The following is a 57,671-nucleotide window of genomic DNA, read 5'->3' as shown; positions in this document are numbered from 1 at the left end:
CGACGAAGGAGGAGCGCATGAAGACGACCTGCGCGGCGTTCGGTTCGGCGCTCGGAATGGTTTGCGTGGGGGCCACCTGCATCGGGTTGCCGGCACAGCCGCCCAGCAGGGCGGCAGCGGCCAGAAGGCAGGCGTGGATAATGCGCATCGATTGCTCCTTGGTCTTGTATTCGAGTGGTTCCCTACTCAGGTGCGCCGCGGCAAGGCAATGCTCGCCGCTGCGGGCATCTTTCAGGCCCGCCCTTTAAAACATGAAGGCAATTGGCTATCAAGTATTTTCGGTTTTGCCGGAGCGGCCGTCAGCGCTCCTGCACCCCGCGAAACGCCGCACTCAAGGCCCGCAGTGTTTCCTGCGAGCGGGCATCCGTCGGGCGTGCATGCAGGATGATCTCTGTCATCGGCAGGGGTGGCAGCCCCCATTGTTCGCCGACTTCGATTGCGCCGGCCGGTGCCACCCGTTTGGCCAGGGCGGCGACGCCGAGGCCGGCGCTGACCGCCGCACCCACCGCCATCACGCCGCCACCGACGAAGACTTCGGTCCAGGCGATCGCCGCTTCGTCCAGCACCCGCACCGCCAGTTGCCGCACGCCACAGGGCGAAGCCATGGTCGCCAGGCGCAGGACACTGCCCGGGGTGTGCTGCCAGGTGGGGGAGGCGAACCAGCCGAAGCGCTCGACCACCAGCACCTCACCGTCATGCCGCTCGCCTTCGCTGCGCACGATGGCGGCATCCAGTTCGCCGCGGTCGAAGGCCGCACTCAAGTCCCGCGACGAGCCGATGCGCACCTCGATGATCAGCAGCGGGTCGTATTGCGCCAAGCGGCTGAGCAACAGCGGCAGGTCCGGGCCGGCCACATGGTCGCTGATGCCGATGATCAGCCGGCGGTTTTCAGGCACCTCCATGTCGCCCAGGGCCCGCTCATGGGCCAGCAGCAGGTGGCGGGCGGCCTGGATGAACTGCTCGCCGCGGGGCGTCAGGTGCACATGGCGTGGGGTGCGTTCCAGCAGGCGATAACCCAGGCGTTCTTCCAGGCGCTTGAGTTTCAGGCTGATGGCCGCCTGGGAGGTGTCCAGCGCCTGGGCCGCCCGGGTGAAGCTGGCGAAGTCGGCGATCAGCACAAAGGCCTGGACGGTATCGAGATCGAGAGGTCTGCCGATGTCTGCCATATCCATCTCTTATCACACATATATTGGAGGATATCTTGTTGTAATTATCGACCTTGCGCAAGCTGGCTCCGGGTTATCCACATCCGGTCATTGCCGAAGGAGCGCAGTCATGTTTGCCAAACAATATTCACACCGCTTGCCCGCCAACTACGACATGGAGCTGATCCGCCGCCGCGCGAGGGAACTGGGGCCGCGCTGGGACGGCACCCCAGGCATGCTGTTCAAGGCGTTCATTGCCCGCGAGCGGGGTGTGTTCGCCGCCACGGACAATCTCTACGCGTCGGTCTACCTGTGGGCTGACCCGCAGGGCGCCGCCCATTTCCTGATGGACGAGCGTTTCCAGGTGGTCATCGATTCGTTCGGGCGGCCGCAGGTCGAGGCCTGGCTGCCCTTGGAATTCAGCTTCGGCCCGGCGCGCGAGGCGAAGGCGCTGTACCGGGAGGAGTGGGCGATCGAGCCGCAGACCGATCGTATCGGCTTGCTGGCGGCCGAGAGAGAGCGGAGCCAGGCGATCCTGAGCCGGGAGGATACCCTGGCGTCCTTCCTGGCACTGGATGCGGCCAACTGGCGGCTGCTGCGTATCACGCTGTCGTCGGCCGCCCCGGATCGCAGCCGGGGAGGGCAGGTCTACGAAGTGCTCTACCTGGCGCAGTCCGATCTTGAGAGCCTGCGCCATGGGCGCTCATGAGCAGGGCCCGGAGCACCTTCGGCCCATGGCGATGTTGCTGGCCCATCTGCAGGGACTGGCAGTAGGCGCCTTACCGATCCTGGGGTTGACGCTGCTGGTCTGTCTGCTGTTGCCGGCGAATTTTCGCTGAAGTGTTTCAAGTGGCGACACAATCCGAATAGCATGGGCGACTTCATCGATTCTGGAAGCGCCCATGTCCCTCGAAATACGCGAAGCCCGGCCCAGTGATGCGCCGCAGATCCTGACCTTTATCACCGAGCTGGCCGAATACGAACGGGCCCGCCACGAGGTGCTCGCCAGTGTCGTGGACATCGAGCGCAGCCTGTTCGGCGAAGGCGCCACGGCCCACGGCCTGATCTGCCTGCGCGATGGCGAGCCGGTCGGTTTCGCGGTGTTCTTCTTCAGCTACTCGACCTGGCTGGGCCGCAATGGCCTGTACCTGGAGGACCTGTATGTCTCGCCACAGCAGCGCGGCGCGGGGGCGGGCAAGAAGTTGCTGCGGCACCTGGCGAAGATCGCCTGTGCCAATGACTGCGGGCGCCTGGAATGGAGCGTGCTGGACTGGAACGAGCCGGCGATCCGCTTCTACGAATCCATCGGTGCGCAACCGCAGAGCGAGTGGGTGCGCTACCGGATGGATGGCGAAGTGCTGAAGAATTTCGCCTATTCCGAGGACTAGGCCAGCTTCACGGGCCCAGTCGCGGATTTATCCGCGAAAGCGCTGGCGCAGGCAGCACTTTTCCACGGGATAACCTGGGGGGCAGCTTTACTGGAACCACTGCCACAACAGCAACGCCTCCACCAGCCCCACCACCGAGACGATGGTCTGCAACACCGACCAGACCCAGATCGTCTGCTTGAGCTGCAAGCCGAAGTACTCGCGCACCATCCAGAAGCCGGCATCGTTCACATGGCAGAAGAATACCGAACCGGCACCGATCGCCAGGGCCACCAGCGAGCTCTGGGTGCTTGCCAGGCCGGCCATCAGCGGGGCGAGGATGCCGGCGGTGGTGGTGGTCGCGACGGTGGCCGAACCCGTCGCCTGGCGCAGGGCGACGGCGATCAGCCAGGCCAGCAGCACGTAGGACAGGTGCGCTCCGCTGGCGATCTTGCTGATGGTATCGCTGACCCCGGCTTCCAGCAGCGTCTGCTTCAGGCCGCCACCGGCACCGATGGTCAGCAGCAATACGGCAATCGGCGCCAGGCTCTTGCGCAGCACGCTACCGACCTGGTCCCGGGCCATGCCGATCGACCAGCCCAGGCAGATCACCGCCGCGATTACCGCAATGCCCAGGGCGATCAGCGGTTCACCGAGAAATTTCAGGGTGATCGCCAGGCTGCCTTGCGGTGCCATGGCGACCTTGGCCAGCGTACTGCCGAGCATCAGCAGCACCGGCAGCAGGATGATCAGCAGTGACACGGCAAAGCTCGGCTTGCGGCGGGTTTCGATCTTGGCGGTGAACAGCGCGCCGAGTTCGGCAGGTTCCTGCACATCCAGTCGCTTCGACAGCCAGATGCCATACAGGGGGCCGGCAAGAATCACCGCCGGTACGGCGATGCACAGGCCCAGCAGCATCGTCGTGCCCAGGTCGGCATGCAGTGCGCTGACGGCGATAAGCGGCCCGGGGTGCGGAGGCATCAACGCATGCAGTGTGGTCATGCCGGCCAGGGCCGGGATCGCCACCTTGAGCAATGGCTGGCCGGACTGCCGGGCGATGACGAAGATCACCGGCACCATCAGCACCAACCCGACTTCGAAGAACAGCGGCAGGCCGATGACCATCGCCACGAATGCCATGACCCAGGGCAGGGCCTTGCCTTTCGCATGCCGCAGCAGGGTCGAGGCGATCCGGTCGGCGGCGCCGGATTCGGCCATCAGCGCGCCGAGCATCGCGCCCAGGGCAATGATGATCCCGGCTTCGCCGAGCAGGCTGCCGGCACCCTTGCTGAAGGCCTTGGCGACTTCTTCCGGCGGCAGCGCCGCACCGAGCCCGGCGACGAAGGTGCCGATCAGAATCGACAGGAAGGGCGGCAGTCTGGTCAGGCTGATCAGCACGATGATGCTGGCAATGGCGGCCAGGCAGCAGAGGATCAGGCGGGTGTCGTGGGCGAGCCACGCGGCATGTGAAAGATCCAACGGAAACCCCTTATTGTAATATCTTGTTACGTGTTTCCAGGGAATATACCTGAAGGATTCATATAGATGACTATCTGAGTCGGTTTTTTTACACATTACCCGGCGAGGACGATAACTGGTCAGTGCGTCCGACGCGGACCCGGCAGGCGGGGCGGAGTGTGGAGGCCGACGCGGATCTTGCCGGCGGGGCCGGGCGTGTGGGCCGGCGCGGATCTTGTAGGAGCCTGGCTTGCCAGCGAAGGGGCCCTCAAGGTTGCCAAAAGCTTCGCGGCGGTTCGGCGCCCCGACAAGCCCGGCTCCTGAAGGTCTGGTATGGCCGGGTCAGTTCATCAGCACGGGCGGCAGCGTGCCCAGCAGCGACACCGCGAGAATCGCGCCAAGGCCCAACAGCCATTCGAGAGTGACGCTGCGCCGCAGCATCGTGAAGCGCCCACGACGGCTCATCACCAGGTTGAACAGGGCCAACCCGAGCATCAGCAGGACCACCAGCACCTTGGCCAGCAATATCAGCGCAAAGCCCTGCAACAACGGTGTCGGCCAGAGGGTCCCGGTGAGCACGCGGACGTTGACCAGGCCGGTGACGACGATCACCGCGACCATCAGATAACCCAGATTGCTGAAGCGTCGCAGGATCCGCTCGAGGTCATGCCCGGCCGGGCGGCTCAGCACCAGGGCCAGCAACATCAAGCCACCGATCCAGGCGCCGACCCCGCTCAGGTGCAGCAGTTGATTGAACATCAGCAACTGCCCACCCAGCCCGTCGAGCATGGCGCCATGACCCACCGGTGCCAGGGTCGCCAGTTGCAGGAACGCCAGCAGCAGGCTGACCCGTGGCGGCGCATTGGTGCCGAGGGCGATCAACAGCAGCAGGCTCAAGCCCAGGTGCCAGGTCCAGACCTGGCCGAAGAAGGTGCTGCCCAGCACCAGTTGCAGGGTGGGCAGGCGGATGGCGTCCGCCCCGTCATCGGTCATGCCGACGGTGGTCAGCAGCAACCAGGCCGTCGCACTGAGCAAGGCCAGCCCGGCCATCCAGCGGCGCGCCCTGAGCAGGCGTGAATCGAGCGCTGTGTCGGGCGTCGAACCGATCAGCAGGGGCCTGAACAGAGAGACCCCGAACAGCGACAGGACCATGGTGAAATGCACGAAACGACACAGGACCATGGCATCCGGCATGAACTCAGTTGCTCACCTTGAAGCCGTAGTTGCCTTCACTCTTGTGGGTATCGACCGAGACCGCATGCCAGTTGACCTGGTAGTCGCCCGCCTTCAGGGCGGCCGCCGGGGTCACGATCAGCACCTTTTTGTCGGCCGGATCGGTGGCGATGCCTTTCAGCGCGACCTTGCCATCGCCATTGCTCAACTCGACCTTGGTCAACGCCGCCTCGACACCTTCGCTGAATACCAGGCGCAATTCGCTCGGGGCGCTGACGGTGCTGTCGGCTGCCGGGGTTTCGCTTTTCAGGTGGGCATGGGCGAACGCGGAATCGGTCGCGGCGAAACCGCCGAGCAGGACAACGGTGCCGAGGAATTTTTTCAGGCGGGAAGATGACATCGATCAGTACCTTGATGATGGGAACAGGTGAGGATGCCGCGCAATGGCATGGAGGCCACAATAGCCGCTATGGAAGCGTTTGGCACCTGCAAGACAAAAAGGGAGCCGGGATGACCGACTCCTTTTTGTGTTGCAGATGTCCGATACTGTGGCGTCGGCCCTCTGAAAATTCTCCCGGGATTGTGCGTCAGGTCTGAGAAACGACCGCGCCTGGAAGGAGCTCGCGCTCGGTATCCAGAATGCGATTACAGTGGCGCCGTCGTGCCGGGTTCTCACCGGCTTCTATTCTTACAATAATGACCAGTGCTCGTGCGGCGTGTGCCCGCAGCGGGGCAGAACGGGAGAAATGTCCATATGGCGATCCGGCTCAGCGTTGTTTGCCATGCCCGCACCGAGGCTCAGCGTCTGGGGCGCTTCCCGCTGGATGAGCCGGTCGAACCCAAGGGACTGGCCAAGGCTGCCGAATTGGCCAGCCGGCTGAAAAAGCCGGTACGTATCCTCAGTGCACCGGAGACCCGCGCCTGGCAGACCGCCGAGGCGCTGGGCAGCGAGATCGAGATCGTGCCGGAGCTGGGGGACTACGATTTTGGCGAGTGGCAGGGCCTGAGCCTGAGCGACCTGCAGGAGAACGCCCCCGAGGCACTGGCAGCTTGGGTCAGCCATCCGGAGATGGCCCCGCCGGCGGGCGAGTCGGTGATCGCACTGTGCGCCCGGGTGGCGGCCTGGCTCGACAGTTTCCAGGAGGACGGGCACTTCGTTGTCGTCACCCACCCCTTCGTGATTCGCGCGGCGATTCTCCATGCGTTGCAGGCCGGGCCGGCCTCGTTCAACGCCATTGATATCGAGCCGTTGTCGGTGGTCGACCTGCGTCGCAACGGGCACTGGCGTCTGCGGTTCTAGTGCGTCTGCTTGCTGATGGCTGCGAGATAATCGGCGTCGCCCAAGCCCACCTGCGCCCAGACCCGCCGCTCTTCACCGCCCATGCGATCGTACTGCTCGTCGGCATCCCACAGCGTGAGGATCTGTCTGGGAAACAGGTGCTCGTGGGTATTGAGCGAATGCTCGCCTGAACCATCGGCCCGCGCCATTCGCCCGAACAGCTCCTCGGCCTCGGTATCGAAGACGTTCACGCCGTCATACATGACCTGGCACGCAGCGTAGCAGGACACCCCGATGAACGAGGCCTGGCCCGCGCTGTACTCGACCTGAATCCCCAGTTCTGGCAGATCGAAGTAGTCCTGTGTTTCGGTGTCGTGCTTGAGCGTGAAACCGTCGGCTGTCATCGCCAGCCTGGTGTTCTCCCGTGATGCGCCCAGCCTGGCGGGGCCGATACCTTCATGCGGGACGATGTTGAATACCTTCATGGTCGGACCTCGGCCCGTAGCTGCTGCCACTCATGCCAGCAGTTTTCAGCCGAAATATCCGGGTAGCCCCTGCTGTCGTCCATGGCTTGCGCGACCTCCACCGGCAGGCTGATACAGGCGGCGTTGTCCCGGATTTCCAGGACTTGCGCTTCTGATAGCGGCGCACCTTTCTTCTGTTCGGCGGCAGTCAGGATAACCACCAGTGCGGGGACGAAGACAATGCAGAGCTGTTCGGATTGAGGCATGGGGCATCCGTGCGCAGGATTGAAGGTATTCAGCACACTATCGGTATGAGGCGTGCAAGTTCAAGCGTGGAATGTCGACCGGGATGGGATTGTCAGGTTGCGGGTCGCTGTTGCATGATCGATTCCATGAACATGATATCGCTGCAGTTGACCATCACCTCTACCTCCGTGACCGCCCTGGGCGGGTGCGAGGTTGCCGTGTGAGTGATTGACGCGCAGTGAACCAAGGCCCCGCCAGCAATGGACGGGGCCTTTTGGTTTCCGGCCCCTTGCTGGCATCACCAGGAAGGAGAAACACCATGCAGGTTCACAGTTCCCAGCGCTCGGCGCTGTTGATCATCGATATGCAGGTCGGCCTGTTCCATGGCCCGGACAAGCCATGGGACGGTGAGCAGGTGCTGGCGCGTATCACCGCGCTGGTCGGGCAGGCGCGCGAGTCCTGCGCACCGATCTTCGCCCTGCGGCACACCGGGCCGCAGGGTTCGCCGATCGAGGCGGGCAGTGCCGCCTGGCAGGTCTTGCCGGAGCTGGGACTGGACCCGGCGGCGGATCATCTGCTCGACAAGAGCCGTCCCAGTTGTTTCTTCGAAACCGGGTTGGCCGAGCAACTGGACGACGCCGGGGTGAAACGGTTGGTCATCGTCGGCATGAAGACCCAGTACTGTGTCGACAGCACCTGCCGGCTGGCTCGCGACCTGGGCTTCGAGGCGGTGCTGGTAGGTGATGCGCATACCTGCATGGACACGCCCGGGCTCTCGGCCCGGGCGATCGTCGAGCATCACAATGCGACCCTGAACGGGGCTTTCGTGCAGGTGATGAAGGCGGCGGATGTGAGCTTCTGAACCCGTATGGTCACGGTCGGTGTCGGAGACACGGACCGTGCGCCAATCAGGGCTTTTTCACCGGCGTCGGCAAGGTCACCAGCGACACATAGTCGTTCCAGAACTTCTTCTGGTCGACGGCGAACACCACCCTGGCCTTCTGCGTACCGACCGGTGCACCTTTGCTGTAGCCCAGCGCCCGGCCGTAGTCCGGACCGAAGTGGGTGTCGACATCGATCCACATCTCGCGTGACTCGGTGACGATGCCTGGCTCGGTCAGGAACAACGCCGGCAGGCTGTCCCAGGTGAAACTGTGGTAGCCCGGGTCCTTGGCGAACTCCGGTCCGAACACGCTTTGGTACAGTTCCGGTACCGCACCCTTGGCGGCGATCACCCGTTGGTAGACCGAAGCGTCGAAGATGACCTTCTCGCAGACATCGTTGGGGAAGATCACGTGTTCGATCGGCGAGCGCAGGACGATCCGCGCCGCTTCCGGGTCGAACCACCAGTTGAACTCGGCGGCCGGCGTGGTGTTGCCGGGAACCTCGATGGCCCCGCCCATGTACACGATGCGCTTGATCAGCGGCACGATATCCGGGGCCTGGCGGATCGCCAGGGCCAGGTTGGTCAGCGGGCCGATGGCCAGCAGCGTCACTTCGTGGGGGTTCTTGCGCACGCTGTCGATGATGAACTGCGGGGCGGTTTCGCTGCGCAGTCGGGTATGGGTCGCCATGCCGTCCGGCGGGGCCACCAGTTGCGCCGCCGAGGTCGGCCGCGGGTTCTTGAACGCCCCGGGCCAGCCGGAGCCGAACAATGCCTGCTCCTGGGGGTAAGTGGCGAAATCATGCAGCAGCGGGTAGGCCGCGCCGGAGTAGACGCCGATCTCCTTTTCCACGCCCATGCGTTCGACGGCCTTCAGCGCGTCGACCTGTGCCTGGTCGACCCAGGCATTGCCGCTGACCAGGGTCATGCCGAGCAGGTCGATTTTCTTCTGCGCATGCAACTGCGCGAGCATGATGAAGGCCTGGCCGTCGTCGTTGAGCACGTTGAAATCGGTGTCGAGAATGACCTTGTCCGCCGCGTGCAGCGAACCGGTCGACAAGCCGACGGCCAGCGCCAGCGCGCAGCCCTTGAGAAAGCGTTGCATGGTGATTTGCCCCAATGAGTTATTGTTGTATTGCGGTGGCCCAGCATGCCTGGCGATGCGAGGAAAGGCTATCGCCAGGTAAGTGGTTACTTAACCAGGGGTGTCTGGGAGGGGCTCGGAAGGGTAGCGATTGCCGGCCTGTTCGTGGGTACGCCCGTTCCGGCAGTTGAGTGCAGAACGCCACGTACCACCAGGTCGCTGATGAAGGCCAGCCAATCCTGTCGCTGATGCTTGTCCGCCAACGGTTCGCCGAGGAACGAACTCAGGGTGTGCTGGTTGGAATTGTAGAAGTAGCAGAGCGAGGCGATCATCAGGTAGACATGCTTGATGTCCAGGTCCTGGCGGAAGAGCCCCTGGGCCTGGCCGGCCTCGATGATCGGGCGCAGCACGCCCACCGCCTCTCCCGACAGTCGCCGCAGTTCCCCGGACTGCCGGGCGTGCTTGCCCTGGTGCAGGTTCTCGATGCTCAGGATGGCGACGAATTCGGGATGGCGGACGTAGTAGTTCCAGATGAACGCGACCAGTTCACGCAAGGCTTGCTCGGGCTTGCCGAGCTCCAGGCGCAGTTTGCCTTCGGCCTTGTTGAACTGCTCGTAGATGTGTTCCAGCACGCAGAGGAACAGGCGTTCCTTGCTGCCGAAATAGTAGTAGAGCATGCGGTCGTTGGATTCGGCTTCCTGGGAAATGCTCTCGACCCTTCCGCCGGAATAGCCGTCGCGGGCGAACACCTTCACGGCGGCCTTGAGGATACGGGCGCGGGTCTGGTCGGCTTGCTGGGCGCGGATGCCGGTTTTCCTGGTCACCGTCTGGCGGTCCTTCGGCTGGAGGGCAGGAAGGCGAATATACCACGGCCCCCCGAAGGCGCTGTACACCGTGCTCTCGGCCCGCACACCCCAGCCGTCCGTTGCCCGCAGATCTACGAGCCGAGCCTGATCCTCGTCGCCAGGGCGGCAAGCTGACCCACCTGGCGTTACTTCGAGCGCAGCCCGGAGGGCGGAGCGGGGGCCCTTAGGTCAGAAAGCCACTGCCGCTGAAAAACCTGTCATTTCTGACAGTATCCAAATCCTTGAGCATGGCGTTAAATCTGTCCAGGCCCCAGTGGCCGGGCGAGTCAAGCCGAAGTGTCCGTGGACTGTCGTCTCGATCGACTGCCGAATCTTATTCCTTTCCCTGGCAGACAGGGTTTGATAGCGAACGAGAGGAGTGCAAGGACATGACAGTCTCCGATATCAAGACGCTTGCGGCCCAGGGGCGGCAGGCGTTTCGTAAGACCCTGGCGGAGCGTCGCACAACGCCTAAAGATCCAGTGCTGCCTGTTCCCGTCGGAGTTATCGATCCTGCGGATGGCACCATCGGCAGGCCGTATAACTATGCGGCATTGAAAGTGAGTATTCAGAGATGGACCAATACTCCAAATCCTGGTGAAGACAATGAGGTGTTTCTATTCTGGGCGCCGGGACGCAACCCATCCGATGGTGTGTATCAACAGGTTGATAGTAGGCTCATCGATGGCAACAATTTGCCAGGTTTTCCTTTGGAAATGAATATCCCGCTTGAAGTTTGGGGAGATACCGAAGGTGCTTTTTCGATCAAGTATGATATTCGTTTAGCCAACGGTACTACGGATCACAGTGGTGTGTTCCCGGCGATCCGCGATACTAAAGCTCCTTACGCCGATGCTGATGACCCTGAACCGTTGAAGTTGATACTGCCGACAGAACTCGAAGATGCCGATCTGGATGCGGCGGAGCCTACAGGCGTGGAAGCGGAGATTCCCGATTATCCCGACTATCAGCCGAAAGACAAAATAGCCTACTGGTGGGTCACCGAAGTCCCTTCATTCGATCCAAATGATCCAAATGCTCCGCTTCCCATTGCTAATGTTTCAGTGCCAGACGATCGAAAGATCTACTTTCCTGTCGATTATATTCGTGACAAAGGCGATGGCGGTTGCTTTGTCGCTTATACACTGTTCGATAAGGCGGGAAACCGCACTCCATTGTCTCATCCGACAGAGGTGGGTGTGGCGATTGGGGTGATGCCCAGCAACTTTCAAAATCCGAGCGTCCCTCAGTCCCAGCCCAAGGGCTTTGTCAATCAGAACGATGCGCTTGATGGTATCTATGTCGTTATCGAGGAGTTCACCCCCCATAAACCGACCGACAATATCGAGGTGACCTGGGGTCAGAGCAAGTTGACAGCGGAGCCCATCGGTTCATCACCGACATGGCCAAAGCGGATCAAGGTACCCGAGGATGTCCTGATCAAGGAGTACGATTGGAGTAACGGAGGGCGGATACCGACCCCCATCGGCTACCGGTTTCTGCGCGGTACGGTGCCACGTGGACCTTTCACCAGTTCGGTGGATGTGTACTTTTCCGTCCCGGGACCGGGCCCCGATAATCCGATCGATTGGCCCGACCCGGTCAATGCCGATATGACGCCTGGCGAAGTCTTTGGCAAGAGCACACCCGGCCAGCCCAATGTGCTGGTGCGTGCGGATGACGGGGAAGATGCGACGTTCGAGTTCACCTTTTATGACGATACAACGGCCGATGTTGGAAAGGTCATAGAGTTCTATTGGGGCGCTTACCATGTCGAGGAAGCCGATATCCCGCTCAAGGGCAATGAAGGCGGTGAAGACGAAACGGTGACTATACCCTGGAAGTATATCTATGATGAGGGCAACGGTCCCAAGGTGCTTGTCCATTATCGGATCAGGGACAAGACATCCGGCAACTGGCAGCGTTCGCCTTATACGGAGGTCAATGTCAATGCCGTGGTCTATCGGCCCGATGCTCCGGAGTTCGAGGGCGTCAACGATTTTGGTTTCCTCGCCTGCCCTGCATTGTACGATCCACCCTATACACCCGGTGGCCCGAATAACCCCGATGATCCGTCTGTGCGCCTGAGAATACCGGATCTGAGCAAGGATCTTGGACCCGGCGATACACTCACATTGAAGTGGGTGGCTTATCAGCATTCGGACCCCACTGACGGCGAAATCGCTGCAGAATACGAGCTACCCGTCACTTTGGGACCGGACTGGCCCGTTACGGGATTTGTTTGGCGTATTGGCTATGACGCTTATGTCAAGCCTATCTATATACCGACGACCAGTCCGGGTGGAAGAGCAAGGGCAACTTACTCCTTTGTGGATAAGACAGGGGAGACTGTTACTTCGAAATTTGCCGATGTTAAAGTCGGCATGTACGTATCCGATTTGCCCTGCCCAATACCGCCCACGCAGCCGACGCCCTAGTTGTTTGAATAGCCAGAGTGGATAACCGCTCTGGCTGTTGTTTTTGTATAGGCCCGGCGTTTTTAATCGGAAATTTTCCTAACTCTATCAGGAAAATTCCTACATATCAGTAGCTAATGAATCTATAGGCTTTTTCCTCCTTTTGGGTGTGACGATGGTTTAAAAATCAATGAATTTTCAATTTTCAGATGGCGTTATGCCGGTCGGTTCTGTGCTCAACCTCAATCCACTGGTGCGTGCGATCAGTTCGCCGGCCCGTCGTTCCCTATGGCGTCGTTGTTCATGGAGCAAGGCCGCCGCATTGACGTTCATACCGTTGCTGGTGTTCTGCAACGCCGCTCAGGCGCGGGATCTGATCAACGAGAATCTGACCATCGACCACACGACCGCCCCGGACAGCTATCGCCTGGTGGGCACTTCGGTACTCACCGCGACAGGCGCCTCGACCCTCGGCATCAGTGCGGATGTGGGGACCAGCCTTGACCTTGGCGGTACTCAGGTCAGCGGGGGGGCGGCGACCGGCGTTGCCCTGATAGGGGGCGCCACCGCCAGGATCGCCGCCGGCAGCACGGTGACCAGTGATAGAACCGCGCTGATTGTCGGCGAGACGGGGGGGAGCGGTTCCACGGCCATCGTCAGTGACAGTGTTCTGGCGGGCGGTACCGTCGGCGCATTGGTGAGTGGGCTCAGCAGCCTGGTGTTGAACAACAGCGTGGTGTCCGGCGCCACCAGCGATGGCGTGCAGGTTTTCGGCGGCACCCTGCAGGCAACCGGCGGTTCGATCACCGGCGGGCGCAACGGACTTCTCCTCGGCGATACCGCAGGCAGCTCCAACGGTTCCCAGGTGACGCTCGATGGCACCCATGTCGAAGGCCTCAGCGGGGCGGCGATCCTGGTCAACAACCCCGGAGGCAACAACGAGTCGACGATCAACGTCCGCAATGGCGCGACGCTGGTGGGCAGTAACGGCCTCCTGCTGCAAGTGATCGACGGTGCCAAGGCGAATCTCGATGTCAGCAACAGCGCTCTGGTCGGTGACGTGGTGGCCGAGGCAGGCAGTACCGCCAATGTGACCCTGCAGAACGCTGCGACCCTGACCGGACGCCTGCAAAACGTCGACACCCTGACGCTCAACAGCCAGGGCAAGTGGATCATGGTCGAGGACGGCGAGCTGAAGAACCTGGCCATGAGCGGCGGCTCGGTGCAGTTCGGCCAGCCGGGCAGCTTCTACACCCTGTCGGTGGAGAACCTCAGCGGCAATGGCAACTTCATCATGCACACCGATTTCGCCACGGGCCGTACCGACTTCCTGGATATCACCGGCACCGCCACCGGCAGCCATACCCTGGATGTGGCCAGCAGCGGAGCCGACCCGTTGTCCGACAAGCAGATCCATGTGGTGCGTGCCGCCGCCGGCGATGCGTCGTTCTCGCTGCTCAATGGCCGGGTCGACCTCGGGATCTTTTCCTACGACCTGATCAAGGTCGGTGCCAACGATTGGTACCTGGATGCCTCGAGCAAGGTCATCAGCCCCGGCACCGACTCGATCCTCTCGCTGTTCGACGCCTCGCGCACCGCCTGGTATGGCGAGTTGAGCACCCTGCGCAGCCGCATGGGCGAGGTGCGCATGAACAACGGCCAGACCGGTGGCTGGATGCGCGCCTATGGCAACCGTTTCGATGTCTCCGCCGACTCGGGCATGGCCTACAAGCAGACCCAGCATGGCCTGAGCTTCGGTGTCGACACGCCGTTGCCCGCCCTGGGCGATGGCCAGTGGGTGGTCGGCCTGCTGGGCGGCTACAGCCGTTCCGACCTGCAGATCAAGCATGGCACCACCGGCGAGGTCGACAGCTACTACATCGGCTCCTATGCCACCTGGCTCGATGCCGACAGCGGCTACTACTTCGACGGTGTGCTCAAGCTCAACCGTTTCCAGAACGCGTCCAGCGTCAGCCTCAGCGATGGCGCCAAGGCCAAGGGCAACTACGCCACCACCGGCGTGGGCACCACCCTGGAGTTCGGCCGGCATATCAAGCTCGACGATGGCTATTTCGTCGAGCCCTATGCCCAGGTCGCGGCCCTGGCGGTACAGGGCAAGTCCTACGCGCTGGACAATGGCATGACGGCCCATGGCGACCATGGCCGTTCGCTGCTGGGCACCCTGGGTTCCACGTTCGGGCGCGATATCGACCTGGGCGACGGGCAGGTCGTGCAGCCCTATCTCAAGGCCGCGGTGGTCAACGAGTTCGTCAAGCGCAACGACGTGCGGGTCAACAACACCACCTTCAACAACGACCTCTCCGGTTCGCGCCTGGCCCTGGGTGGCGGTGCGACGATGAAGGTCAGCGACAAGGTGCAGATGCATGCCGACCTGGACTACAGCCATGGCAATCAGGTCAAGCAGCCGTGGGGCGTGAATCTGGGCGTCGAGTACAAGTGGTAAGGCAGTGCCGGGTCGGCCTGGTGCAAACCACGGCGGGCAAACGACGATCCGCACCTGAGTAGTCGTGCGGCAGGGCGTTCAACAGCTTCACAGGTCAAGGCGCAGGCGGTCAGGTTCACTATACCCGGCTGCCTGTCCGGGGCGAGGAGAGCGATAATGTCGAAGTCCAAGCGTTCGAAAAACCATTCCCCCCTCCAGCAGGTCCAGGAACCGAAGGCTCCGCGGGCTCCGGACGCGCTGCCGGACATTCCGAATGGCGAGGAAAACCTGCTACCGATTTCGGCGCTGACCCGGCCTTTGACGATTATCGTCCCCATGTGGGGTAACTCCGTGCCGACCCCGCAAACCCCGGAGTCGGTGCGACTCAGATGGGACAGTTCGGAATTTGGCTTCCGGCAATGGACGGCTCCGGTCCCGGAGACGGACCTGGTCTTCGAGGCGCCGGTGGAGGGCTTTGGCGAAGGTCAGCATGAAGTCATGTATGAGCTGACCCTGGCCAACGGCGAGAAGTTCGACTCGCAGAAGCTCACGCTGACCATCGATAAAACCAAGCCGCTGTTGAACCAGACCGACGAAAAACCGATTTTCCCCGACGAGATCCGCCTCAATGGCGTGACCGCCGCCTACCTGGCGCGTCCGGAAAACAACGATGAGGTCAAGGCGATCATCCCCCCTTACGATGCGCTTGCTGGCGGGCCCAGACCGGGCGATGTCATCACCTGGTACCTGAATGAAAGAACCGGAACGGGCGAGCCGGATCAACTGAGGGTCGATCAGTTGACCGTGCCTGATCCGGTCCCTGCCGTACTGGAAGCGGTGTATCCGGGACGGGCGTTTCGCGATTTCGGTGACCGCGAAGGTTATGCGCGCTATCGGGTCGAGGACCGCGCGGGCAATCGCAGCGAGTTGTCGGCGCGGGTCGATCTGGATATCAAGGCCGCCCCAATACCCCGTGACCTGAGCTACCCCCGAGTGAAGGAAGCCACGGGCAGTCCCCAGGCCAGTCAACTGAACCCCAACCCCGCCGACGTCGTGCTGAATGGCGCCATCGTGATCATCCCGCAAAATGCGCTGATCTCGGAGGATGAAACCGCGGCGGTGCTGTTTGGCGAACCGGGTTCCTTCGGTTTCTATCAGGCGGACACGCCGACCACCGTCGGCGGTCGCGAATACCGTATTCCAAGGGAATACATCGCGCGCAATCTGAAAAAGACCATTCCCGTCTCCTTTGCCGTCAGCGTGCCCAGCCGTCCCGATCCGCTGCCCTCCGCCGTCCATCAACTGAGCATTTCCAGCCTGACCGACCTGCCGATGATCCAGTGCGACAAGGTCACGAACGACCGGCTGCCGCTTTCGAGCATTGTCGACGGGGGCGTGGCGACCTTTACCCTGGGCAGTTGGAAGTACCTGTCGACCTCACAATTCCTGCGGGTGAGGGTCATAGGGCTGCTCGCCGGCGGCGGGCAGGAAACCATCACGGTACTGGAGGCCGCTTCAGTCCCCGCGTCCGGGACGGTGCCGGCGGGCACTATCTCGAAAGCTACACTGCAGCGTTTCAAGATAGGTGAAATGCTCGAGATCCGCCCGTACGTCAGCTTCGACAACAAGGCGACCTGGTATGACTTTCCCTATCCGACTCCGACTCCGACGCTGACCGCCTGACACGCCCGATACCTGTTTCTAGCGGTAGGTGATGGTGAAATTCAGCGCTCCCCTGGCATTGCCGGGCTCCACCCGAGCCTCGGTCTGGTAGAAGCGGGCCATGAAGTCCAGCACCGTCGTGCCGGGCCTGATCGGCGTCATGGGCACCTCGGTGCCCAGGGCCACCGGGGTCACGCCATCGCCGCGCAGGACCTGGATGCCGAACCCCGAGGCGCTGGAGTCGCTGGTCAGGCTGAAAATCCCGCGGTCTTCGTCGATCGGTTGCGAGCCGCGAACGCCATCGAGCCTGATGGTCGCCATGGCGACGTTCTCGTCTTCGGGGTCGGCCTCGCAACCGGTGAGCGTGATGGAGAACGACACCGCCGGGGTGCCAAAGCCCGGGCCGCTGAAGTCGGCCGCGTCCCACTCGCCCAGCCGTACCGGGTCGGCACTCACCGGGTTGCCGGTGGTGCCGCACTGAGCCTGGATCACCGTGCCCTGGGCGGCGAAACTGAAGCCTTTGCCCACGCCGCTGAACTGGCCGCTGAACAGTTCGCTGCCATCCAGCGAATGGGGACCGGCGGGAATCGGGCCGGTCTTGATCAGGGTGACCCAGGCCCGCAGGCTCTGCAGGGAAAAGGCGAAGTGGCCGGTGGGTTGGTCCTGATAGGCGTCGAACGGCGCCACCGGACGGCCGTCCACCGGGATGAAGGTGTTCAGGCCGCTGCCGTCGAAGGGGAATCCCAGTTTGATAAAGGCCCCGACGCCCGGAATATTGGTATTGAATACCTTGCCGTTCAGATCCTCGCCATTGACCGGCGGCAAGTCGCCCGGGAACAGCGCGACACTGGGCCGTGCCTGGAAATTCAGCACCACGCCGGGGGTTTCGATCCGGCACCCCAACTGCGAGCTGCCGCCGCTGCTGAAGGTGTGCCGGGCAAAGGTGCCGATGACACTGCCCTGCGGTGCATTCAGGGGAACGTAGAGGGTACCCAGTTGCGCCTGGAAGGCCAGAGGCCCGCTACCGATCTCCCAGTAGCAGCTGTCGTTGCCGGCGAAGGCCGCCCCGGCCTGGCCGCCGGCCGCCAGCAGCAGGGCGGCCAGCAGTTTTCGTATCGATCGGTTCATGTCGTTTCCTGCGTTGAAGGGGCGGTGGGTTCCGAGGTCTGGCACGTCAGTGTCTGCACGTAGTAGCCCTGGGTCTGTTCCAGCTGTTGCGGGTCGAGCCACAGTGGGCAGCCCTGGCCGTTGTCCTCGCCCCAGCGTACTTCCAGGCGCTGAACCTGCGGGTCGATGGAGAGCAGCACCTGGCCGGCCTGGCCGACCGTGCCGAGTGGATTGCCGTGGGCATCGCTGACCTGGGCGCCGAACGGCAGCGGCTTGCCCTGGGCGGTCAGGGCGGTGATCAACAGGCGGTTGACCGTGCGCGCCGCGAACCGGGTCTTGACCACCGCGCCCCGGCGCGGCACCACCTGGGCCGTGCCATTGTCGATCTCGACCTCCGGGCCCAACTGGTCGGTCTGCAGACTCAGGGTGTTGGCGCGATAGGGGCGCAGATAAGGCACCAGGGCAAAGCCACGATCATTGGTGATCACCCCGGCGGCGTTCTGCACGCCGATGCCGGCGATATCCGGCACCTCGACCAGGGCCGCGGTCTCACCCAGATAGGGCCCCATTTCCAGGCCGTCGGCATGCAGCAACAGCGCGCCGCTGGCATTGAGCGAGGCGTTGCGGTAATTGCTGCCCTGGGTCAGGCCGGCACCGATGTTGCCCGAGGCGCCCTGATAGCCCAGCGACAGCGCGGTGTTGTATCGGTCATGGGCATCGCGGCTGACGCTGGTGCGGTAACTGATCCGGTTGTCGTCGGCCTGACCGCTCAGGCTGCTGCGTTGGCTGGAGCGGCCGGCGCTGTTCTGCAGGTCGAACGAGAGCATGCTCGACGAGCCGAAATCCAGTGGCAGCGACACGCTCAGACCGAACTGGCGTTGCTCGCCCACCCGGGTATTGGGCCTTTCGCTCAGCGATTGTTGTGCGAAGACGCTATAGGAAACGCCACGATGGTGGGTGTTGAAGCCGAATTGAAACTGGCGCTGGGTGTAGTGGGTCTGCCAGTAATCCTGGTGCGACACGGTCAGGTTGAGGGAACTCTGCCGGCCGACCTTCTGGTAGACACTGGCCTCCAGGCGGCTGCGCCGGCTGCCGATGAAGCGGGTATCGCGTTCGCGTTCGCGCACGGCCTCCTCGAAGTCGCGGTAGCCGGCGGTGGAATAGCGATAGCCGGCGAAGCGCAGGTTGGTGCCGGTCTGGAACGATTTGCCGTATTTCATCGCATAGCTCAACCCCTGCACCTTGCCTGTCGCCGGGGCGTCGATGGTCGCGCTGGAGTGGGTCAGGTCCAGCGCCAGGGCGCCGAACGAGCCCAGGTCACGGGCCACGCCCAGGTTGCCGGCGCGATAGAAATCGCTGCCCATCAGGCCGCCGTAGAGGGTCGAGCTCCAGCCGGTGCCGACGGCCAGGGTGCCTTGCCAGAGTGGCGCGTCCGAGTCGAAGCCGATGGCGTTGTGGCGCCCGATGGCTGTGCTGTAGCGCCAGACCCCTTCGCGCAGCAGATTGGACAAGGTGGAATAGGACTGGGTGAAACGCTGGACCTGGCCGTCGGCCTCGGTCAGCACGATCTCCAGTTCGCCACTGCTGGCCACGGTGCTGAGATCATCGATTTCATAGGGGCCGGGGCTGACGAAGGTGGAGTAGATCGGGTAGCCGTTCTGCAGGATCTCGAGCTTGGCGCGGCTCTGGGCGGTGCCGCGAATGATCGGCGCGTAGCTTTGCAGGGTGTCCGGCAGCATGTCCTGGTCGGAGGCGATGATGGCCCCGCGAAACGCCAGGCTCTTGAAAATATCGCCACTGGTGAAGGTGTCGCCCAGGGTCAGGTTCGCATTCAGGCCGGGCAGGTCGCGCTGGGCATAGCTGTAGGCGCTGTTCCATTCCCGCCGACCCTGGTCGTCCAGGCGCAGCGAACGATTGCCGCGCAGACGCCAGGCGCCGAGGTTCACGCCGCCGTTGAGGTAGAGGTCGTCGCTGTGGCTGGAGCCCCCCAGGCGGTGCCGGCTCTGCTGGGTCGAGAGCTGATAGTTGACGAAGGCGGCATTGATGCCGGTCTCCCAGTGCTCCGGTGCGATATAGCCGATGACGTCGCGGCGCATGGCGATCTGTGGAACGGAGATTTCCAGGCGCAACTGGCTGCCCTCGAAGTGGCTGTCGGCGCCGGGAATGACCCGGGCCAGCTCGACGCAGCCGCCTGGCGTAGGCGCGGTTTCGGCCAGGCTGTCGAGTTTTACGCCCAGTGTGCCGAGCAACTCGGCGGACAGGCAGGGCAGCAGGCGGTTGCCCTTGGGGTCCAGGCTGAAGTCCAGTTCCCGGCTGCCGGCGGGGCGCTGGTTGATCAGCAACTCGACCCGGTAGCGTCCCGGTCCCAGGTCGTTCTGCTGGCCCAGCGCCTTGAGTGCCTGGCTGCCGGCCTCTTGGGCATATCCCGGGTGCTGGTGCAGAAAACCGGATTGGAACTCGATGGGCGGTTCCGCCAGCGCGCATTGGCTGGCCAACCACAGGGCACTACCGCCGGTTACGGGCAGCAGGTAACGCAGACGCTGGCGCCAGACTGGCCGCCGGTCTCGGAAGAATGGAGTCATGATGGCTTTCACGCAGGGCAGGAGGGCATGCCTCAGGGGGTCGATTGCACGGGCGCATGCAAGGGCGCGCTGACGGCCCCGTAGTCATTGATGGCGTTGAAGCTGACGCGCAGGCCGGATGCCGGTCTCACCGTATCCAGGGCGAAGTGCTGTTGCTTGAGCGGCTCGACCATGGCCGGATTGTTCAGGGTTTCCACTTGGCCGTTGCCGCTCAACTCGATGCGGTTGAACGACACGTGAAAGGGCGTCGGGTTATGCACCAGCAGGTGCGGTTTGCCATTGATGGGCCGGACCGACCACTGCAGGTCCTTGAGGCGGCTACCGGGTTTTTCCTTGAGCTGCACGGGCCGGTAGAACAGCTTGATCCGGGTGCGAAGGGCGATGTTCAGCACATTGCCTTGCACGCCGCTGGCCTGGGGGATTTCCTGGACGTTGAAGTAGAACAGCGACTCGCGATCGGTCGGCAGGTTGTTGGGCAGGCCATTGATCTGAACCTGCTGCTCCTTGCCGGGGTTGAGCCGGAACAACGGTGGCGACGGCATGAAGGGCACGGCGGTGGTGGTGTCGTCTGCGGCGGTGTTGACCCAGGTCTGCACCGCGTAGGGGCTTTGGCTGGGGTTGTTGACAATCAGCGAGACGTTGCGTTTGTCGCTGTCGAACACCACGCGCGTGGCGTTCAGGCTCAGGGCGGCCTGGCTGGACGGGATGTGCGAGGCCAGCAGCAACAGGGCCGTGCCGGCGCCGGCGGCAAGACGCCAGGACGCCACCTGGGGAATGAAACCGAGCATGGATCAGTACCTCTGGAACAGGCGCGAGGTTCGCGCCTGAAATACAGCGTGGAGTGCCCTGGCTTGATCGAGGTTCAGGCGCGGCTGGCCGTCGCCGCCAGGGAACGCGGTAATGGCCGGTCAGTTGACGGCGACGACGAACAGCACGTCGGCCGAGGCGCTGCCGGGCAGCACGCTGCTGCCGGCCGGGGCGGTACGGCGGTAGTAGGCGTTGAACAGCATGTCGGTCGGGCCGCTGGCGTTCAGGTCGTATTCGGCGGAGGTGCCGCCGGGGGCGACCGAGCTGCCGGTCTTGTCGCGGATCACGATGGCCACACCCTTGGCCACGCTCGGATCCTGATCGGAGCCCACGGAGAAGTAGTTGCCGCTGGGGTCGGCGGTGCCGTTGAAGGTCACTTCCGCCGCGGTACCGCCACAGGCGGAGGCGTCCCCGACGCGCAGGGCGAAGGCCTTGCCACGGTATTCCTGGCCGGGGGCGGTGAAGCGGCCGGCGTCGACGCTGCCCATCTTGACCTGGTTGCTGATGGAGCCGTCTTCGGGGTTGACCACTTCGATCGGGCAGGTGCTGCTGGTGATCTTGCCTTCGAAATTGATGGTGCCGGTGTTGGCGAAAGCCTGTGTGCCCGCCAGGCTGGCGGCCAGGCCGAGGGAGAGGGCGATCAAGGGTGTTTTCATCGATGCTGATCCTGTTGCTGCGCAGTGCCCGGCGTTTTTGGGGGTAAGGCGAGACTCCCGGGGTGCACTGCGATACTGAGAGGCCGGTGTTGTAGGGAAGTGTCTCGGGGCGGGAGTCTAGGGAGGGGGGGGGGCGGGGGATATGAGAGAGTTCTCAATGTGGGGGAGGTGGCTGCGTATTGCCGGGTGTGGATGTAAACGCATCAGGCACAACATGGGTGGATGCTGTGCCTGATAATGAACCTTTGTCTGGTCTCCGGGAAAACTACTTGAGGAATGCTCTGAGCTCATAGTTTTTATTTTTAAGCGCGGTTTCTATATTCTGTACATTATGTTCTCCCATTTGAGTTGTATTCTTAAGTGTTGTCTTCATTTCTAGCAGGAACTCGTCAAATGGACTTTGCTGCTGGACTTCTGCCTTGGGAGGGGGGGGATTTGCAGCCCTCCCTCCTGAACCAGCGCCATTATTTGTCGGAGGAGCAAAATTAGAGCCGCCAGAGGCATTATTAGGAGCAGAAGAAGCAGCAGGTCCTGATGCTGGTACCTTGTGGATGGGGCGTGGAGATGGTAGTGGTGTTGGCGCCGCCGAAGCAGACTGAGCTAGACCAGCACTGATTGGTTGCACTCTTGGTATTGTAATGCCGGGTTCTGGCACTATTGTTGGCATTTTTGGGCTAAAGCTTCCTTGATGACCCAGCAACCAACTGAAGCCCGAGGTGGAGCGGTAGCCTGAGGCGGAGCCCCGCATGACGGTGCTTGCCAGCCCAGCCACCGCTATATGGGCAACACTGAGAACCGCTGAGGCTATTCCCATCCCAAAGGCGGCCTTGCTAAAGGTCTCATTCCTGGTTTCCACACCCACAGCCTCGAAAACCGTGGCACCGGCGGCCATCCCTACGCCCACTGCCGAGATTATCACCGCGGCCGGTGTGGCGCTGCCCAGGGTGCCTATCGCGACCGCGAAGGAGACCGCTACCATGGCCGCGCCGATGATCACGCCAATCCAGTTCTTTTTCGGCGGATCCGGCCGCCGTACGGGGGGCTCGTCTTCGTTCGGTACGCGCGTGCGGCCCGTGGATGAGGCGTGGCCAGTGGGGTCGGTCATCAGGATCGGGTTGCCCAGGCAGTAGCAATAGGGGTTCAGGCCGCCTGAGCCGAATGGGCTGAGGTTATCGCGGCTATGGAACCGCATCAGTTGCGGGTTGTAGGCCCGGTAGCCGCTTCCCAGCAGATACCAGCCGCTGGCCGCTTCGCGCAGCTCGCCGTTGAAGGCCTTGAGGCTGAGCAGCGTTTCGTCGCTGCTGCGTTCGCCATAGGCGTTATAGACCGCCGTGCGCAACTGGCCGCTCTGGCCTTCTCCGAGCACGCTGCCATTGCCGTCGCTGAGCAGCAGCAGGGTCTGGTCGGGGTCGCCGGGTTGCTGCTGACCCAGGTTCTCGAGAAAGTGGGTTTGCCGGTCGCCCTGCACCAGATGGCTCAGTTGCCCGCCCTGGTAGAAACGCAGGATTTCTTCCTGGTTGGCCTCCTGGGAAGCCAGCAACTGGTCATGGCCGTCATAGCGATACTGGCTCACGGGCTGCTGGTTGGCGGCGCGAACCTCCAGCAGGCGGTTCTGGCTGTCGTAATACAGCCGTTGCCCCTGCAGGTCGTTGAGCAGGTTGCCATTGGCGTCGTACTCGAAGTCCTGCCGTTGCACCGCCTGGCCATCGAGACTGCGGCTGATACCGGTCAGTTGGAAGGGATCGTCGCTGCGGTAGTGGTATTCGCACATCTCGTCCGTACCATCGGCGAACCGGGTCAGCCGCAGGGTGATGTTGTCCAGCGGGTCGAATACATAGACCTGTTCGCTGATGGCGCGACCGTCTTCGCCCTTGGGCAGGGTCAGGCCGGAGCAGCGGTGCACTTCCAGGCGCCCGCGCTGGTCATAGAAGAAGGTTTCCTTGAGCAGGCTGGTCAGGTTGCCCTGGCCGTCATCGAGCTGCAGATGGCGGCTGCCGAGTTGCCCGTCGATATCCCAGCGCTGTTCGAGCCGGCGTGTGGGGTGGCCGTCCAATTGTTGGGTGCGCAGGATCTCGCGGTTCTGTTCGTCATACCCCAGGGTCGTGACCAGGTGGCTGCCGGCGGCGGTATCGGTGGTGGTGCTGCTTTCGAGCCGACCCAGGCGGTCGTAGTGGAAGCTGGCCTGCAAGTTACCCTGGGCGATAAGTTTCAGGCGCCCGTCGCCGTAATAGTGGTATTCGCTGACGAACTCGCTGGAGCCGTTGCGGTCGATGCGGCGGATCGGTGATCCGTTGAGCGAGCTGACATGCTCGGTTTCCCAGGTCTTGCCCTGGGAGTCGGTCCAGCTTTCGTGGCGCAACCGGTTATCCGGGTAGTAGCGGTAGGTCCTTTTACCCTGCGAGTTCTCCGCCGCGGTCAGCAGGGCACTGAGGGGGTCGTGGACGTAGGTGGACAACTCTTCCGGGGCCTCGCGCCGTTCGGGTTCGTCGGTCAATTGCAGGTTGTACTTATAGGTGATCGACTCGCCCGCGGCGGTGATGCGTTCATGGGGCTGTAGCTGTTCGCCCTGGTAGAAGAAGCTTTCCCGGTAGGGCCCGGTTTGAGTCCAGGTAAGGCGTTCCAGGCCGTCGAAATGTTGGGTGCCGATTTCGGTTTCCTCGCTTCCCCGCAGCACGCTGAGCCAGGTCGGCAAGTCGGCCTGGCTATGTTCTGCGTAGGCGCGCCGCACCGTGGTGTTGTCCGGCAGGGTGGTACTGAGCATGCGCAACCAGGGGTCGTAGCTGAAGCGGGTCACGCGTTTTTTTTCATCGGTCTGCCGGGTGCAGTTGCCCAGCCCGTCATAGCGGAAGCTGCGGCTGGAAAGCCTTGCACCCTGGGCATCCTGGCTGTGCACTTCCACCGGTTTTTCGAACAGGTTCAACCAGGTTTCGCTCTTGCCGCTGATCAACGGCCTGGCCCCGGGGCTCTGCTGCCAGGTGGTCTGGATCGGCCCCCGGGTCCATTTCAGCGGATCGCCGATGGGATTGAAGTCGGTATGTTGTTCGACCCCCGCCGAGTCGATGACACAGGATTGCCGGCCCCAGTCGTCATACTGGTAGCGGGTGACATAGTCCTGTTTATCCTCTTCGAAATAGTCCCACAGAGTCTCTTCGATCAGGTCGCCCAAGCCGTCGAAACGGGCGCCATAGGTTGGCTCGACCCGTCCCTGGTTATTCTCGTGGACCTGGTCGCGCTCCTCGTAAAACGCTCGACCCAGGCCGTCGAACACGGTTCGGGTGGTGATCTCGCGGGTACTGACGATGGTCTGGCTGCCGAACTTGCCCAGCCCGCCGGACAAACTGTACGAATACTGGCGAGAGGCCTCGAAGGCGGTGCCTGGGGCTGTGGTTTCGCGGGTGAGTCGACCCAGGTTGTCGTACTCGTAGCGGATCCGGGTTTCATTCGACTGTTCCAGCAGCAGCCAGCCGGTGAGCAGCGCATGCTGCTGGATCGTGGTGCTGCTGGCCGCGTCGAAATCGGTGGTCAGGATTTCCATGGTCTGCCTGGTTGGTTCGGGCACGCCACCGCCACTCACTACTTCATAGTGGAAGCGGGTCCGGGTGGTCATGCCATTGAGGGTGATCGCCTGTTGCCGGGGCTGGCCGTGAAGAAAGCGATCAGCAGGCGCGTCATGGTATTCAAAGCGCGTTTGTTGCAGGGTTTCTTCCCGTTCCTGGGCCGTGCCCGGGTTATGCACCTGCACCAGGGTTTCGCTTTCCAGCACCGTGACGGGCGGCTGCCGGCTGTCGCTCAGCGGTTGTTGCTCGATATAGCGGCAGTATGTCTTAAGGGTGGGCGCGGCATCGTAGTCGCTGGACACTGCCGGGCTCATGGTCCTGCTGCGGAGCTTGCGGACAAACCCATAAGGGTCCCTCGGGCAGTCGGCCTCGGTGCCGTCTGCGAGGAAGTAGCTGCTGGTCCTGATCTGGCCATTGGCCTGGGTATGTTTCAGTTCATTGCCCGAAGTGTCGTAGGCGAAGCTTTCGGTTTCCTCGCGATGGCGCGTGGCATCGTTCTTCAGGCGCCAGCGGGTGACGACTTTCATGGGCAACTGGTAGGTCGTCGGCTGGGCTACGACCGAGCCGCCGACCAGGTTGTAGTCTGTCTGGGTCTCCTGGATCGTATTACCCTGCTCGATGCGTTCCAGGGTGAGCGAATGAAACCGGTTGAACTGGCGCAGGGTGCTGCGCACGGGAATTCCCCCTCGATAGTGGGTCTGCGTGGTTTCATAGATGTAGTCGGCCATCTGATAGATCAGCGGATCGTGGTAAGTACCGCTCCAACTGATGGGCAGGGTATTGCCCAGGAAGTTCTTTCCGTCCGCTGAATAGCTGTAGTGCACTTCCAGTTTGTCGGGGTTCTGTGGATCGCCATCCGGATACTGCTCGTGCCGGGTGACCCTGGGCAGTTTGCGCGTGGCGCTGTTGGGGAATGCGTGGTCTTCGCCGTAGGTGATGCTCTCGCTGCCACCCAGCGGGTTCTGTACGGCGACGATGACAAGGTGTTCATGGCGGTAGTCGTAGTCAAAGCGCCAGGTACCGGTTTGTCCCGTGCTATCGGCCGGCAGGGTGATACTGCGTACGTGGTTCTCGGTGCCGATATCGAAACCCAGCACGTAGCGGGCCAGGGGGCCTCCACTGGGGCCGCTGCCGGGATGCAGGTCCAGGGTGAGGCTACCGGTATCGCGCCTGATCTCGAGAATGGGCGTGCCGTTCTCATCCTTGATCGATTCGAGCCGGGGATGCTGGCTGTTGAACAGTGCATAGCTCAGCGTCAACTTGTGCCCCAGGGGCGAGTGGATCTCCACCGGTACGGCGATGATTTCGTTGCGGCCATGTTCCTCCAGTACTTCTACCAGACCGTCCTTGTGCACCACCTTGTAGCGACGCTTGCCCAGTTCGGATGCCGGGTAGTTGTAGAAGCGGAAACTGTCGAGTTTCTTGGCCTGCATCAGCAGTTCGTCGTTGGCGCCGTTGCCGGTGACGATATGCAACTCGCCGGTATAGAGAGACAGCACCCGGCTCGTCGGCGCGTACTCCGACAGTTGCAGAGTCCAGCCGGTGCCGTAGCCACGGTCTTCGCGATTGAGCGCGCTGAAGGCCAGGGACAGGGGAAAGGCCGGGCCGCGCAACTGGTTCGCTTGCAGTTCCGAAAGGTCGAGCGATATCCGGTATTGCCCGGTACGCGGGTCGACACCGTTCTGTATCGCCTGCATGAAATTCAGTGCCGACGAATGGAGGGAAGTGGAGCTGCTCATGGAAGTAAGCCTCTGTATTGATCGCGGACCAACACTCTCGATATCGCCGACGAGTACACTTCAGCCCGTTTTTAAGCCGTATGGAAGTTTCGTTGAGAACATGGGAACGATAATTGGCGAATCTTCGTTATCCACGGTAACAGATCGCTTGGCGGGACAAACCTAGCAGTTCTACTAGTAGGCACCGGGCTGGGCCAGGCGTAGAAGTCGCTTATTCAAGTGGGGTTCCCTATCATAACGGAGCTACGGTCATGGTGGCGTCGACTTATACAAAAGCTGAATTATTGGCTTGGTTGAAAGATGAAAAACGCATGCTCGGTTGGGATGCGATTATCGCGTTACAGCGCGATGCCACCAATACCCTGCTGCTGCAGCAATATATCGAGCACTTTGACCAGGGCGCTTCCTACTGGTCGGGGATTGGCGGTTTCATCCCCACCAGCGGCAATAATGTCATGGAGGCCATCAGCAACTTCACCCTGGATGTGCCGCGTTTGTTCTTTGAAGACACCGGGCTCGACAACTCCCGGGCCAATCTCGAGATGGCGATTGTCGAAGGCAGTCAGTTGACGCTGCTTCGAGTCATCAACCACTGGGCGGTGACCCGGATTTCCGAGTATTCCCCCAGCGAAGGCCCGCGCCTGTACCTGGACCTGCTGCTGGCCGATGTGCCGGGAGAGATCGACGGTGACCGGCGCATCCGTCTGGACCTTAAGCAAAGCAGCGATTTTCGCCTGACTTTCGCCAAGACCCAGTCGGAACAGCTCGAGGGCGGCCGGTTTTTCAAGCTGCTGTTCGAGCAACTGCCCGATGATCAGCGCATCTGGGTCATGGGGGAGATCAAGGAGGGCACCAACCCGATGATGCAGCCGGAATCCTTTGGTCTTCGTACACAACAGGGTGGGGCAGCGGGCGAGGGGGCGATCCTGGCCTTCGTGCGTATGAAGGGTCGGCACGAAGGTGGCTTTCCGGGTGCGAGCAGCGGTTTTCGCTACCTGATTCCGAAGGACGCGGGCAAGGACTATTCCGCCACGGTATTGCTCAGCCGGGGGCGGGTGATGATGGCGCAGTTGCTCAAATCGTTCGGTGAATTGATGGGCGATGATGATTTTTCCTACGTCTTCGATCAGGACAATGAGCTGATTTTGGCGACCTCGACCGGAGGAAAGTTCGATATTCCGAACCAGCGATTTACAGAGCGTTTCGAATTTGGTTTTCCTTCCGGGATAGCCTGGATAAATATTATTTTTGGGTTCGATAGTTTTTCGATACCCTTGGCTAATGCGTTGGTGTTGGAAGTCAAAGGGCAGGAAGTGACGGTCCGGCTGCGTGCTCGTGGTCAGATACCTATCAAGTTTTACCGTGTGGAAGATAGTGATCCACCGATGTATGTCGAGTATTTTTCCGGGGATTTCTCTCAGCACTACAACCTGTCCATTCTTGCGAATTATGAGTTGGTAGACAGCAGTGGTGGCGGAGAGATTAGGCTGAAGTCATTCAAGTATGAGGCCTTTACCGATGAGTCAGGTTCGCCCAGCGAATGGGCACCCTCTTCAAAGGTCAGTCGTGGAGGCTTGGAACCAGAGGAGCTGGCGTATTTCATACAGTATGTAGAAAGTCAGAGTGCCGCGATCACGGCTGCAGCCACGAAAAGAATTATAGACGGTCCCGAGTTTGAAAATGCAATCAAGGAAGCATTCGAGCGCCATTTTCCCTCAACTCTTTCGGTAAGAGAGTTCGTCGAAGAAAACATTGAACTGCATTTTGGCAATGCCATTGTCGGCAACGAGGTTCATTCTCCCGGCGATGTCGGTTTCTTCGGCCGGGTCAGCCCGCAACAAACCCATTTTGCAATCACCACGCCAGAGCCGCTGCTGGCGGCGGGGGCTTCCCATGCATTCCAGACCCAACCGGCCGTCAGCGGCCTGCGCTGGACGGTGCAGGACCTGCGCCGCAGCGCACGCAACCCGGGCAGCATCGACCCTTCCACCGGCCTGTACCAGGCCCCGCAAGCCGGGCAGATCGATGGCCGCTTCACCCGGGTGCGGGTCACCGCGACGGACCCGGCGACGAACTTTCGCAGCGCGGCCCTGGTGACGGTGGTGGCCAACCCCCTGACGATCAATCCGCTGATCAGCGTTTGCGATCCCAATGAACGGGTCGACCTGGGTCTGGGGGTACTGGGGCAGGGCCGCGTCGAGGTAACGGTCAGGCGTCCGGGGCCTGGCAGCGGCACGATCGAGCAGCAAGATGGCCAGTACACCTATGTCGCTGGGGATCGAGTGCAAAGGGAAACCTATGTACTGGACGAAGTCGTGGCGACCTGCGAGGGGCAATCACGATCGGCCTGCATGCTGGTCAAGCAGCAGAATCCGGCCCTCACCGTATCGCCAGTGACCGATGCAGGCCAACTGTCGGCGGGGCAGATACAACTCAAGACCGAGTTCAATGGCCTGGATATCACCAAGGATGTGGAATGGCTCATCGCGTTCGACGGGCCAGGGCAGATGGATGCGGATGCCCCAGGCCTCTATCACGCGCAGCCGAATGCCGATGCGCGGTTCGTCTGCATCATCGCGCAATACGAGATACCGGGTTTCGGCACTTTCAAAGGCCACGTCATCCTGCCGTTACCGCTGATCGAGTTTCCCAGTGAGTTGCAGATGCTGAGTGAGCCATGACGCCAGTCCTCCAGGGTTGCACGGTGACGCTAGCCGACCGCCCGTCTCTTGCAACCTAGCAGTTCTGCTAGTAGGCAGCCTGTTACGACCAGCGTACAAAAGACTCATCCGCGACACGTCGAAGTCTCTGTGTCGGCGACCCGAGCAATGACGGGAGTCAAACCGGAGACGCCATTCCATGAGTACCAAGATCACCCCACCTGTCCCTCTCGTTCCGCTGCTGAGCCGTGACAATGCCCTGGATCTCGACAGCCTGGGCAGCGATGATCTGATGACCTACATCCAGTACCCCGGCATAGCCAAAGGCCATCTGATCGCTCCGCAATGGCGGGGCCGTGCCAGGGACGGCCAGGCGATCGATGAAACGGCCAATCAGGATGTGGACGATCGCCTGGAGTACGACGATAACGGCGACCCCTGGATGCCGATCCCCATCGTCAACAGCAAGGTCGTGGCGCTGGACCAGGGCGAGGTGTTCTATTCCTATCGCTACTCCGAGGATGGCGGCAACACCTTTACCGATGAGTCGTTGCGGCTGTTTTTTTATGTCGGCAAACGGCCCTGGATGTCCCGCCTCCTGCTGCCGGTCGCTCACCTGAAAGAGTCCCATGATCGCTGCGTGGACGTGAACAGCGACCCGGTACTCGATGGCGCCACCCTCACGACGGTGCCCTACCAGGCCATGGCGGAGGGCGATGAGCTGGCGTTCGTGTGGGCAGGCTACCGGCCCGGCTCCCCCACTCCGATTGTGGAAACGTACTACAAAACCGTCAGTGCCGAGGAAGTGGGGCATCCACTGGAGTGGCACCTGCCCTATGCCCGGTTGCAGATCATCAAGAACGGTTATGCGTTGATGAGCTACAGCGTGACCTATGCCGATCCGGTGGATCCGGCTGCGCCACAAACATACTCCGCCGAACAGCGGATCGCCGGTGTGCCTCCCAGCGAGCCGCTGCTCCCCCTGTTGTCGGTGGTTGGTCATGCCGGCGGGCAGATCGACCCTTCGCTTTACCCATTCGGCGTACCGCTGCGCATCCCACCTTATGCCGACCCGCAGGTCGGCGACACGGTGGTGGTGTATGCCGATGGGGAGAACTCCTCGATCCAGCTTTCGATGCAGTTGGATATTACCAACGTCGAGAGCGCCATCCTTGAACTGCGCCTGGATGCCCGCTGGTTGCAGGCGCATTACGGCGAAGAGGTCAGCTTGAGCTACCAGTACGCAAGGGCCGGCGCTTCGCTCAGCTCTGATGCCCTGGTCTTGACGGTACGCAGGCAGCTACGGTTGTTGGCGCCGGTCGTCAAGGACGCCCAACCCTACGACGATGATGGCAGCGGCATACGCAAAGGTTGGATCACTGCGTCCAATGCCCAAAATGGGGTGCTTATCGATATACCTGAACAGGATGAGATCGCCCGCGGTGACAGACGCTGGATGGTATGGAGCGGTCATGACGGAGATCACGAGGTGGACAGGCCCATTGATGGCTCCGATTGGCGATACAAGATCGTTTCCGGGGTCATCCCGGCGGACTTGGGCAAGTGGGTGACGATCCGTTATGCGGTCGTACCCGTCGGTGAAAGCGATCCTCACTGGTCGCCGCCATTCGTTTTGGAAATCAGGAATTTCGAGGGCGGCTGGCCGTCGCTTCAGGCCGAAAGCCCGAAAGTCAGCGATGGGCAAAATGGTATCAGGCTGAGCCAGGTGGGCCAGTTCATGGTCTTCAAGGTGTCCTACTGGCAGTTCATGGACGAAGGGCAATTGCTCAAGGCGCACATCTCGGGGATTCGTGACAGCGATGGTGAGACTGTTTCCCGAACGATGCGAGATGAGAGCGAACCGGTGACCGAGGACGAGTTCTACGACGGCCAGGTTCTGGTGAAGGTTTCTGGTGACTTTATCCAGCAATTGAGAATCGGTGAGCAGTTTGATGTCACCTTCGAAGTCAGCTTCGATAAAGGTAATTCCTACAAGTCTTTTGGTGTAAAAGCATTCAAGTTGCTGGAGTGATGCTCCGTACTTTCAAGGTGTTTGCCGGTTTTTAACGAGCAGGGCTTTTCTGTGAATTGACGGTGCTTGGGATAAGTGTCTGCTGTTTTTGAACGGTATCAGGGGTCATGATCATGACAACTACGACATATACAAAAGCTGAACTGCTGGCTTGGCTGGAAGATGAGAAACGCATGCTCGGTTGGGACGCGATTATCGCATTGCAGCGCGATGTCACCAATACTCTGCTGCTGCAGCAATATATCGAGAGATTCGACCAGAACTCCTACTTGTCGGGAATTGGCGGACTCGTACCCACCAGTGGCAATAATTTCATGGAGGCCATCAGCAACTTCACCCTGGATGTACCGCGTTTGTTCTATGAGGATACGGATCTCAACGATTCCCGGGCCAACCTTGAGATGGCGATTGTCGAAGGCAGTCAGCTGTCGTTGCTTTGGGACATCAACCACTGGACGGTGACCCGGATCCAGGAGTACTCCCCCAGCCAAGGCCCCCGCCTGTACCTGAAGCTGCTGCTGGTCGATGTGCCGGGACAGATCGACGGTGACCGGCGCATCCGCCTGGACCTGAAGAAAAGCAGCGACTTTCGCCTGACTTTCGCCGAGAACCCACTGGAACAGAGCGAGGGAGGAAAGTTTTTCAAGGAGCTGTTCGAGCGACTGGACGATGATCAGCGGGTATGGGTCATAGGGGAGATCAAGGAGGGAGCGAACCCGCTGATGCAGCCACAATCCTTTGGCCTTCGTACCCAGCGAGGTGGGGCGCAGGGAGAGGGGGCGATCCTGGCCTTCGTGCGTATGCAGGGCCGTCACGAGGGTGGCTTCCCGGGTCCGAACAGCGGCTTTCGCTACCTGATTCCGAAAGATGCGGACAAGGACTATTCCGCCACGGTATTGCTCAACCGCGGACGGGTAATCATGGCGCAGTTGCTCAAGTCGTTTGGTGATTTGATTGGTACCTATGATTTTTCCTACGAATTCAATGATGACAAGGAACTCATCAAGGCGACATCGAACGGAGGAAAACTCGATATTCCGGCACTGGAGCTTACAGAACGTTTCGTGTACAAATTTTTGGGTCGTGAGGCCTGGGCCGAAGTGACCTATGGGATCGATGCTTTCTCGATACCCTTGGCCAAGGCTTTGGTGTTGGAAGTCAAAGGGCAGGACGTGACGGCCCGACTACAGGCCTCTGGTTTTGTACCCATCAATTTAAAGCCAGGGGAGGGTGACCCGAAACTTTCTCCTGGAGATCTTGAAGAGGGTAAATTATTCAAATATTACAGTTTGTCCATCCTGGCGGATTATGAACTGGTCGATACGAACGATGGCGGAGAAATCAGGTTGAAGGCATTCAATTATGAGGCCGATACCGAAGAGCCAGCTTCGTCAAGCGAGTGGGTACCCCCTTCAAAAGCCAGTCCCGGGTGGCTGACGCCGGATCAATTTGCTACTTTCATTCTTTATATCATAGGGTCGGTTTTCTTGTTTTTGGGTGAGGCTCTATTGAGAATCCTGCTGGGGCCCGCGTTTAAGAATGCGATTGAAGCAGCCTTCAAACACCGTATTCCCTCAAACCTTTCAGTCAGAGAGTTCGTCGAAGAAAATATTGAACTCAACTTTGGTAATGCCATTGTTGGCAACGAAGTTCACTCTCCCGGCGATGTCAGTTTCTTTGGTCGGATCAGCCCGCAACAAACCCATTTTGCAATCACCACGCCAGAACCGCTGTTGGCGGCGGGGGCCTCGCACAGGTTCCAGACCCAACCGGTCATGAGCGGCTTGCAATGGACAGTGCAGGACCTCTGCCTGCGCACGCGCAACCCCGGCAGCATCGACCCTGCCACTGGCGTGTACCAGGCCCCGCAAGCCGGGCAGATCGAGGGCCGTTTCACCCGGGTACGGGTCACCGCGATCGATCCCACGACGAGCTTCTACAGCTCGGCACTGGTAACGGTGGTGGCCAATCCCCTGACGATCAACCCGCTGATCACCGTTTGCAGTGTCAATCAGAAAGTCGAGCTGGGCGTGGGGGTACTGGGGCAGGGTAGCGTCGAGGTGACGGTCAAGAGTCCGGGGCCCGGCAGCGGCACGATCGAGCAGCAGGGTGGCATCTACACCTATGTTGCCGGGGCAGGAGCGGGGACGGATACCTATGTGCTGGACGAAGTCGTGGCGACCTGCGACGGGCAATCACAGTCGGTCTATATGCTGGTCAAGCAGCAGAATCCTCTGATCACCCTATCGCCGGATCCCGATGCAGGCCAGCTTCCGCCAGGGCAGATACAACTCAAGGCCAAGGTTGCTGAAGATGTAACGGGCGTTGTGGAGTGGCTTATTGCATTCGAGGGGCCAGGTCATATGGATGCGGATATCCCGGGCCTCTATCACTCGGACCCGAATGCCGATGCGCGGTTCGTCTGCATCATCGCGCAATACGAGATACCGGGCTTCGGCACTTTCAAAGGCCACATCATCCTGCCGTTGCCGCTGATCGAGTTTCCCAATGCATTGCAGCAGTTGATTCATCCGTAACGCGGTTCGACTTTTAAACGAACAGCTCTATTTCATCCACGCTGATCCGTTATCAGCAGGAGATTGAACATGGCCGGTTTTTCGCTGGAGGAACTGTTGGGCTGGATGCAAGGTACCAGCCGCATCAATGACTGGGACCATTTGCTCGCTTTATCGGGGCGTGCCCTCAATACCGCATTGCGCGATCAGCACGCGACCCGCTTGAGCCTGGGTAACGCCTTGCGCGGCATCAGCGGTTCTTTTGAAATACCCGATACGCCGGGGGTGATGGTCCAGTACCACCTCAACGACTGTGCCCTGGATTACCCCGTGCTGTCTTTTGCCCAGGCTTCGTACGTATCCAATAACCTGAGTGTCAGCCTGCAACTCAGCGGCGGCCAGAAAATCATCACCCACGACGGCGCTGTCCGTTCGCTGGGGACCTACAGCCTGCTCGATGGCCCACGGTTGGAGGGCGTCGTGCCGATCACCTTCCGCGCCGCCAGCGCCGGGCAGGAGGCACAGGTGGTGTGCGACCTGGCGCAGGAGGGGGCCGTTTTCCAATTCATGGACGCTGACACGCAGAATGAGCGGGATGCCGGCGGGCACTTTTTCAAGCAGCAACTGCAAGCGCTGGGCGAGCGCAGCAGCTATCCGCTGGTGGGTTTTGCCGACCAGGGCAACCCGTTCATGCACCTCGAACGGGTCGAGATCGGTAGCCAGTCGCCCGAGCCCGGTTCCGAAGAGGGGGCCCTGCTGCTGTATTCAACCATGGCCCATGGGCAAGCCGGCCACAAGCCGAGCAATGACTCGGGCTACAAATACCTGATCCCCAACGACCCCGGCCAGGACTACGAGTTCGCCGCCCAGTTTTCCGCCAGCCTGGTCAGCCGTGCCGGCTTCGCCGTGGCGCTGCTGGATACCTTCGGCGCCGATAATTTTGAATTCGTCCACCAGCGGGGCCGCGCCCGTCGCGCCCGGGCAACCGGCATCCGGGCCAAGGCCGGCGCGTTCAGCGTGCCCCCGGTGAACCAGTACAAGGATGACCGCTACGAGTACCGCAGCGAGGCCTTCGAACTCTCGGCGACGCAGGGCGACACGCCGCTGTCGGCCGATTTCGAGGAGACCCGGGTGGTGCAGCACTGGCAGACCCGTGGCACGGTGAAGGTGGAATATCGCCTACAGAGCGACACCTCCTGGACCACCTATACCGTTGAGTTTTCCTGGCGCCTGGAGCAGGTGTTCCAGTTGGTGAACGACGAATTTGGCGCGGGGGTGGAAGGCGAAGTGTTCGTGCCCCAGTCCCGCGAGCCGGACGTCGTGCCGATCGATTTGCCAGACAACGTGTCGGCGGATATGCGCCAGCGCATCGTGGCTTTTGTCGGACATATCGTGAAGACGGCGCTGCTCGAACGCTACTCGACAAGCATGACGGCCGAGGCGGCGCCGGTGTTTCTCGAACACACCGACGTGGCCGATAGCCTGCCGCTGCAACCTTCGATGATCGCGATGCCCCGTGATTATGTCGCGTTCGGCCCATTCGCCTCACCTTCGGGCGCGCTACGGATCGTACCGGCCAACCCCTCCGTGCTGGCGGGCGGGCGCCTGGAGTTTTCCGTCGAACCACAGCGATCGGTGGTGTACTCCCTGGATAACCTCGACGCCAGCAACGCGGGGACGATCGATGCGCAGGGAAACTACCGCGCACCCCCACGCCATACCCTGGGAGCCCGGCCTTCGGTCCAGGTGTTGCTGCGCGCCGAAGACCCCCAGAGCCGCGAGAGCTGCGTCACGATCATTACCGTGCTGCGCCAGGCGCTTGGGGTGCTCACCGATATCCAGGTGTGCAACCCGGGCGGGCAGGTCGAGTTGGCCGCGTACTCGCAGGGGGACGGGCCCTTGGAGTGGCAGATCGAGAACCCGGTCGAAGGTGAAAGTGGCACGCTTGATCTCGACGAGACTTCGCGGCACTGCACCTATACGGCGGCCGGGCCGGTGGCGGGGAAAACCTATGTGCTCGATGAAGTGAGCGTGACCGACCCGGCCAGCGGCGAGACGGCCTCCAGCCATGTGGTGGTGCTGCAGCGCACCTCGCTCCTGCACATCAGCGCCGATTTCGCTGGCTCGACTCCGGGCAGCGTGCAGTTGCAAGCCTCGCTCAATGGCGTGCCCGTCGAGCTCGGCGTGGAGTGGGGCATCGGCTTCGCCGGCCCCGGCACCATCGACTCACAGGGGCTGTACCGGGCGGACGCCGAGAGCACGGCGCACTTTGCCTTGATTACCGCGGTTTTCAACGCCCCGGTCATTGGCACGCTGGAAGGCTATTTCATCCTGCCACTGCCCCTGGCGAACGCGGCAAAGGTCCTTGGCCGCCTGCGTCGCTAACCAAGCGGCTGGCGGTTTTCATCAGGATGTGACGCATAAACTTGAGAGAGTACGCAATCATGGCCCGGTTAAACGAACTGCTGTCAATGATGCAAGGAAAGTTGATCACACGCGGATGGGATGCGATTTTTTCCTGCAACCGCGTGCGGCTTAACCATTTGCTGGAACAGCAATATATCACCCGTTACGAACAGTTCTGTTTCCTGCCGTATATCAGTGGTCAAACCCGCACGGGTGAACAGAACGACGAAGTTATCCAGGTGCAGTCCCTGCGGTTGGGGCCGCCCCGCCTGTCGTTCGAAAGCGCCACATCCAGGGATTCCACGGCCACGGTCACCATGGCCATCACCTCGGGCGAGATTCATACCTGGCATCGCGAGGCGGGTGCAGCGCTGCAATTGCGTTCCCGGTTCGATGTCACGCAGCAGCAGGGCTTCAGCGTGACCATGAGGGTCGACCTCAAGGTGGTGGTGGCCGAGGTCGACCACCAGGGCCGTATCACCATGGACCTGCGCGGGGCCACGCGATTTTCCTGCGACTTGCTGGGGGCGCCGGAGGCGGAGGCCCTGGGCGCGTTCTTCGAGCAGCGGTTCAATGAACTGGATCCCGGCCAGACGAGTTTCCAGTTGGGGCGCATCAACCTCAAAGGCTATCGCAAGCTGACGCCGGAACGCTTCCGTCTGCGCACCCAGGCGGAGCCGGGGGCGCGAATCAAGGGCGCTCCCAATGAAGGCGATGGTGTGGTGCTGGCGCTGATCGAGGTACGGGGCGGCAAGGGGGGGGGGCAGGAACTGGGCGAGGATTTTCCCATTCTGATCCCCAGCGATCTGGACAGCGGTCAACCCAGGTACACCGCCTCGCTGGTGGTGTCGCGGGAGGTGCTGTCCTATGCGGTGGGCGATGACCTGGAGGTGCCGGAAAGCCTGTTGTTCCCCGAGCAGAACTACTTCAAGGTGCTGTCGACCCACACGCCGCACGATTGGCTGGCGGTGGGCCAGATCAGCCCGACCACCGCCAGTGTGGTGGTGCAGCCCGCGTTCGCGGCCATCAAGGCCGGCCAGCAGCAGCGTTTCCAGTTGCTCGACTGGCAGGGCAAGCCGCTCACCAATGGGGTGACCTGGAGCGCGGTCAGCCTGCGCAGCCACTCCCTGGAGGGGCATGGTCGGATCGATGGCAGCGGTCTCTACACCGCCGTGTCACCGCAAAGGATCGGTTATCACAATCTGGAGGTGGTGGTGACGGCCTCCGTGGGCAACTACCACGCCTCGGCCCTGTTGCGAGTGGATTTCGAGTCCCTGGAAGTGGCTCCGGCGCTGCAGGTGCAGGATGTGGCGCAGCAGGCCGCTATCGACTTGAGCGTGGCGGCCAACGATGGCAAGACCGTCACCTGCAGCCTGCTTGCCCCCTTGCATGGCAGCCTGCAGAAAACTGATCAGGGGGCGCATTGGCGGTTCACCGCTAATGCTGAAGCCAGGGGCAAGTCGCTGTCCCTGCAGCGGGTGCTCTGCGAGACCGGTGCGCCTGTCCAGTCGGTTGAGTCGCTGCTGGTCTTGAACAATGCGCAGTCCTTCCTGCACGTCGAGCCGGCCTTCATCCCGCACCTGGCGGGGGGCGCCAATGTGCAATTGCGCAGCGACGAGAGCGTGCTGCCCGATGTGCCCAGGCGCTGGAGGATTCTCAGTGGTGTCGGCAGTATCGACCAGCAGGGCCGCTACACGGCACCGGCGGGCGGCGTCAGCGAGGCCACGGTGCTGGCCTGCGAGGTGGTGCGACATGGCGTGGTGCTGTTCCGGGACATCGCCCTGCTCGACAGGACGCAGGCGGAGCCGGAGCCGACCTGGAAGGAATTATCCCTGTTCAAGATCGAAATACCCGCCGGAGAGTTTGACGAGAGCCAGGGGCGGATGTTGCGCAACGGTTATCAACAGTTGCGCGTTCGCGTGACCACCAAAACCCAGGGCGTCCTGGTGGAAGGCGAGCTCAAGTATTTCAAACTGAGCCTGGCCGAGCGGGCGAGTATGCGCCTGGCCACCAATGTCGGGCGGAATTTCCTGGAGATTATCCCGCCCGACCAGGAGGGTATCGAGGATGTCCCTTCGGGGCTCGAATGGCAGGTGCGCAAGACGCCCAGCGAATATTTTGCTATCGCCGATCCTCGGAACCCGACCCAGTCGAAGATCGCGGATGAGCCGCCTGTTACGTCAGGAGAGGACGATTCGTTGACCGAGCAGTACTTCTATCTGCTCAGCGTGGCGGCGAAGAACGAGAGCACCGCCCTCAGTGCCGGATTTCAGCAGGACCATGTCGATACCTGGCATTGGTCCGGAGAATCAGGGGGGGGCGGTGTGGGAACGAAAATCACCGTAGTCGCCGTGGATCCCGGAGTGTTCGAGTACAGCTTTACCCGTGAGAAGCGGCTATGGGGCATACCCACGGGCAGTGTGGAAGACCAGATGAACTATGAACTCAACAGCGGTGATTTCTGGTTATTGACGTGCCGCGGGCAGAAGTTTATCACCCTGGAATTCCCGCCGCACCCGGGGGCAATGAATGAGATCAATCGGTCGATGATTCGTTGGGAAAGCGAACGGCCTACGGAAATCATGTTCAGTTATACCGTGTATTACTTCGAAAGCCCGATGCTACCCGATGAAAATACCGGGAAAACCGGATTTGACGATGCTCTGCGTACGATCCCTGTAATGGGCAACCAGCCCTTGAGGCTGAGTATCGAAAAGCCCAGCCCTTATGAGCCAGGAACGTTTGGTGTCGTGTTGGGGCGGGCCGATAATGTTAAGTTTATTATGCCGAAAGATTCTCCGCGCCCGTTACTGGATCAGGATCTGATCGTTGCCCTGCGGGACGAGAACGGTAATTTGCACCAGCGTCGGATATATTTCAACGCCAGTCAAAACGTAGGCACCCGAAATATGCTTGATCAGTCAAAATATGCTTGATCAGTCGAGGTTTGCGATCTAGCGGCGTTGATATCATTTAATGCGAGAGGATTATTGTCATGAATCGGCTCAAGGTGGTTTCACTGGGGCTGCTGTTCTGCTCGATCAACCCGGTCGCCAGTTATGTTCTGGCGGCGAATGAGGTGGAGGGCTCGATAAGCATGGCCCAACACGCGGATGGCGGTGGCGCTACTTGCGTTGTTGAATTAAAAACCATGCAGATCGATCTGGGGTATTACAAGGAGTGCAGGAGAGATAAGCTGAACTTCTTTAAGCTGAATGGTGTTCCCTCGGGAACGACTATTGAGTTTAATTCGAATGCTCAATGCAGTCCCAAGGGTAATTGGCATTATACTGTGCGTACTTATATTGAGCCGACCGATACCATATATATATATCTATTCCTGACAAGCTTTCTTCGCATAAGCCTAAAGACATTGTTTACAAAGGGGTGCTGTTGGAGTCTTATCATTATAACGGTGGATATATAACTGGTCAGTTGGCTTGCATGCGTATCAAAAAAGGCGATTTGGTGCCAAAACCATAAGTTACGGAGCACAAGGTCATGAGCGATGCCACTTCAGTTCATTCCAATGCCTTTAACTTCATGAGTTACTGGCAGGGCGGGGTTGATCCACGAACCAACCAATACACCCTGTCCATTGACTTCCCGGAGTTCAAGACCAACTACCTCAATGGTCCGCTGGTGCCCCTGGCACTGAGCTTCAACCCGATGAATCTGCTCGACAGCGGTTACGGGTTGGGCTGGAACCTGCAGTTGTCGCAGTTCACCCCCCATGACCAGATGCTGTCGTTGAGCACCGGCGAGCGCTTCAAGGTCACCGGGCAGGATGGCAACGAACAGATCATGAAGGAGCGCAAGCTGACGACCTTTCGTTTCTATACCCATGACGGGGCGGACTACGACTATCGCCTGGTGCACAAGTCCGGCCTGATCGAGCGGCTCAAGGTGCATGGCAGCGGCAATGATCGGATTGCCCTGCCGGTGGAGATCCTGTCGCCCGAAGGCCATAAGGTCAGGCTCGGTTACCGGAATTTCGAGCAGCGCCACTGGATGCTCGAGTGGATCGACGATATCCAGGGGCGCCTGGTGCAGGTGCGCCGCGATACCGGCAGCCTGACCCTGGACCTGCATCCCGGCAAGGGCCCCGGCAATGGTGCGCTGGCCAGCTATGTGGTGAGCCTGGATTCCAGCGCCAGCAAGTTGGCCAGGGTCATTACCTTGCCGGCTGATGCCGGGAGCAATATCAGCTGGCGCCTGGATTATCAAAAGATCGGCGATTATTTCTGCCTGTCGCAGATCCAGACGCCCATGGGAGGGCGCGAAGTCGTGGACTACGACACGGTCGGCCATGAGTTTCCCACCGGCAGCGGCCGCCGGCCCGTGCCCCGGGTGTCCCGTCATCGGGTCTTCCCTGGCGGCGGGCAGCCCGATGTCGATACCCACTACAGCTATGACGACAGCAGCAGCTACCCCGCCTCGAACAATTTCCTCGGACGAAACCTGTCGTTGACCTGGACCGACGACGGCCTGGACAACCTCTACAAGGCCACCGATCGCAGCTATGAGTACGGCAGCACCGAGCACCTGATGTCGGAAAAGGGCGAGAAGCTGCGCAGCATCAAGCGCACCTTCAACCGCTTTCACCTGCTCACCCGGGAAACCACCCGGCGCCATGACAAGGAGCAGGAGGTCGAGACCACCTACCACCTGGTCGATGGCCCCTTCGACAGCCAGCCGGCCTATTTCCAGTTGCCCTTCGAGACGATCAACCGTTGGTGGGTGGTCGATACCAATCGCCGGCGCAGCGAGAAGTCGAGCACCACCTACGACAGTTTCGGCAACCCGCTGGTGGAGACCCAGGCCAACGGCATCGTCGAAACCAGCACCTACTACCTGGCCGCGGGAGAGGACGGTTGCCCCGCGGACCCCGATGGTTTTGTCCGTAACCTCAAACGCAAGACCACGACCCCGGCGCCGGGCCATGTTGCCGGAGCCCCGACCCTGCGTACCGACTATCGCTACACGGCCCAGCCACCCCTGGCCGGCAGCGCCCGTACGGACTGGCTGGCGCTCGAACGGGAAACCCGGGTGTGGCAGGGCACCACCGACAGCGAGTTGCAACGTACCGACTACAGCTACTACAACGCGCCCGACGACCCGGTGAGCCATGGCCGCATCCAGCGCCAGGGCGTCGTCATGAACGGCAAGACCACCTACACCGACTATGTCTACAGCGCGCTGGCCAGCGCCCGCCTGGGCGAGACCGTGCTGCAGACGCTGCAGACCCTGAGCACCGACTTCGATACGGTGAACAAGCTCATCACCCTGGAAAGTTCGTTGCTCAATGGCGAGTCGCTGCTGGAGCGCGATGACAACGATGTGGAGATCCGCCGCACCTACGATGCCCTGAACCGGGTCACCAGCGAGACCGTGGCGCCGGACGACCCTGTCTACAAGGCTACGCGGCGCTACGAATACTCCCTGTCGTCCAACCTGCAGCAGCGCGCCGAGCAACGGCTGTTCGACGTCAAGGGGGTCAAGACGGTGACCACCCTCGATGGGCTGAACCGACCGATCCGCGAGGAGCGCGCCGATGCCGACAGTGCCACGCCGACGACGATGCGCCAGACCTACGAGGCCAGCTACGACGAGTTCGGCAACCTGATCCGGCAGGTGGAGTTCGACTGGTGGGACGTGGACTGGGCAATGTTCAAGAACGTACCGCTGGTCAGCCAGTTCCAGTTCGATGACTGGAACCAGCAGTGCTGCGTGATCCGCCCCGACGGGGTCGAGGAGCACACCGAGACCGACCCCATCGGCGACGGCGTGACCGGGCCCACGGAGCGTAGCTGGCAACAGGACGCTGCCACGCCGGCCAAGCGCAGCGGCGTCACCGTCACCCAGTTCAACCTGTTCGAAAAGCCGGTGCTGGTCGAGCGTATCGATCTGGCGGACAAGCCGATCAGCCGGCAGAAGAACAGCTATGACGGTCTGGGCCGTTCGGTGAAGGAAGAGGTCGGGTTACGCAGCCCGTTGCGGATCACCGAATACAGCTACGACGCCTTCGACCGGCTGGTGCAGAACAGTTTGCCACTGGGGGCTGTGGTGGTCCGTGAGTATGCCGAACACAGCGCCGAGGACTGGCCCACCCTGATCAGCGTCGACAAGAAGACCCTGGGCACGCAAGCCTTCGATGGCCTGGGACGGATGACCGAGTCGGTCACTGGTGGCCGCGTGCAGACGCTCAAATATGAACCGCAGCAGAACCAGCCCAAGCTGGTGACCACGCCCGGTGGGCAGGATATCGGTTACGAGTACCGCCCCTCCCTCTGTGAGGAACCGCGGCAGCGCCGCCTGCCCGGAGTCACCAGCGACTACGAGTACGACCCGCAGAACGCCCGCCTGTTGAGCTGCAGCGAAACGGGCCAGACCCTGAGCCGCACCTACTTCAGCCACGGCGAACTGAAAAGCGAGACCCGCCAGGACGAGGGCGGGCCCGAGCGGGTGATGCACTACCTCTACAGCCTGCGCGGGCGCCTGCTGGAATACACCGATGTGCTGGGCCAGACCCAGGAATACCGTTACGACCTGCAAGGCCGTCTGGAACAGACTTCCCTGGGCAGCACACTGTCGCGCTTCCATTACGATGAGCTGGGCAATGTCCGCCTGATCGAGACCGAGGATGAGAGTGCCCCCGGTCAGAAGCGGCGGGTGAGCATCGCCCTGGAATACGACGAGTTCAACCGCGAGATCGAGCGACATTTCGACCTCGATGGGGTCCGGCAGACGCTGACCCAGCGCTACGACGATGTCGATGCCCTGCTGACTCGCACCCTGGCCGAAGGCAGCGAGACCCTGCGCGCCGAGCGCTACACCTATGACCTGCGCCGCCGGCTGGAGACTTATACCTGCACGGGCAGCCAGCCGCCTGAGGACCCTTATGGCAATGCCATTGCCAGCCAGACCTTCATCCTCGATGGGCTGGACAATATCACCCTGGTGATCACCGACACGGCCGATGGCAAGAGCAATGTGGCCGAGTACCTGTTCAACAATCCCCAGGACCCGGTCCAGTTGACCGAGGTGATCAACGCTGGCGATGCCGGCTACCCGCCCTCGATTCAACTGACCTACGACCCCAATGGCAACCTCACCACCGACGAAGCCGGGCGAATCCTGGAATACGATGCGCTCAATCGCCTGCTCAGCGTCAGTGCGCCGAGTGGGGGAACGCCGCGCCGTTACAGCTACGATCCGTTGGATAGCCTGTCGCACCAGCAGGAGGGCAGTGAGAGCCAGCAACGGTTCTATCGTGACGGGGAACTGGCCAATACCCTGGGGCCACAGCAGAACCGTACCTTCATGCGTGGTGGCGATAGCCTGCTGGCCGAGCGGCAGGGCAGCGGCACGCTGTTGCTGGCCGGCGATGCGGCCAACAGCGTGCTTAGTGAAGTCGACCCGCAGGGAGAGCGACGGGATATGGCCTATAGCGCCTACGGTGAGCGTAGCAGCGGGCAGGCGGTGAGCTGCGGGCTGGGTTTCAATGGGGAATTGCGGGAGGAGCAGAATGGGTGCTATCTGCTGGGAAACGGCTACCGGGCGTATAGCCCGGGGTTGATGCGGTTTCATAGTCCGGATAATTTGAGCCCGTTTGATGAGGGGGGGATGAATACGTATGCGTATTGTGAAGGGGATTCGATCAATAGGGTGGATCCGACGGGGAATCTTTCGTTTAAAATATTGGCCAAAACTATTAGCTTCTTCATTAATCGTAATCTGACAGCGCAGGCAGCTAGGCTTAACGCAACTAAGGGGGGGGCTGGTACACGGCTAGGAGCTGGAAATTTCTTTAGCTCTGAAAGTATGCTTCGCCCCACACCCATCTCTGCACCACAAAAAGCTGTTGAGGCTGGAAATTTCGTTAAGAGTAATTCGTCAGCTACCCTTAAAGCATCAAATCAGTCGCAACTATATCCTATCAAATTTTCTCAGAGTAATAAACTACCGTCGGTGCCTAAGAATGCGAGACTTCATACTGAGTGGTCAAGCCCCCCTACATCAAAAAACCACTTCTATGAGTCGATTCCTTCCAAGCCTAACTCTGCTCAATTTTCGTCAGTGCAGGAAAACGCGACGAGATTTAAAACATCCGAGGTCAATGATGTTGTTAGGAAAAGTAAATATTTAAATCTTGAAGAGCAAATGATGAGTCAAAAGGGGGTTGTTAAACATGGAAAGTTTGTTCCTGATCCGAATGTCAGAGGTGGTGCGCGTCAGAATGCTAGAGCTTATTTGTCTTCGGATACGCGAGGTAGTGCGCCTAAGGATAGAAATCGGCGTCTGGGTCCGTAACTTCCTATAATTCTGACGATATTTCTTGTGTCGGTGAGGAAAGTAAGCGTGTAGGTCTATTGTTTTATAAAATTTCATGCCGGATGCTGTCCGGTGTGGAGGTCTTGAGAGTTTTCCTACTTAATATGATTTGTTGTTTGATTTCTGTACATAATATCTAAAACTTTCTCCACTGTTGCAGCCTTGCGCTACCTGAGGAAAAAGCCCTATAGTCCATTGGTCGCTCATATTGGCGACACGGGTTTGGCGACTCGTTAAATAGACGAGCGATGTTTTCATTTAAAAACGAGGCCTTACCCATGACCAAATACGTACCCCTCACCGCCATCGATTGCCTGATCCCCAGCCTGTTGATCGACGCCGACAGCCCGACCGATGTCCTCCACGCCAACGCTGCCGCGCGCTTTCGAACGGCAACGCAGATGCTCGAATCCCTGGCCCGCATCGAGTTGCACAATGCCAATGATATCGACTTCCAGCATCTGCTCCAGCTTCCGGCCATGGTGCTGCGCGATGGCTGCGACCTGATGGATGTACTGGGCGGGCGCCTACCGGCCTGAATCGCCCTCGCGCCCCTGAGCACCTGCCAGGGGCGCGGCGCAAACCTGATACTTCTGCCAGTACCCAGCGCCGCTGGCCAGGCGGACACTGTCTCCAGGGATTTCGAACCCCTTGGAGCCTGCGCCATGGCAACCCCTCGCACCTTGCTGAGCCAGTACCGCTACGACCCGCTCGACCGTTTGGTGGCTTGCCTTCCGCTCAACCTTGACCCGCGCATGATAGCGAGCTGGTGGACTATATGCGGAGGGCGGGGTTGGGCTGAGGTTCTCTCGAAACCACTACGCCCCTCTAGGAGCAGGGCTTGCCCGCGAAGCTCTTATCAACCTCACTGAGCTCTTCACGACGGTCCGGCGCCTCGATGAACCGGGGGCGCCGTGCAGAACCATCACCGAATGACAATCCATCTATGTTATCGATGGCGTCACTCCCTGCCTTAGTTGTTTTGCCTGATCATAAGTTGGTGGAGGCAATTTTGTTGCTGTTGCTGTTGCTGTTGCTGTTGCTTTGGAATAGCTAGGCGGCGGAGTTAGTGGGGTGGACACTGCTGGTGGCGCTGATGGCATTGGCGACGAAGAAGTTGATGATGCTATCGACGAAGAACGAGGTTGCGTCGATGGCTGCTGATGATAGGAAAAACTACCCCCCCCTTCCAGAACGGAGGGTCTCGGACCGGTTGGTGTTCTCCACCCAACATTAGGTTGAGTCCCTCCTCCCTGCACAATATCCCAGCCTCTCCGAGTTATGCTCGCGCTGGACACAGTCCTCGCACCACCCGGGTTAAGAAATATAGATCCCATCACGGCGAACCCCGTTATCGGACCAGCTATACCCAACACCTGACCAGCCGTGCCCCCCAGAGCGATGCCACCAATACTCGAACCAACAACCAGCACCCCACCCACTGCAAAGGCAGCAAGCCTCCAGTAAAAATGCCCTGTTGGGTCAATGTTGCCCACAGGGTTCAAACCACAATACGCATACACATTGATCCCACCCTTGCCAAACGGGCTCAGGCTGTCCGGGCTATTGAAGCGCATCAACACCGGATTGAACGCTCGATACCCATTGCCCAACAGATAATGCCCGGTCACCGGATCCGGCCGTTCGCCGTTGAAGCCCAACACACTCGACAGGCCGCTGGTAGGTGTTTGCCCTCCATAGGGGCTGTACGTCATGGCCTGGCGCTGCGCTCCGTCCAGGGCCTGCAACACCGAACCTTGTGAGTCCATCGCCAGCAGGTTGGTCTCGCGGCCAGCGCCTTGACGCCGCTGCTGGGCCAACCGCCAGTCATCCGCCTGGAAGATCGAATGAGCAATCGCGCCCTGGATCTCGGTGGCTAGGCGTTTTTTGCAATAGAAGCGTCGATGCGGCTCGAGGTTGGCCGGGCTGCACGCCGTCAATCGGTCGAGCGGGTCGTAGGCGTATTGGCTCAGTAGGATAAGAGAGGTTGACATGGCGCGGATTCCAGAGGCTTTGATATCCCTGGAGACAGTGTTCACCTGGGCGGCGGCGATGAGTACTAGCAGAACTATCAGGTTTCTGCCCGGTGGCATCTACCTGGTCTCTAGGGAGATATGTACGAAAACGTGGACGCCCTACCGATGTCTTCCGTGCCAATGCTGCCGCGCGCCTTTGAGCTGCGCCCAGATGCTCGAGTCCCTGGCCCGCATCGAGTTGCACAATGCCAATGATATCGACTTCCAGCACCTGCTCCAGCTTCCGGCCATGGTGCCGCGCGATGGCTGCGACCTGATGGATGTACTGGGCGGGCGCCTACCGGCCTGAATCGCCCTCGCGCCCCTGAGCACCTGCCAGGGGCGCGGCGCAAACCTGATACTTCTGCCAGTACCCAGCGCCGCTGGCCAGGCGGACACTGCCTCCAGGGATTTCGAACCCCTTGGAGCCCGCGCCATGGCAACCCCTCGCACCTTGCTGAGCCAGTACCGCTACGACCCGCTCGACCGGTTGGTGGCTTGCCGTCCGGTCAACCTTGACCCGCAACAGCGTTTCTACTGCAAAAGCCGCCTGGCCACCGAGATTCAGGGGGCGATCGTCCATTCGTTCTTCCAGTCGGATAACGGACTGTTGGCCCAGCAGCGACGACAAGGGGCAGGCCGCGAGACCGTTCTGCTGGCGACGGACCAGCAAGGTTCGGTGCTGCAGGCCTTGGATGGGAGGCAACGTCAAGCTATTGCATACAACCCCTATGGCCATTGGACACCCAGCAACGGTCTATTGAGCTTGCGGGGCTTTAATGGCGAACGGCCGGACCCGGTGACCGGGCATTATTTATTGGGTAATGGCTATCGGGCCTTCAATCCGGTGTTGATGCGGTTCAACAGTCCGGACAGCTTGAGTCCGTTTGGAGCTGGAAAGTACAATGGGTATGCTTACTGTGAAGCGGATCCGGTGGGCAACATCGATCCTACAGGGCATTTTGCCAATCCTTTTGCGGTTATAAGCTTAGTGTCAGGGTTAGCGGCGACGGGTTCAGCTATTGCTGCCGGCCTTACAAAAGATGAGACTCAGGTCGCTTTGAGTGTAGCTAGTGCGTTAATGGGGATAGTCTCAATTTCGTCTGGGCTCTTCGGTATTAATGCTAGAGCGAGCAGAGTTCAAAGAGATTGGCGGGCGCGTAACAATCGAGAGGCTACTACTCTTCCTCTGCTCTCCTCTGCAGATTTGCCACCTGAGTATATTCAGACAACAAAGCTAGCTTCTATACAGCGGTCAGATAAGTTGGCACGGAAGTTCGGGATGGTGCTGAGCTCAACGCCTCCCGAACCGCCTCCGCCAACTTATGAGCAGGCAATGCAACTAAGGCGGGGAAAATAGATGGGTTGTCGTTCGGCGATGGTTCTGAACAGAGCCCCGATTCACCGAGGTGTCGGACCGCCGCGAATAGGCCAGTGAGGCTGATAGGAGCTTCGCAGGCAAGCCCCGCTTCTACAGGGCGTGGCGGCTTCGAGGGAGTGCCTGCGCAGGCCGGATGCCCTGGCGCAGAAACCTGATACTTCTGCCAGTATCCATCCCCGCCCCTCAGGTGGACACTGTCTCCAGGGATATCAAGGCCTCTGGAGCCCGCGCCATGCCAACCTCTCGCACCTTGCTCAGTCAGTACCGCTACGACCCGCTTGACCGGCTGTTGGCGTGCAACACAGCCAACCTTGGGCCACAACAGCGCTTCTACTGCAAAAGCCGCCTGGCCAGCGAGATTCAGGGGGCGATTGCGTATTCGTTTTTCCGGACGGATGACTGGCTGCTGGCTCAACGGCGGCGCAAAGGGGAACACCACGACACCGGCCTGCTGGCGACGGATCAACCCGGTTCGGTGCTGCAGTTCCTGGGTGGGGCGCAAGCCGAGGCCATGGTGTACAGCCCTTATGGCCAGCGCACGCCTGGCGGTGGCCTGTCGAGCCTGCTGGGCTTCAACGGCGAGCGGGCCGAGCCGGTGACCGGGCATTATCTGCTGGGCGATGGCTATCGGGCGTTCAATCCGGTGTTGATGCGCTTCAACAGCCCGGACAGTTTGAGCCCGTTCGACAAGGGCCGGATCAATGCCTATGCGTATTGTGGTGGAGATTCGATCAACAGGGTGGACCCGACTGGGCATGTGTGGGTGCCGAAGCAAATGAATTCGCTTGGGACAGTAGCATCGTCCTCCCTGACACAGACCGGCCGCGTGTCCGGGGCTGCTGCGGGTTCCAGTGGTCGTGCTGTAGTTGCATCTCGAACTGCTTGGTCAGGTTCATCTGCAGGTACCTCTCGAGCTGTGCCTGACCTGGCCAGTGCTGCTGAAGGGATAACCACGGCTTATCCGTGGCAGCGTCGACCAACCTTGGGGGCTATATCGGAAGACTTTTACAGCGGGAGGCAAGTGCTGTCGTTGGAGTCTCGACAACCTGCTCCGGTGGCACGGCAAAAAATCGGAGGGTTCAAGCCGGCGCAAGAACAACAACCCGCGACTGAGGTGCCGCTAATTCGGGAGGATGCTGATTCACCCGCTGCGGGAAGTGATTCGTCTGTAACTACTGCGGCCTCGCCAGTGGCTTATAGACAAGCTTCAAAAAAAAGAAGACGGATTATGCGTGAGATTTTTTTGCTTAGAGAGTCTGGGCTGTCGGGTTCGCCTGAACATAAATACTGGGTGCATCAATTGAATAACGTTGAGTAGTCTGTAAGGAGTAAGGGCTGTGGTCGATTATTCCGGCTGCCATTTTTTTGCTTTGTCTCGCCTGAAGTCCTGCGCCTACAGTCCATGGTTTGCCTGCAGTAGCGACCCGAGTATCGGGCGGGCGCCTGCGTGGTGCAAAAACCTGATAGTTCTAACAAGTAGCCAGCACCCCTGGTCAGGCGGACACTGTCCCTAGGGATTGCACCTCTTTGGAGTCCGCACGATGGCAACCGTCCTTATCCTGAGCCAGTACCGGTACGATCCGCTTGATCGGCTGGTGGCTTGCGCCCCGACCAACCTGGCACCGCATCAGCGTTTCTATTGCAAAAGCCGCCTGGCCACCGAGATCCAGGGCGCGGTGGCCCATACGTTCTTCCTGTCGGATAACGTCCCGTTGGCCCAGCAACGGCGACAGGGTGCGGGCCGCGAGACCAACCTGCTGGCAACGGACCAGCAAGGCTCGGTGCTACAGGCCCTGGATAGAGCCCAACACCAGGCCATGGTGTACAGCCCCTATGGCCACCGTGCGCCTGCCAATGGTCTGTCGAGCCTGCTGGGCTTCAACGGCGAGCGGGCCGAGCCGGTGACCGGGCATTATCTGTTGGGCAATGGCTATCGGGCGTTCAATCCGGTGTTGATGCGCTTCAATAGCCCGGACAGTCTGAGTCCGTTTGATAAGGGTGGGATGAATGCGTATGCCTACTGTGTGGGGGAACCCGTTAACAACGTTGACCCGACAGGGCATATCAAATTCCGTAAAATGTTTGAGATTTTCGGGCAGTATCCCAAGAAAAGAATAACCTACTCTATTCAGGGTGTTGAGGTTAAGCTTTACAAGGAACATGCCCCAGATTTTTTCAATGATCCTACACCCGTTTACAAAGGGATTGACGAGACTTTGTATGATCGCACCAGTGAGGGTGTTTCAAAAATGCTGCCTCGGGATAGGGAATTGATTTCCTTGAATGCTGAAGTTGTAGAGGCAGAGAGGGCGCTCGCTGACAGAATTAGTTTTGAGGGTAATACTATTGGCCGTATTAATGGTTATCCTCAATGGGTCCGGTCGATAGAAAATAAGAGGCTTGAGTATAAGAAGGAATATGATTTGCTCCAGGCTGAGTTGAAAAAGCACCTGTTTGAGCCTGTCCCCAGGTTTGAATCTCCAAAAGAACAGGTTGGCAAAATACGCAGCGGCAAGAAAAAATGGGAGACATTTGAGGATTAGCCCAACAGAGGGTAAAGGTTTCGAGAGTTTTCTGATCGAGGTCTCAGCTGTCGTACAGGTTGCCACTTCTCGATGGTACGCGCCTGGGGGATGCCTGCCGGCGGGAACCTGATAGTTCTGCCAGTAGTCAGCATCGCTGGTTGGGCGGACACTGCCTGAAGGGATAGCAACCCCTTTGGAGCCAGGCCATGGCAATCTTGCGCACCTTGCTGAGCCAGTACCGTTACGACCCGCTCGACCGGTTGGTGGCCTGCAGTCCGGTCAACCTTGACCCGCAACAGCGTTTCTATTGCAAAAGCCGCCTGGCCACTGAGATACAGGGGGCGATTACCCATTCGTTCTTCCAATCGGATGATTGGCGGATGGCCCAGCAGCGGCGACAAGGGGCAGACCGCGAGGCCACTCTGCTGGCAACGGATCAACAAGGTTCGGTGTTACAGGCTGTGGACGGCGTGCAGCGTCAGGCCATGGCGTACAGCCCCTATGGCCATCGGACACCCGGCAGCGGCTTGTTGAGCTTGTTGGGCTTCAGTGGCGAACAGCCGGACCCGGTGACTGGGCATTATCTGTTGGGCAATGGCTATCGGGCGTTCAATCCGGTGTTGATGCGGTTCAACAGTCCGGACAGTTTGAGTCCGTTTGGCAAGGGCGGTATCAATGCCTATAGGTATTGTGAAGGAGATCCGGTTAACCAGATGGATCCTACGGGACATGCTCCTGGATTATGGAATTTTTTAAAGGAAATGAAGGATTATGTTTTGAATCGGAGAAGGGGGGTGGCTGTGACGGGAGCTTATATCATTGTTCATGGTGTTCGTATTAATCCTCCCGCTGAGCCGGGCCATTTTTTTAATATGGTCAACAAGCCGACAGAGAGCTTTTCGCTGAGTGACTTTGTAGGGCGTCTTGATCTTCAGAGTGCGTCTCCTGGCTCCGAATATCTAAGAAGGAGAGGTCATGGACTTGTGAGGTATAGTGGTTTTATCATAAAGAAGGAGAGGGAGCTGGTTAAGGCTTATAAAAAGCATCCTGAGGTGTCGTATGCTAAATTAAATAATTACGCCTATCAGCTTGAGCACGAAAGAGATGATTATCGGAGGAGTAGAGATCTTTTTAAGATTGAGCTTCGTGAGTTTCTTGATCCGCCGCCTTATGAATCGCCACCTAAATACTCTGATATTGCCGATAGTTCTCACATACCTATAGGGTCTGTGGCGGTTGAGGCAACTGACATACGTGAATCATAAACCCGCTGCATTGGGTCATTTGGTCATTCTGCCAGCCACCAGCTCTGCCATAATTGGCGGTCGGGAGACTGCTACCGCCAGCAAACCGGCTCCCACAGGGCAGCGGTGGCTTCCAGAGAACCTCAGCCCAACCCCGCCCGCCGCATATAGTCCACCAGCTCGCTATCATGCCGCAGCCCCAGCTTTTCCATGGCGCTGCGCTTCTGCCGGCTGATGGTCTTTTCGCTGCGATTGAGCCGTTCGGCGATCTGTCGGCCATTGCAGGACTGGCCGAACAGGCGCAGCACTTCCAGCTCCCGTTGCGACAGCGGGGCATCGAGCAGGTCGCTGGTGCCGTGCATTTTCAGCATCAGCGCGAAGCTGGGGCTGAGGTAGCGGCGGTCGGCCCCGACCTGGGCCACGGCGTTGCTCAATTCGTGCAGTGGCCGATTCTTGTCGAACAGCCCGGTCACCCCCTGGTCGAGCAGCTCGCGCAGCAGCGCCGGGCTGCTGAGCATGGTCATCACCAGCACCTTGAGCGTTGGATAATGCCGGCGGATATAGCCGATCAGGGTAATGCCATCGGGGAAGCGGCCATTGGGCATGGACAGGTCGGTCAGCAGCAGGTCGCAAGGGTGCCGTTGCAAATGGGTGACCAGGGCATCGGTGCTCAGGGCTTCGTGCAAGGTCAGGTCGGCATCGCGGTTGGCGACGGTAATGGCCATTCGCGCACCTTGCAGCACGACGGGATGATCGTCGGCCAGGAGGATATGTCGGGTCATGGAACGGGATCTTGGGCTTGGAAGGTGGCTGGGGCGAAGAAGCTGGCGTTGCGGATCCTGAGGGTCACAACCGCCGAGTGCAGGTCTCGTGTGACGATCAGGTCAAGGGCGCGGATTCATGCAGGGCATGGAATCACGGCTTTACCAGGCCCATCTGAGCGGCCTGGCGCAAGGCGACCCAGCGCGATGACACGTTGAATTTCACACGGATATTGGCGAAGTGGTAATTCACCGCCGACTCCGTGCAGTCGAGGATCCGGGCGATTTCCCAGGAGGACTTGCCCAACATCGCCCAGCGCATGACCTCCAGCTCCTTGCGGGTGAGTCGGATGTGGGGCGCGCCATCGCCGCTGGGTTGTACGACTGGGGGAAGGGAGGGGGTGGGTTTGGGTTGTAACGCACGCATATCGGAAACTCCCGCAAAAAACAGTTGAGGAACTTCAATCGGTTTTCGGGCTGGGCGGCTCGGGATCCCTGACGGAAACGGCCCTGAGGCCAGCGGTGACTTCCCTAGGTTGCCCATGAGGTTATAAACAAAAAAACGCCGTTTGGGACCTGTCAGAATTGACAGGTGGCGACCGATGGAAACTGTACTTGGATGAGTGGTCCGTTTCTGTAAGCTGATTCTTTATGTGCTGTGGGCTGGAGGATCAGGCGGGCCGGTAGCCAGAAAAGACGGGGAAGGTCTTTGTTTACAGTCAGTTAATGGAGCGTTTTTTACCGGTGGTTTTTCGGGGGGAGAGGGCAGGGGCGGGGGCGGAGCACGCTGGTTTTTCGGGTGCCGCTGGTCGTTTTCTTACCGAGTGTTTCCTGCTTTCGAAAAGGCAACAAAAAGGCCCCCGAAGGAGCCTTGATGCCATTCAGCCAGCCATCTCACATGTTCGGATAGGTCGGGCCACCAGCCCCTTCCGGCGCCACCCAGGTGATGTTCTGCGATGGATCCTTGATGTCGCAGGTCTTGCAGTGCACGCAGTTCTGGGCGTTGATCTGGAAGCGCTTCTCGCCGTCTTCCTGGGTGATCACTTCATACACGCCCGCCGGGCAGTAGCGCTGCGCCGGTTCGTCGTACAGCGGCAGGTTCCTGGTCAGCGGAATGCTCGCATCCTTGAGCTTGAGGTGGCACGGCTGTTCTTCTTCATGGTTGGTGCTGGAGAGGAATACCGAGCTGAGCTTGTCGAAGCTGAGCTTGCCGTCCGGCTTGGGGTAGTCGATTTTCACCGAGTCCTTGGCCAGCTTCAGGCAGGCGTAGTCCGGCTTGTTGTCGTGCAGGGTGAAGGGCAGCTTGCCGCCGAACAGGTTCTGCTCGACCCAGTTGAAACCGCCACCGATGATCGGGCCGTACTTGTGGATGGCCGCGCCGAAGTTGCGGCTGGCGAACAGTTCCTCGTACAGCCAGCTGGCCTTGAACGAGATGACGTAGTTGTCCAGCTGGTCACCGCCCTCGGCGCCGGCCAGCAGCTTCTCGGCCACCGCTTCGGCGGCGAGCATGCCGGATTTCATCGCGGTGTGGCTGCCCTTGATCTTGGCGAAGTTCAGGGTGCCGAGGTCGCAGCCGATCAGTGCGCCGCCGTTGAAGACCATCTTGGGCAGCGAGTTCAGGCCGCCCTTGCAGATGGCGCGGGCGCCGTAGCTGATGCGCTTGCCGCCTTCCAGGTACTGCTTGAGCACCGGGTGGTGCTTGAGGCGCTGGAACTCGTCGAACGGCGACAGGTAGGCGTTGCTGTAGGACAGGTCGACGATCAGGCCGACCACCACCTGGTTGTTTTCCAGGTGATAGAGGAAGGAACCACCGGTGTTCTCGGTGCCCATGATGTCCAGCGGCCAGCCGGCGGTGTGGACCACCAGGCCCGGCTGGTGCCTGGCCGGGTCGATTTCCCAGATTTCCTTGAGGCCGATGCCGTAGTGCTGGGCGTCGGCTTCGCTGTCGAGCTTGAAGCGCGCGATCAGTTGCTTGCCGATGTGGCCGCGGCAACCTTCGGCGAACAGCGTGTATTTGCCACGCAGTTCCATGCCGGGGGTGTACAGGCCGTCTTTCGGGTTGCCTTCACGGTCGACGCCGAGGTCGCCGGTGATGATGCCGCGTACCACGCCATTTTCGTCGAACAGCGCTTCCTGGGCGGCGAAGCCCGGGTAGATCTCCACGCCCAGGTTCTCGGCCTGCTGGGCCAGCCAGCGGCACAGGTTGCCCAGGGAGATGATGTAGTTGCCTTCGTTGTGCATGGTCTTGGGCACGAAGAAGTCGGGAACCTTGGTCGCGGTCTCGCCGTTGCGCAGGACATAGATGTCGTCGCGCTTGACCGGGGTATTGAGCGGCGCACCGAGTTCCTTCCAGTCCGGGAACAGTTCGTTCAGGGCCCGTGGTTCGAACACTGCGCCGGAAAGGATGTGGGCACCGACCTCGGAGCCTTTTTCCACGACGCAGACGCTGATTTCCTGACCCGCTTCGGCGGCTTTCTGTTTCAGCCGGCAGGCGGCGGACAGGCCTGCGGGGCCGGCACCGACGATGACCACGTCGAATTCCATGTATTCGCGTTCCACAGACTCTCTCCTACTCTCAAGGCTCAACAGTTTTCTTCTGATTGGAGGTTTGGTGTCCCGCTCCAGGAGGGGGGAGACATCTTTCTCTCTAGGTGGCGCATTATATCTACACCACTATCAGCGTCCAATACAAACGTTTGTTTGAATTCGCTGGAGGCCAGATAAATCAAAGTAGCGCGGCTTATGACTGACCATTTTGCCGTATTGACCAGAATAGGCGTTCCGGTCAAGATACGAGCGGTTTTGCGCTTGCCGTAGGCTAAACGGAGGCCGCAAGAGCACGTCTAAAGACAGGACGAAGACAGCGAAAGTGAAGTGGCACGCCGATTCTGGCGCGAAGTTTACACGTCCATCGGTCCCGTGACTGCACGGTCACGTCGGACGGACGGTCATGAACCGGAAGACAGCCAGGCTTTCGTGCAGATGTCGGCGTTTTTGGAGGTGCCCTTGAGCTTCACGCGCGCGCCGCTGAGCATCCAACCGCCAGGTACGCCTGGGCGACTTTCTTTTCACCGGAGAGTGAGGAATCCATGAAGGTTCTTGTAGCTGTCAAACGCGTTGTCGATTACAACGTCAAGGTTCGCGTCAAGGCGGACAATTCCGGCGTCGACCTCGCCAACGTCAAGATGTCGATGAACCCGTTCTGCGAAATCGCCGTGGAAGAAGCGGTACGTCTGAAGGAAAAAGGCGTGGCGACTGAAATCGTCGTCGTCACCATCGGCCCGTCCACCGCCCAGGAGCAACTGCGTACCGCGCTGGCGCTGGGTGCCGACCGCGCCATCCTGGTCGAGTCCGCCGACGAACTGAACTCCCTGGCCGTGGCCAAGCTGCTCAAGGCCGTGGTCGACAAGGAACAGCCACAACTGGTGATCCTCGGCAAGCAGGCGATCGACAGCGACAACAACCAGACTGGCCAGATGCTGGCTGCGCTGAGCGGCTACGCCCAGGGCACCTTCGCCTCGAAAGTCGAAGTGGCGGGCGACAAGGTTGCCGTGACCCGCGAAATCGACGGCGGCCTGCAGACTGTGTCGCTGAGCCTGCCGGCCATCGTCACCACCGACCTGCGCCTGAACGAGCCACGCTATGCGTCGCTGCCGAACATCATGAAAGCCAAGAAGAAGCCGCTCGAGACGCTGACTCCGGATGCTTTGGGCGTTTCCACCGCCTCCACCAACAAGACCCTGAAGGTTGAAGCACCGGCTGCACGCAGCGCGGGCATCAAGGTCAAGTCGGTTGCAGAACTGGTCGAGAAACTGAAAAACGAAGCGAAGGTAATCTGAACATGACTATCTTGGTAATCGCCGAACACGACAACAAAACCGTCGCTCCGGCCACCCTGAACACCGTTGGCGCCGCCGCGAAGATCGGTGGTGACATCCACGTGCTGGTTGCCGGCCAGGGCGTTGGCGCCGTTGCCGAAGCCGCCGCGAAAATCGCTGGCGTGTCGAAAGTGCTGGTGGCCGACAACGCCGCCTACGCTCATCAACTGCCGGAAAACGTCGCTCCCCTGGCTGCCGAGCTGGGCAAGGGCTACAGCCACGTCCTGGCCGCCGCCACCTCCAACGGCAAGAACATCCTGCCACGCGTGGCCGCCCAACTGGACGTCGACCAGATCTCCGAGATCATCTCGGTGGAAAGCGCCGATACCTTCAAGCGCCCGATCTATGCCGGTAACGCCATTGCCACCGTGCAATCGAGCGCCGCGATCAAGGTCATCACCGTGCGTGCCACCGGTTTCGACCCGGTTGCCGCCGAAGGGGGGGCGGCTGCCGTCGAAGCCGTTGGCGCCGCTCACGATGCGGGCAAATCGTCGTTCGTCGGCGAAGAGCTGGCCAAGTCCGATCGTCCTGAGCTGACCGCTGCCAAGATCGTCGTCTCCGGCGGCCGCGGCATGCAGAACGGCGACAACTTCAAGCACCTGTACGCCCTGGCCGACAAGCTGGGCGCGGCAGTCGGCGCTTCCCGCGCCGCGGTCGACGCCGGTTTCGTGCCGAACGACATGCAGGTCGGCCAGACCGGCAAGATCGTCGCGCCACAGCTGTACATCGCCGTCGGTATCTCCGGCGCGATCCAGCACCTGGCCGGCATGAAGGATTCCAAGGTGATCGTCGCGATCAACAAGGACGAAGAGGCGCCGATCTTCCAGGTGGCCGACTACGGCCTGGTCGCGGACCTGTTCGAAGCCGTGCCCGAGTTGGAAAAGCTGGTCTGATCCAGCCGCTTCACTTATAAAAGAACCCGGTCTGGTGACCGGGTTTTTTTTTACCGAATCGCTGTATCTGTACCGCGTCATGGCGACACCGCCTAGGCTATGTACGAAATCG

At 60.5% G+C, this 57,671-nt stretch carries 40 protein-coding genes (1 of these 40 only partly in view); 22 read left to right on the top strand and 18 right to left on the bottom strand.

The window, feature by feature from the left end; all coding sequences use genetic code 11:
* Both PF66_RS13625 and PF66_RS13620 read right to left on the bottom strand, forming a co-directional pair.
* On the bottom strand, nucleotides 1-148 hold the 5' end (the start) of the coding sequence (locus tag PF66_RS13625) for a hypothetical protein (RefSeq protein WP_054061104.1). The gene continues 455 nt to the left of window position 1, outside the view; 148 of the gene's 603 nt are visible here — the first part of the coding sequence; it begins with the start codon at nucleotides 146-148; its stop codon lies beyond the left edge, outside the window.
* Between the two features lie 151 nt (nucleotides 149-299).
* Nucleotides 300-1,166, bottom strand: a complete 867-nt coding sequence (locus PF66_RS13620) for a LysR family transcriptional regulator (protein ID WP_054061115.1) — start codon at nucleotides 1,164-1,166, stop codon at nucleotides 300-302.
* 109 nt (nucleotides 1,167-1,275) lie between these two features.
* Between PF66_RS13620 and PF66_RS13615 the strand changes: the two genes are divergently transcribed.
* Together PF66_RS13615 and PF66_RS13610 are read left to right on the top strand one after the other, a co-directional pair.
* Complete coding sequence (locus PF66_RS13615; protein ID WP_054062986.1) at nucleotides 1,276-1,854, top strand: DUF4865 family protein; 579 nt, start codon at nucleotides 1,276-1,278, stop codon at nucleotides 1,852-1,854.
* A gap of 193 nt (nucleotides 1,855-2,047) precedes the next feature.
* Entirely contained in the window at nucleotides 2,048-2,533 is a 486-nt protein-coding gene (locus PF66_RS13610; protein WP_054061106.1) for a GNAT family N-acetyltransferase, read from the top strand.
* 87 nt (nucleotides 2,534-2,620) lie between these two features.
* Here PF66_RS13610 and PF66_RS13605 read toward each other — a convergent pair whose 3' ends face one another.
* The 3 genes from PF66_RS13605 to copC all read right to left on the bottom strand — a co-directional run bounded on the left by PF66_RS13605 (nucleotide 2,621) and on the right by copC (nucleotide 5,543).
* On the bottom strand, nucleotides 2,621-3,991 hold the full coding sequence (locus tag PF66_RS13605) for a gluconate:H+ symporter (protein ID WP_054062985.1): 1,371 nt from the start codon (nucleotides 3,989-3,991) through the stop codon (nucleotides 2,621-2,623).
* 321 nt (nucleotides 3,992-4,312) lie between these two features.
* Nucleotides 4,313-5,164 carry a copper homeostasis membrane protein CopD gene (copD, locus tag PF66_RS13600; protein ID WP_054061108.1) on the bottom strand — a complete coding sequence of 284 codons (852 nt, stop codon included), beginning with the start codon at nucleotides 5,162-5,164 and terminating at the stop codon, nucleotides 4,313-4,315.
* 4 nt (nucleotides 5,165-5,168) lie between these two features.
* Nucleotides 5,169-5,543 carry a copper homeostasis periplasmic binding protein CopC gene (copC, locus tag PF66_RS13595; RefSeq protein WP_054061109.1) on the bottom strand — a complete coding sequence of 125 codons (375 nt, stop codon included), beginning with the start codon at nucleotides 5,541-5,543 and terminating at the stop codon, nucleotides 5,169-5,171.
* A gap of 354 nt (nucleotides 5,544-5,897) precedes the next feature.
* On the opposite strand from copC, the gene PF66_RS13590 reads away from it, so the two are divergent.
* Complete coding sequence (locus PF66_RS13590; RefSeq protein WP_054061110.1) at nucleotides 5,898-6,443, top strand: histidine phosphatase family protein; 546 nt, start codon at nucleotides 5,898-5,900, stop codon at nucleotides 6,441-6,443.
* Here PF66_RS13590 and PF66_RS13585 read toward each other — a convergent pair.
* Together PF66_RS13585 and PF66_RS13580 are read right to left on the bottom strand one after the other, a co-directional pair.
* The gene (locus PF66_RS13585; protein WP_054061111.1) at nucleotides 6,440-6,907 is read right to left on the bottom strand and encodes a hypothetical protein; all 468 of its coding nucleotides are present in this window, start codon (nucleotides 6,905-6,907) and stop codon (nucleotides 6,440-6,442) included. The genes PF66_RS13590 and PF66_RS13585 overlap by 4 nt on opposite strands.
* Nucleotides 6,904-7,152 carry a hypothetical protein gene (locus PF66_RS13580; protein ID WP_054061112.1) on the bottom strand — a complete coding sequence of 83 codons (249 nt, stop codon included), beginning with the start codon at nucleotides 7,150-7,152 and terminating at the stop codon, nucleotides 6,904-6,906. The genes PF66_RS13585 and PF66_RS13580 overlap by 4 nt, the downstream gene beginning before the upstream one ends.
* A gap of 299 nt (nucleotides 7,153-7,451) precedes the next feature.
* Between PF66_RS13580 and PF66_RS13575 the strand changes: the two genes are divergently transcribed.
* Nucleotides 7,452-7,994 carry a cysteine hydrolase family protein gene (locus PF66_RS13575; protein WP_054062984.1) on the top strand — a complete coding sequence of 181 codons (543 nt, stop codon included), beginning with the start codon at nucleotides 7,452-7,454 and terminating at the stop codon, nucleotides 7,992-7,994.
* Between the two features lie 46 nt (nucleotides 7,995-8,040).
* On the opposite strand, the gene PF66_RS13570 is transcribed toward PF66_RS13575, so the two are convergent.
* Nucleotides 8,041-9,120 (bottom strand): nucleoside hydrolase, encoded by a 1,080-nt coding sequence (locus PF66_RS13570; RefSeq protein ID WP_054063126.1) that lies wholly within the window; start codon nucleotides 9,118-9,120, stop codon nucleotides 8,041-8,043.
* Nucleotides 9,121-9,206: 86 nt separating this feature from the next.
* Nucleotides 9,207-9,923, bottom strand: a complete 717-nt coding sequence (locus PF66_RS13565) for a TetR/AcrR family transcriptional regulator (protein WP_241494349.1) — start codon at nucleotides 9,921-9,923, stop codon at nucleotides 9,207-9,209.
* A gap of 410 nt (nucleotides 9,924-10,333) precedes the next feature.
* Here PF66_RS13565 and PF66_RS13560 point away from each other — a divergent pair, with 410 nt between their 5' ends.
* The 3 genes from PF66_RS13560 to PF66_RS13550 all read left to right on the top strand — a co-directional run bounded on the left by PF66_RS13560 (nucleotide 10,334) and on the right by PF66_RS13550 (nucleotide 16,487).
* Nucleotides 10,334-12,382 (top strand): hypothetical protein, encoded by a 2,049-nt coding sequence (locus PF66_RS13560; protein ID WP_054062983.1) that lies wholly within the window; start codon nucleotides 10,334-10,336, stop codon nucleotides 12,380-12,382.
* 196 nt (nucleotides 12,383-12,578) lie between these two features.
* A complete protein-coding gene (locus PF66_RS13555; RefSeq protein ID WP_081009849.1) occupies nucleotides 12,579-14,825 on the top strand; it encodes an autotransporter outer membrane beta-barrel domain-containing protein in 2,247 nt (748 codons plus the stop codon).
* Between the two features lie 156 nt (nucleotides 14,826-14,981).
* Nucleotides 14,982-16,487, top strand: coding sequence for a hypothetical protein (locus PF66_RS13550; protein WP_054062982.1), 1,506 nt, complete (start codon nucleotides 14,982-14,984; stop codon nucleotides 16,485-16,487).
* An 18-nt stretch (nucleotides 16,488-16,505) separates the two neighbouring features.
* Here the strand turns inward: PF66_RS13550 and PF66_RS13545 are convergent, their stop codons facing one another.
* From PF66_RS13545 to PF66_RS13525, 5 genes are all read right to left on the bottom strand, one after another.
* The gene (locus PF66_RS13545; protein WP_054062981.1) at nucleotides 16,506-17,594 is read right to left on the bottom strand and encodes a fimbrial protein; all 1,089 of its coding nucleotides are present in this window, start codon (nucleotides 17,592-17,594) and stop codon (nucleotides 16,506-16,508) included.
* Nucleotides 17,591-20,155, bottom strand: a complete 2,565-nt coding sequence (locus PF66_RS13540) for a fimbria/pilus outer membrane usher protein (protein ID WP_054062980.1) — start codon at nucleotides 20,153-20,155, stop codon at nucleotides 17,591-17,593. Before PF66_RS13540 ends, PF66_RS13545 begins: the two co-directional genes overlap by 4 nt.
* A 32-nt stretch (nucleotides 20,156-20,187) precedes the next feature.
* A complete protein-coding gene (locus PF66_RS13535; RefSeq protein ID WP_054062979.1) occupies nucleotides 20,188-20,943 on the bottom strand; it encodes a fimbrial biogenesis chaperone in 756 nt (251 codons plus the stop codon).
* A 120-nt stretch (nucleotides 20,944-21,063) separates the two neighbouring features.
* Entirely contained in the window at nucleotides 21,064-21,618 is a 555-nt protein-coding gene (locus tag PF66_RS13530; RefSeq protein ID WP_054062978.1) for a fimbrial protein, read from the bottom strand.
* A 265-nt stretch (nucleotides 21,619-21,883) separates the two neighbouring features.
* Nucleotides 21,884-26,914 carry an RHS repeat-associated core domain-containing protein gene (locus tag PF66_RS13525; RefSeq protein WP_054062977.1) on the bottom strand — a complete coding sequence of 1,677 codons (5,031 nt, stop codon included), beginning with the start codon at nucleotides 26,912-26,914 and terminating at the stop codon, nucleotides 21,884-21,886.
* A 251-nt stretch (nucleotides 26,915-27,165) separates the two neighbouring features.
* On the opposite strand from PF66_RS13525, the gene PF66_RS13520 reads away from it, so the two are divergent.
* From PF66_RS13520 to PF66_RS13485, 8 genes are all read left to right on the top strand, one after another.
* The gene (locus PF66_RS13520) at nucleotides 27,166-29,595 is read left to right on the top strand and encodes a hypothetical protein (protein WP_152973016.1); all 2,430 of its coding nucleotides are present in this window, start codon (nucleotides 27,166-27,168) and stop codon (nucleotides 29,593-29,595) included.
* A gap of 178 nt (nucleotides 29,596-29,773) precedes the next feature.
* Nucleotides 29,774-31,606: a hypothetical protein gene (locus PF66_RS13515; RefSeq protein WP_054062975.1), complete on the top strand. Its 1,833-nt coding sequence runs from the start codon at nucleotides 29,774-29,776 to the stop codon at nucleotides 31,604-31,606.
* A 107-nt stretch (nucleotides 31,607-31,713) separates the two neighbouring features.
* A complete protein-coding gene (locus tag PF66_RS13510; protein ID WP_152973015.1) occupies nucleotides 31,714-34,143 on the top strand; it encodes a hypothetical protein in 2,430 nt (809 codons plus the stop codon).
* A gap of 69 nt (nucleotides 34,144-34,212) precedes the next feature.
* A complete protein-coding gene (locus PF66_RS13505) occupies nucleotides 34,213-36,507 on the top strand; it encodes a hypothetical protein (protein ID WP_054062973.1) in 2,295 nt (764 codons plus the stop codon).
* Nucleotides 36,508-36,566: 59 nt separating this feature from the next.
* On the top strand, nucleotides 36,567-39,464 hold the full coding sequence (locus tag PF66_RS13500; RefSeq protein ID WP_152973014.1) for a hypothetical protein: 2,898 nt from the start codon (nucleotides 36,567-36,569) through the stop codon (nucleotides 39,462-39,464).
* A 59-nt stretch (nucleotides 39,465-39,523) separates the two neighbouring features.
* A complete protein-coding gene (locus PF66_RS13495) occupies nucleotides 39,524-39,955 on the top strand; it encodes a hypothetical protein (protein ID WP_054062971.1) in 432 nt (143 codons plus the stop codon).
* Between the two features lie 74 nt (nucleotides 39,956-40,029).
* Entirely contained in the window at nucleotides 40,030-44,841 is a 4,812-nt protein-coding gene (locus tag PF66_RS13490; RefSeq protein WP_054062970.1) for an RHS repeat domain-containing protein, read from the top strand.
* A 299-nt stretch (nucleotides 44,842-45,140) separates the two neighbouring features.
* Nucleotides 45,141-45,401, top strand: coding sequence for a hypothetical protein (locus tag PF66_RS13485; protein WP_054062969.1), 261 nt, complete (start codon nucleotides 45,141-45,143; stop codon nucleotides 45,399-45,401).
* Between the two features lie 405 nt (nucleotides 45,402-45,806).
* Here PF66_RS13485 and PF66_RS32045 read toward each other — a convergent pair whose 3' ends face one another.
* Nucleotides 45,807-46,856: an RHS repeat-associated core domain-containing protein gene (locus PF66_RS32045; RefSeq protein ID WP_081009855.1), complete on the bottom strand. Its 1,050-nt coding sequence runs from the start codon at nucleotides 46,854-46,856 to the stop codon at nucleotides 45,807-45,809.
* Between the two features lie 193 nt (nucleotides 46,857-47,049).
* Here PF66_RS32045 and PF66_RS33185 point away from each other — a divergent pair, with 193 nt between their 5' ends.
* The 5 genes from PF66_RS33185 (at nucleotide 47,050) to PF66_RS32030 (ending at nucleotide 52,048) form a co-directional block, all read left to right on the top strand.
* Nucleotides 47,050-47,187, top strand: coding sequence for a hypothetical protein (locus tag PF66_RS33185; protein WP_193394202.1), 138 nt, complete (start codon nucleotides 47,050-47,052; stop codon nucleotides 47,185-47,187).
* A gap of 126 nt (nucleotides 47,188-47,313) precedes the next feature.
* A complete protein-coding gene (locus tag PF66_RS32040; protein WP_081009848.1) occupies nucleotides 47,314-48,237 on the top strand; it encodes an RHS repeat-associated core domain-containing protein in 924 nt (307 codons plus the stop codon).
* A gap of 253 nt (nucleotides 48,238-48,490) precedes the next feature.
* Nucleotides 48,491-49,576, top strand: coding sequence for an RHS repeat-associated core domain-containing protein (locus PF66_RS32035; RefSeq protein ID WP_081009847.1), 1,086 nt, complete (start codon nucleotides 48,491-48,493; stop codon nucleotides 49,574-49,576).
* 223 nt (nucleotides 49,577-49,799) lie between these two features.
* The gene (locus PF66_RS13475; protein WP_054062967.1) at nucleotides 49,800-50,801 is read left to right on the top strand and encodes an RHS repeat-associated core domain-containing protein; all 1,002 of its coding nucleotides are present in this window, start codon (nucleotides 49,800-49,802) and stop codon (nucleotides 50,799-50,801) included.
* A 188-nt stretch (nucleotides 50,802-50,989) separates the two neighbouring features.
* A complete protein-coding gene (locus tag PF66_RS32030; RefSeq protein ID WP_081009846.1) occupies nucleotides 50,990-52,048 on the top strand; it encodes an RHS repeat-associated core domain-containing protein in 1,059 nt (352 codons plus the stop codon).
* Nucleotides 52,049-52,170: 122 nt separating this feature from the next.
* On the opposite strand, the gene PF66_RS13465 is transcribed toward PF66_RS32030, so the two are convergent.
* From PF66_RS13465 to PF66_RS13455, 3 genes are all read right to left on the bottom strand, one after another.
* Complete coding sequence (locus PF66_RS13465) at nucleotides 52,171-52,809, bottom strand: response regulator (RefSeq protein ID WP_054062966.1); 639 nt, start codon at nucleotides 52,807-52,809, stop codon at nucleotides 52,171-52,173.
* A gap of 133 nt (nucleotides 52,810-52,942) precedes the next feature.
* On the bottom strand, nucleotides 52,943-53,215 hold the full coding sequence (locus PF66_RS13460; RefSeq protein WP_054058599.1) for a helix-turn-helix transcriptional regulator: 273 nt from the start codon (nucleotides 53,213-53,215) through the stop codon (nucleotides 52,943-52,945).
* A 467-nt stretch (nucleotides 53,216-53,682) separates the two neighbouring features.
* A complete protein-coding gene (locus PF66_RS13455) occupies nucleotides 53,683-55,347 on the bottom strand; it encodes an electron transfer flavoprotein-ubiquinone oxidoreductase (RefSeq protein ID WP_054062965.1) in 1,665 nt (554 codons plus the stop codon).
* 530 nt (nucleotides 55,348-55,877) lie between these two features.
* Here PF66_RS13455 and PF66_RS13450 point away from each other — a divergent pair.
* Nucleotides 55,878-56,627, top strand: a complete 750-nt coding sequence (locus PF66_RS13450; RefSeq protein ID WP_054058597.1) for an electron transfer flavoprotein subunit beta/FixA family protein — start codon at nucleotides 55,878-55,880, stop codon at nucleotides 56,625-56,627.
* A gap of 2 nt (nucleotides 56,628-56,629) precedes the next feature.
* Complete coding sequence (locus PF66_RS13445) at nucleotides 56,630-57,559, top strand: electron transfer flavoprotein subunit alpha/FixB family protein (protein WP_054062964.1); 930 nt, start codon at nucleotides 56,630-56,632, stop codon at nucleotides 57,557-57,559.
* The last annotated feature ends 112 nt before the right edge of the window (nucleotides 57,560-57,671 follow it).

Origin of the sequence: Pseudomonas asplenii (assembly GCF_001293465.1) — a bacterium.
In the GTDB taxonomy this organism is placed as follows: Bacteria; Pseudomonadota; Gammaproteobacteria; order Pseudomonadales; family Pseudomonadaceae; genus Aquipseudomonas; species Aquipseudomonas fuscovaginae_B.
Note: the sequence above shows the minus strand (reverse complement) of the source record. Positions and strands in the feature narration are given on the sequence as shown.

Coding starts and splice junctions, on each gene's coding strand:
- PF66_RS13620 (WP_054061115.1), bottom strand. CDS start 1,166: ATGGCAGACATCGGCAGACCTCTCGATCTCGATACCGTCCAGGCCTTT.
- PF66_RS13575 (WP_054062984.1), top strand. CDS start 7,452: ATGCAGGTTCACAGTTCCCAGCGCTCGGCGCTGTTGATCATCGATATG.
- PF66_RS13540 (WP_054062980.1), bottom strand. CDS start 20,155: ATGACTCCATTCTTCCGAGACCGGCGGCCAGTCTGGCGCCAGCGTCTG.
- PF66_RS13545 (WP_054062981.1), bottom strand. CDS start 17,594: ATGAACCGATCGATACGAAAACTGCTGGCCGCCCTGCTGCTGGCGGCC.
- PF66_RS13535 (WP_054062979.1), bottom strand. CDS start 20,943: ATGCTCGGTTTCATTCCCCAGGTGGCGTCCTGGCGTCTTGCCGCCGGC.
- PF66_RS13580 (WP_054061112.1), bottom strand. CDS start 7,152: ATGCCTCAATCCGAACAGCTCTGCATTGTCTTCGTCCCCGCACTGGTG.
- PF66_RS13490 (WP_054062970.1), top strand. CDS start 40,030: ATGAGCGATGCCACTTCAGTTCATTCCAATGCCTTTAACTTCATGAGT.
- PF66_RS13450 (WP_054058597.1), top strand. CDS start 55,878: ATGAAGGTTCTTGTAGCTGTCAAACGCGTTGTCGATTACAACGTCAAG.
- PF66_RS13520 (WP_152973016.1), top strand. CDS start 27,166: ATGGTGGCGTCGACTTATACAAAAGCTGAATTATTGGCTTGGTTGAAA.
- PF66_RS13550 (WP_054062982.1), top strand. CDS start 14,982: ATGTCGAAGTCCAAGCGTTCGAAAAACCATTCCCCCCTCCAGCAGGTC.
- PF66_RS13445 (WP_054062964.1), top strand. CDS start 56,630: ATGACTATCTTGGTAATCGCCGAACACGACAACAAAACCGTCGCTCCG.
- PF66_RS13465 (WP_054062966.1), bottom strand. CDS start 52,809: ATGACCCGACATATCCTCCTGGCCGACGATCATCCCGTCGTGCTGCAA.
- PF66_RS13510 (WP_152973015.1), top strand. CDS start 31,714: ATGATCATGACAACTACGACATATACAAAAGCTGAACTGCTGGCTTGG.
- PF66_RS33185 (WP_193394202.1), top strand. CDS start 47,050: ATGCTCGAGTCCCTGGCCCGCATCGAGTTGCACAATGCCAATGATATC.
- PF66_RS13555 (WP_081009849.1), top strand. CDS start 12,579: ATGCCGGTCGGTTCTGTGCTCAACCTCAATCCACTGGTGCGTGCGATC.
- PF66_RS13485 (WP_054062969.1), top strand. CDS start 45,141: ATGACCAAATACGTACCCCTCACCGCCATCGATTGCCTGATCCCCAGC.
- PF66_RS13505 (WP_054062973.1), top strand. CDS start 34,213: ATGGCCGGTTTTTCGCTGGAGGAACTGTTGGGCTGGATGCAAGGTACC.
- PF66_RS13585 (WP_054061111.1), bottom strand. CDS start 6,907: ATGAAGGTATTCAACATCGTCCCGCATGAAGGTATCGGCCCCGCCAGG.
- PF66_RS13560 (WP_054062983.1), top strand. CDS start 10,334: ATGACAGTCTCCGATATCAAGACGCTTGCGGCCCAGGGGCGGCAGGCG.
- PF66_RS13495 (WP_054062971.1), top strand. CDS start 39,524: ATGAATCGGCTCAAGGTGGTTTCACTGGGGCTGCTGTTCTGCTCGATC.
- PF66_RS13460 (WP_054058599.1), bottom strand. CDS start 53,215: ATGCGTGCGTTACAACCCAAACCCACCCCCTCCCTTCCCCCAGTCGTA.
- PF66_RS13615 (WP_054062986.1), top strand. CDS start 1,276: ATGTTTGCCAAACAATATTCACACCGCTTGCCCGCCAACTACGACATG.
- PF66_RS32040 (WP_081009848.1), top strand. CDS start 47,314: ATGGCAACCCCTCGCACCTTGCTGAGCCAGTACCGCTACGACCCGCTC.
- PF66_RS13475 (WP_054062967.1), top strand. CDS start 49,800: ATGGCAACCGTCCTTATCCTGAGCCAGTACCGGTACGATCCGCTTGAT.
- PF66_RS13500 (WP_152973014.1), top strand. CDS start 36,567: ATGGCCCGGTTAAACGAACTGCTGTCAATGATGCAAGGAAAGTTGATC.
- PF66_RS32030 (WP_081009846.1), top strand. CDS start 50,990: ATGGCAATCTTGCGCACCTTGCTGAGCCAGTACCGTTACGACCCGCTC.
- PF66_RS13570 (WP_054063126.1), bottom strand. CDS start 9,120: ATGCAACGCTTTCTCAAGGGCTGCGCGCTGGCGCTGGCCGTCGGCTTG.
- PF66_RS13525 (WP_054062977.1), bottom strand. CDS start 26,914: ATGAGCAGCTCCACTTCCCTCCATTCGTCGGCACTGAATTTCATGCAG.
- PF66_RS13590 (WP_054061110.1), top strand. CDS start 5,898: ATGGCGATCCGGCTCAGCGTTGTTTGCCATGCCCGCACCGAGGCTCAG.
- PF66_RS13515 (WP_054062975.1), top strand. CDS start 29,774: ATGAGTACCAAGATCACCCCACCTGTCCCTCTCGTTCCGCTGCTGAGC.
- copC (WP_054061109.1), bottom strand. CDS start 5,543: ATGTCATCTTCCCGCCTGAAAAAATTCCTCGGCACCGTTGTCCTGCTC.
- PF66_RS32035 (WP_081009847.1), top strand. CDS start 48,491: ATGCCAACCTCTCGCACCTTGCTCAGTCAGTACCGCTACGACCCGCTT.
- PF66_RS13530 (WP_054062978.1), bottom strand. CDS start 21,618: ATGAAAACACCCTTGATCGCCCTCTCCCTCGGCCTGGCCGCCAGCCTG.
- copD (WP_054061108.1), bottom strand. CDS start 5,164: ATGCCGGATGCCATGGTCCTGTGTCGTTTCGTGCATTTCACCATGGTC.
- PF66_RS13610 (WP_054061106.1), top strand. CDS start 2,048: ATGTCCCTCGAAATACGCGAAGCCCGGCCCAGTGATGCGCCGCAGATC.
- PF66_RS32045 (WP_081009855.1), bottom strand. CDS start 46,856: ATGTCAACCTCTCTTATCCTACTGAGCCAATACGCCTACGACCCGCTC.